Below are 57,671 nucleotides of genomic sequence, written 5' to 3'. Positions count from 1 at the left end.
AGATAAATATACGATGTTATCGAGGCAGCCTGTGAAGGATAAGGAAATTCAAATTACATTATCACAGACACGAGAAACACTTACTGATTTAAATGATACGATTCAGGTTGATTTAAAGGATGCGCTTTCCAACGATATCGACCATCTTCAAATGGAAATCGAATTTGCGAATCGCTCCAATAGTAGACGAAAAAAACGATTGGAATGGCGAGGCGATGATAAGTGACAGCAAATGAACACGCATTTCAATTAAATACACTACAAGGTGTTTCCCCCCTTGTGCAATCTTATTTAGAAACAACTACAAATAATGAGGCGATGGCGACGTATGAAACGCTATCGCCTCTTGCACAAAGTCGTGCACTTCTATTTGCCAGTCAGCTCGACCTGACAAACTTCGAGTCAATCCTGTCTTTAGGGCAAGATTCACAACGATCAGTATCTCAATTTGCCGATCGAATGCTTGCACAAGTAAAACAGAAAGACGTCTCAAAAATCGGTCAAATGCTAGACTCTTTAATGCAAACGTTAGATCGTGTAGATCCTAACGCATTAGAGCCAAAAAAACAGTCCTTTTTAAAAAAAATGTTTGGAAAAATTGAACCTACTGTGAAGCAAACATTAACGGAGTTTGAACGTATTAGTATCCAAGTAGAGCGAATTGGTGTTCAGCTTGAACGTGCCCAGCTGCAAATGATAAAAGATATAGAAATGCTAGAAGGACTTTATGGACATAATAGAGGATTTTTTGAAGAGTTAGCGACTGCCATTGCAGCAGGTCAAATGAAGAAGCAACAAGCTATTGAGGTGGAGCTTCCTGAAAAAGTGATGCATGTACAGGCAAACAAACAGCCACTAGCTATCCAACAGCTTAATGACTTTGCCGCTCAAATTGAACGTCTAGATCAACGTATTTATGACTTACAAGTATCGCAACAGGTTGCCTTACAAACCGCGCCACAAATACGCATGATTCAGCAGTCCAACCAAACACTAGCTGAAAAAATTGAATTTTCTATCGTCACCCTTATTCCACTTTGGAAAAATCAATTAGCTATGATGTTATCTATGCACATGGATCATCACTACGCGCAACTTGAAGAACGATTATCTCGTACAAACGATCGTTTCACAAGCCCTTCCTTTGAACAACAAGTATCAAAATTTAGAGAAACACAGCATGAGCTTAAAACAGCAATTAAAGACGTCTTTGCTCTTCATACAGCTACCGAACAAGAAAAACAGCATCTGCAAGAAGTAGCTGAATTAAAGAATACAAAGCGATCATGATTCTGTTTTTCCAACAATTAAGGGTGGCTCAGAAATCATCTGAACCACCCTTTATTTTTATTCATATCGACTAAAGGAATGAATTAATTGTGCCAGTACTATTCAACACCGGGACGTATTGTTTATCTTCATGACAGCTTTTTCATTCGAAATAATCTTTATAGTAACCACCAATATTACCAGTGTTATCGATAATAAAAATGAATTCTTCTGTTTCATTTTTTACATCATATTGTTTCCCTACTGTTAATACGTTTGAAACTAAATATTTTGATGCATTTGTATGCTTGCAAGTAACTGTGCGTACTGTCGGTGCATCTTTCCATTTTAAATGTAACATAATCTCTCTACCTCTCTTTACTAGCACTATGTAATGTCTACAACTTATTTTATAATATTTTTGTACGCTTGTGGAGAAAAAAACCATAGAAGACCATATTTTCTCCAGAACTATCCGTTTTATACCCATATCCTTCATAAAAAATTACTAGAGGTGTTAATATATGAGCTTTGGTGGTGTACCGCAATGGTTTTTTATACTGGCCGTTGCCTTTGCAATTTGCTTTATTTTATACGCAGAATGGAATTCTAGAAAATAAGTGAGCCCATTAATTTGGACTCACTTTTTTTGATTGCTAGTTGCAAGTTATTTTAATGTTCGTTTTAAAAATTCTTTTGTCCGTTCATGTTGAGGGTTGATTAAAACCTGTGCAGGTGACCCTTCCTCTACAATAACACCTTTATCCATAAAGACGACACGATCTGCTACTTCTTTAGCAAATTCCATTTCATGTGTAACAATTAACATTGTATTCCCGGCATCAGCTAGCTGACGCATTACTTTCAACACTTCACCTACCATTTCTGGATCAAGGGCTGACGTCGGTTCATCAAACAGCATGACTTCCGGGCTCATGGACAATGCTCGCGCAATCGCTACCCGCTGTTTTTGACCACCAGAAAGTTGTCGTGGCTTTGCACTAACGTATTGATCCATACCTACAATTTGCAAATATTTTAAAGCAACTTCCTCTGCTTCAACCTTCGAACGCTTTAAAACTTTCATTTGACCAACTGTGCAATTTTTAAGCACATTATGATTGTTGAATAAGTTAAATTGTTGAAATACCATACCTAAATGTGTACGATATTCCTGGATATTATGCTTTTCATCTAAAATGTTTTCACCTTTATATATAATTTGGCCGCCACTTGGGGTTTCCAGTAAATTAATGCAGCGTAATAATGTTGATTTACCAGATCCTGAAGAACCGATCAAGCACACAACCTCGCCTTTTTCTACTTGAAAATTTACATCCTTTAACACTTCGTTACGACCAAATGATTTACTTAAGTGCTCTATTTTAATAACTGTCATTTACTCGTCCCCCTATATTGCTTCTCTCTGTTCTTTTTGATAGGCATCTGGTCCATCCAGTCGTTTTTCAATATACAGTAAAATTCTTGATGCTGTGAATGTCATGATGAAATAAAGAACACAAGCTATAAAGAAGGATTCAAAATAACGAAAGTTATTCCCTGCAATTGACTTTGTTTGGAAAAATAATTCTGTAACTCCAATAACGTTTAAAACGGCTGTATCTTTAATGTTCATAATTAATTGGTTACCTGTTGCCGGCAATATATTTCGGGCAACTTGTGGTAAAACAACATGTAGCATGATTTGAACATGATTCATACCAATGGCCGATGCAGCCTCGTACTGCCCTTGATCAATGGAAACAATACCGCCACGCACGATTTCTGCCATATAAGCACCCGTATTGAGTGAAACCACTAAAATACCTGCTGTAATAAAATGCATATCAATACCAAATGCTATATCTAATCCGAAAAATACAACCATTGCTTGTACAATCATTGGTGTACCACGGAAGAATTCGACATAGCAAGTAAGTATAAAATTAATGAGTTTTAAGCAATAAAATTTTACACCCTTTTTACGAACTTTGATGGTATGCATAATTCCAATGAAAAATCCGATAAGTGCACCAATAATTGTACTACTAATTGAAATAAGTAATGTATAATAAGTACCTCGTAAAAACATTTGCCAGTTGTTCTCAACAATAGAAATAATCCATTCAAGACTCATGATGTTCCTCCTAACCACGTCGTGTTGCTTGTTTGTTACAGTATCTTATGAAACTTTTAGCTAAGACATTATTAAATATTTTGAGAGATTTTGTGATTGCACGGACTAGCAAATAGCCCGTGCATGTAAGTTTATGTTATTGAGCTGCTGGTTGTTGGTTAATGGCTTCTTCCATAATTTTTTGGCGCTCATCTTCTGAAATACCTTTTAAGATGTCATTGATTTTTTCAAGATCTGCATCACCTTTGCGTACACCAACTGCGATTGATGTATTTGAAATATCTGTCTTGAAGCCTTTTTCAAACTTTACATACGTAAATTTATCATTTGCAGCAGCAGCCGAAATACCTTCTGGACGTTCTGCTACATAGCCGTCAATTTTTCCAGCTTCTAAAGCTACACGCATAGCTGGGAAGTTATCCATTGCAGTTTGTTTTTTTACACCTTTGATTTGATCAATAACTGTGTAGTTAGAAGTATTTAATTGTGATGTGATTTTAGCTCCAGAGAAATCTTGGATGGATGTTGCTTTTTCATATTTGCTTCCTTTTTTAATAACCATGACAAAATCAGATGTATAGTAGTTTTCTGTGAAGTCGATTGTTTGCTTACGCTTATCGGTAGGTGACATACCAGCAATGATTGCATCGATTTTATTTGATTGTAGAGCTGGTACTAAACCATCCCATTCTAATTTTACGATCACTAATTCTTTTCCTAAGCCCTCCGCTATTTTTTTGGCCATTTGTACATCATAGCCACCTGCATATTCTGCATTATCGGCAATTTTTACTGCGCCATTTGCATCATCTTGCTGCGTCCAGTTAAACGGAGCATAACCTGCTTCCATCCCAATACGGAATTGAACGCCACCCTCTTTTGTATCAGTACTTGCAGTGCCTTTACTAGATGATGTCGTATCCTTCTTGTCACTCGTACCACAAGCTGCGAGCAAAATTGCGGTCATTACGGCCAACATAAATACTAACAATTTTCTTTTCATCAAATATTCCCCTTTTCTATAAAAAAATAAGACAACTGTACAAAAAAAGACCTAAGTACTGAACTTAGGTCTTACTTTTTTTAACAGTTGCCCAAATCCTCACTATAATTCCATCATTCCGAGATAGCACAACCTAGTAAACCTGGAAAATAATTCACTAGGACAGTCCTGCACTTATTCACTGCAGACCCAGCATAAAAGTACGAGCTCCTTTTATACTTCGGCGATAGTTCCTTCTTCATTGCGTCTTCGCTTGCTTGTACTCAACAATGAACTAATAAATACCGCGCCTCTACCTCACAATAGGATAAATGTGAGGTTTGTTTATTTAATTGATATTAAGATACTACTATAAAAGTAACTTATTCGTCAAGATAATTTTATTACTTTTCAGACTAATTACAATATTAGGGTTTTTTATCTATTTTATAGCCAAATATACACTCTTACAATGTTGAAAATGATGACTCCGCTTAGCCATGAGATTTCAATAAAAGCGTATGTCGTCGCTTCGTGCCTGTTCAAGTCGTTCCGGCCAATCTTTCCGTCACTTCGGCTGTTTTATCCGTCGCTTTGACTTTTCTTTCCGTCGTTCCGATCAATCTTTCCGTCGCTTCGTGCCTGTTCGTCGTTCCGGCCAATCTTTCCGTCGCTTCGGCTGTTCTATCCGTCGCTTTAACTCTTTTTTCCGTCGTTCTTGCTGCTGTTTCTGTCGCTTTGTGTCCGTTCCATCGTTCCGGTCAATCTTTCCGTCGCTTCGATTGTTTTATCCGTCACTTTGACTCTTCTTTCCGTCGTTCTAAGTGCTGTTTCCGTTGCTTCGTATCAGTTCCTCGTTCCGGCCAATCTTTCCGTCGCTTCGGCTGTTTTATCCATCGCTTTGGCTCTTCTTTCCGTCGTTCTTACTGCTGTTTCCGTCGCTTCGTATCAGTTCCGTCGTTCCGGCCAATCTTTCCGTCACTTCGGCTGTTTTATCCGTCGCTTTGACTTTTCTTTTCATCGCTTCGTGCCTGTTCGTCGTTCCGGCCAATCTTTCCGTCGCTTCGGCTGTTCTATCCGTCGCTTTAACTCTTTTTTCCGTCGTTCTTGCTGCTGTTTCCGTCGCTTTGTGTCCGTTCCGTCGTTCCGGTCAATCTTTCCGTCGCTTCGATTGTTTTATCCGTCACTTTGACTCTTCTTTCCTTCGTTCTAAGTGCTGTTTCCGTCGCTTCGGTTCTTTTATCCATCACTTCTTTATAAATTGATCCATAAAAAGATAAAAAACCCTGCGAAACAATGTTCGCAAGGTTTTTATAAGCCCAGGAATTAAGAATTTAATAATAAATCTTCTGGGTTTTCAAGTAATTCTTTAACAGTTTTAAGGAAGCCTACAGAATCTTTACCATCGATAATACGGTGGTCATAAGAAAGTGCTAAGTACATCATTGGGCGAATTTCTACTTCACCATTCACTTCAACTGGACGTTTTTTGATAGTGTGCATACCAAGGATAGCAGCTTGTGTACCATTCATGATAGGTGTAGACATTAATGAACCGAATACCCCACCATTTGTAATTGTGAATGAGCCACCTGAAAGATCTGCTAAACCTAATTTTTTATCGCGTGCTTTTTTCGCTAGGTCTGCAATTGAATCTTCAATTTCTGCAAAGTTTTTACGGTCAGCATCACGTACAACTGGTACTACTAAACCTTCTTCTGTTGATACAGCTACACCGATATCAAAGAAGTTGTTTAAGTGAATTTCATCACCCACGATTTGTGCGTTAACATATGGGTATTTTTTAAGTGCTGCAACTACAGCTTTTGTGAAGAATGACATGAAACCAAGTTTTGAGCCAGTTGACTCGAAGAATTGGTCTTTTTTACGAGAACGTAAAGCCATTACGTTTGTCATATCTACTTCGTTAAATGTTGTTAACATTGCTGTAGATTGTTTTACTTCAAGTAAGCGTTTTGCAATTGTTTGACGGCGACGGCTCATTTTTTCAACTGTCACACGTGATTCATCAACTGCTGCAACTGCTTTCGGTGCTGCTGGAGCTGCTTGTGGTGCTGCAACTGGAGCTGTACCATGAGCTGCTACGTCTTGTACACGAACGCGGCCTTGTGGATCTACTGGAGATACAGCAGCAAGGTCAATACCTTTTTCACGAGCAAGTTTACGAGCTGCTGGAGATGCGATTACACGCTCACCAGTAGTTTCTTCTACAACTGGTGCTGCTGCAACAGGTGCAGGTGCCGCTTGTGGTGCTGCTGGAACTGGTGCTGCCTCAACTGGAGCTGCCGGAGCAGGTGCTGCGCCTTCGCCAGCTTCTACAACTGCGATTACTTGACCTACTAGTACAGTATCGCCTTCTTCAGCTAAAATTTGAGTTAAAACTCCCGCTTCTTCAGAAATGATTTCAGCGTTTACTTTATCTGTTTCAAGTTCAACGATGAATTCACCTTTTTCAACGCGATCGCCCACTTTTTTTACCCACTGTGCGATACTACCTTCTGTAATCGATTCTGCTAATTCAGGGACTTTAATTTCAGCCACTTTCATTTCCTCCTTTAATAAACGTGCATTGTGCACATTAGAAGGGCTACCGCCTTAGCAAGTAGCCCGGCTCTCATTAATTAATATGTGATTATTTAACTTTTAAAGGCTCAGCAACTGCTTCTTCTACAAGTGCTGCTTGAGCTGCTTTATGAGAATCTGCATCACCTTCAGAAGTCGAACTCATTGCAGGTCGACCTACATAACGTAGTTTTTTACCTTCTGAAAGTTCGTGTAATGTTTCTAATGCATAATTCCAAGAACCTTGGTTTTTAGGTTCTTCTTGTACCCAAACGATTTCTTTTACATTAGGATACTTAGCAATGATATCAGCAACTTGCTCTTTTGGGAATGGGTAAAGTTGTTCTACACGAATAATGTGTAAGTGATCGAAGCCTTCACCGTCTTTAATGCGGTCTGCAATGTCGATCATTACTTTACCTGTACCTAATACAATACGTTCTACAGCTTCTGGTTTCGAACCTAGACCTGGTTGCTCAATTACTTCTTGGAATGAGCCATTTGCCAATTGTTCAGCGTTCGCTGCAGCTAATGGGTGACGAAGTAAGTACTTAGGTGAAACCACTACAAGTGGACGAACACCTTCAGTTCCTAATAATGCTGCTTGACGACGTAATAAGTGGTAGTAGTTACCTGCGTTTGAGCAGTTCGCTACGAACCAGTTATTTTCAGCTGACATTTGTAAGTAACGTTCCATACGGCTTGAAGAGTGTTCTGGTCCTTGACCTTCATAGCCATGTGGTAAAAGAATAACTAAACCAGATTTTTGACCCCATTTAGCACGTGCACCTGAAATAAAGTTATCGAACATAACTTGTGCCATGTTAGCAAAGTCACCAAATTGAGCTTCCCAAACTGATAGCACATGATCATTTTCTAAATTGTAACCATATTCAAAGCCTACTACCCCAGCTTCTGTAAGTGGAGAGTTGTGTACTGTAAATGATGCATTTGCACCTGAAATATGGTGAAGTGGTGTGAATAACTTACCATTGTTTTTGTCATGTAACACTAAGTGACGTTGAGAGAACGTACCACGTTGTGCATCTTGACCTGTAAAACGTACTGGAGTGCCATCTTGAATAATCGTTGCATATGCTAAAGTTTCTGCATGACCCCAGTCGATTTTTGCAGAAGCAAATGCATCACGGCGTTTTTCTAAAATTTTACCAAGTTTTTTCTGTGGTTCGAAGTTTTCTTCAAACACTAAAAGCTCTTCATTAATTTTTTCTAGACGTTCCGCACCAACTGCTGTATCAATTTGTGGGAATTCTACTTTTAATTCTTCAGGCATTTCTGGATGCTTATGCTCATCTTTGTCTGCCATTTCTTTCACATGATCATAAGCTGCTTGCATCTCTGCATAAATAGCTTTATCTAAAGCTGCTACTTCTTCAGCAGAAACTACGCCTTCAGCTGCTAATTGAGCACCGTATAAAGCGCGAACTGGTTCATGTTTAGAAACTAATTTATATGTTTCAGGGTTTGTTACAGTTGGATCATCCGTTTCATTATGACCATGACGACGGTAACCGATAAGGTCAACGATGATATCTTTACCGAATTTTTGACGGTAGTTAGCTGCAAAGCGTCCTACTAAAGCTACAGACTCAGGGCTATCTGCATTTACATGCACAACTGGTACTTCATAACCTTTTGCAGGGTCAGAAGAGTAAACAGAAGAGCGAGAGTCTTGTAATTCAGTTGTAAATCCAATCATGTTGTTAGCAATGATGTGGATTGTACCACCAGTAGTGAACCCCTCAGTTTTTGCAAAGTTTAATACTTCTGTTACGATCCCTTGACCTGGGAATGCAGCGTCACCATGCACAAGAATACCTAATCCTTTTGTGCGGTCATGAATAGCTTGCCCTGGTTTAGAAGTGTCATCTTGTGCTGCACGTGCAGTACCTAAAACAACAGGATTCCCTACTTCTAAGTGAGATGGGTTGTAAGCTAGCTTTACATTCATACCAGATTCACGCATATATGAAGCACCCATATGGTACTTAACATCACCAGTCCAGCCTTTTGTAATTTCAAGGCGGCCGTCTTCTGGGATAAATAAATCATTAGATACATGTGCAAAGTCAGAGAACATCATATCGTATGGTTTATTTAAAATGTGTGTTAACACGTTTAAACGACCACGGTGAGCCATACCAATACGTACTTTTTCCACGTTATTTGCTTCAACTGTTTTCAAAATTTCATCAAATAGAACGATTTGAGTATCTAAACCTTCACCAGAGAAACGTTTTTGACCTACAAAAGTTTTATGAATAAACTTCTCGAAGTTTTCAACACGAGTTAAACGGTCTAATAAAGCTTTTTTCTCATTAGAAGTTAATGATTGTTTAAATGAACCTGTTTCAATTTGTGCTTGAATCCAATCACGTTCTTCTGTAGTTCCTACGTGATTATATTCAAACGCTACTTTACCTGTATAAACAGATTTTAAGTAATCGATTGCATCTTTACCATTTTTCACGTTTGCTGGCACATCTTTGAAGAAGACAGCTGCAGGAATTTCAGCTAAATCTGCAGCGCTTAGGTTGAACGCGCTTTCTTCAATTTGAGCTGTTTGTAGTTCACGGTTTTTCAAAGGATAAATATCTGCCGCTAAATGACCGTTTGAACGGATTGCATCTGCTAATTTCACAGCTGCTAACACTTTCTTGTAATCGCCAGCAGGAGCTGCTGCATTACTAGCTACAGCTACTTCACCTTCTACTACTACTGGTGCACCAAATTGTTGGAATAATAATACTAACTCCGGTTCTACTTCTTCAGGAGACTGTAAGAATAAGTCGTATTGCTCCATCACATATCCTAGGTTAGGACCAGAGAAAGCTGACCATGGAGAACTTACAGTTGTAACGTTGTTCGACATGAAAAATGACCTCCAAATTTTGCCTTTCGGCAGTTCCATTAATTAAAATACAATTAATTATATAATATTTCTTCGTTCTTTTAAAGGATGTTTGACATCTTATCCAATATTTAAAGAACGTTTTTTCCATCTCAATCTTACTACTCTTCACAAAAAATACAACTCTTTTTAGCAAATTAAGCAATTTTATTCTCAAAGGATGAAATAATTAAATAAAGCATGTAATTTTCTCAATTTTTCAGCGGGAATTTCATCAAGAAAACGGTTCCAACATTTTTATCACTCTTGACTTCCACTGAACTATTGTATTTTTCAAGTAACATTTTTGTAATACTTAGCCCTAAGCCTGTACCGCCTATTTGACGATTTCTCGCCTCATCAACCCGATAAAAGCGATCAAAGATAAATGGAATGTTTTCTTCAGCTATACCAATTCCATTATCTTCTATTTTAATCAAAACTTCCTTCCCTAATTCAGATAGTGAAATTTGAATCTCAGGAATTTTTTCACAATAACGAATTGCATTCTCTATTATATTACGAACAATTTGGCTAAGTGCATTTTCTGTTATAAATAATCGCCCTATTTCTTCATCTTTCGACAGCGTCATTCGAGCTTCTGGATGAAGAATTCTTGTTTCCTCTATAACCGCTTCTATAACAGCTACTGCATCAGCCTCACATTTGATGTCCTTTTCTTCACGACGTGCTAATTCAAGTAATTCTTCAATCATTTTACGCATCCGTGCAATTTCCGTTAATGAGGTTTCAATAGATTCCTCTAGAATTTCCGGATCATCCTTCCCCCATCTTTTTAAAAGGGATAGATGTCCTTCAATTGCCTGAATAGGCGTCCGTAACTCATGAGAAGCATCCGCTACAAATTGTTGTTGCTGTGTAAATGAGATTTGCAGTTCATTCATCATCGCATTGTACATTTTCAATAAATCACCAATCTCATCTTGAGACGTGTAAGATAATTGAATGGGTTCATTAAATCCTTTATCCATAACGGTTTTCATAGATGAACGTAACTCATGCAACGGTTTCGTCAAATAATTAGCAAGATAATAGCCAATTGAGGCTGATAACACTAATCCCCCAATCCCCGCTATGAGCATGGCCGTCAATAAATAATGCATTAGCGACTGAAACTTAGATAATGGATGAATAACTTGAATATACCCTTTGAAGAAGCCAAGCATTATCGGTTCGTTAATAACAAAGGCATCCTTATTATCAATTTTCATTTCTATAATTTCACGCACTTCGGTTAGCGGCGCTGCTTTCGAAGTTTCATTAATGCTTAAAATTTCAATACCATCTGCATTAAACATTCGGACGGTTTGATCTCGATCTACAATGGACTTTAAAAGACCCGTGTTATGTTGAATTTGCTGTATAGAAAGACTAGGTCCTTCCGACTCTAAAAAGGACACCAAATCATTCCTCGTAAGTGTAATCTTACTCTGCTCATCATTTATTAGCCATGTATGCAGCGAAATATATACGACAATACAAATAATAGTATAGCTAAAAAATATAACAGCACTAGATGTTAGCATCCATTTTCTTTGTAAGGACTGATTGACTAAATAATCTCTTAGTTTTTTCATTCTCGCATCACGTACCCAACACCACGAACAGTTTCGATATAGGCATTCATATCACCCGGTAGTTTATTTCGTAAATGCCGAATATATACATCTACTACATTTGTCTCTATATCCGTATCATACCCCCAAACAGAGGTTAAAATTAGCTCTCGTGTACATACTTTATTTTTATGTTCGATCAATAGTTTCAGTAAATCATATTCTGTTTTCGTTAAATCAAGCTTGTTTCCTTGTACCATTACTTCATAGGCCGCTACATCGATTTCAATATCACGAAAATGGAATGATTCACCCTTTTTTTCATCAGGCGTGATCCGACGCAATATAGTTCGAATTCTAGCTAGCAGTTCCTCGATAGCGAATGGTTTTACTATGTAGTCATCTGCACCAGCATCTAAGCCAGCTACACGATCCATTACAGCATCTCGTGCCGTTAACAATATAATAGGTACCTTTGACTGCGTGCGTATTCGACGACAAATTTCAATTCCATTTATTCCTGGAAGCATAACATCTAATAACAGCACGTCAAAATTATCAGATGATGCTAGCTCAAGTCCTTCGCGTCCATCAAAAGCGACGAATACTTCGTAACCTTCATGTTTTAATTCTAGCTCCACAAAGCGAGCGATATGCTTCTCATCTTCCACCAAAAGTATTCTTTTAGGCATTTCTTCACCTTCTATTCTAAATTAACGATGAGAGGAAGTTTCCTCTTAAATACAGTTATAGCATAACATCAAACAAAAAGTCTGTACTACAAGCACATACTTGTTTGTACAGACTTTTTTAACTGCTAGAAGCAATGTTTTTGGTAGCGAAAGCGAAACGTCAGCTACAACTGTGCGATAACGGCTAACTGACCTATCGAATTACGGACGCAATGATGCCGAAACATAAATAATTAGTTGTCAGTAATATAGTAATTATTTTTACCGAATTCCTTCGCTTTATATAATGCTTGATCTGCTAATTCTAGCAATTCATTTAATGTTTGAGCGTGATCCGGATAATAAGCTATTCCAATGGAAGCTGTTGGTGCAAAGTGATGTCTTTCAATCGTCCAACCTTTTTTTAGTTCATTTCGAATGCGATTAATAATATCCATCATCTGTGTGTCTCTCTTTTTTTCATCACGGGTTAAACCTGTTAAGACGACAATAAATTCATCGCCACCCATTCGTATAACTAAATCGTGATTACGTACAGCAGTAATTAAAACTTGGCCAAACTTTCGGATAAAATCATCCCCCGTGTCATGGCCGTACTGATCATTAACATGCTTAAAGTCATCCCCATCGATATAGAGCATAGCTAAGCACTCATTCCGTTCTTGCGCTTCTGCCAATAGTTTTGGAAATTCCTTTTGTAAAAAACGACGATTTGGTAGTTGTGTTAACGTATCGTGATAAGCTAAATATAATAAATCGTTCTCACGTTCTTTACGATGTGTTATTTCACGAGATACCATCATGATTTGTGAAACTTTTTCACGCTTTGGATCATGAACAACCGTTACATTTCCTTCAGTCCAAACAGGCGTTCCATCTTTTGCCCTTAAAAGCAACTCAAACTGGGTTTCCGTTTGACCTGAATAATTATTTAGAAACGTTTGCCATGAATTCTTACTTTGTTCATCAACAATGGTGCTGTAAAACTGACCTTGTAATTCTACGTTTTCGTAGCCTAAGAAAATCTGATAGGACGGCGAGGCATAAATAATGATGCCATCTTCATTTGTAATGACAATCAAATCATTTGTATTTTCTGTAATAAGACGAAATGTACGCTCAATATTTTTCAATTCCGTTAACATTCTTTTCTTGTCCGTAATATCATAGTTAATGGATAAATATTGTTCTGTCTTTCCAAACTCATCTTTTAATGGAACGATCGCTGCTTCTACCCATAAATCAGCATGGAATTTTGTACGGTAGCACAGCTCTCCTCGCCAAACTTTCCCCGCTTGCAGTGTTTTACGAATTATTTGTATTAAAACCTCCGTATTGTAACGAGGCTCGATTAATTTATACGATTGACCTATTAGCTCTTCTGCCTTAAAACCAGTCGCATTTAAAAATAGATCATTTACTTCTAGAATATTAGCATTACTGTCCAACACAGCAATGGACGCTGCAGAATTAAGAGCAGCCTTAAAAACCTCTAAACCATGAGATTTTGAGCGTAACTCTGCTTTTTGTTCAGTGAATTGTGTGCAATCCTTCATAAGTAGAAAAATAGCTAAAGAGTTATCCCCTTGCATAACTGGAGATAGTGATATTAAATACACACGCTCTTTTTTATCCAGTGTATGAAGCTTGATAAGTTTTTCACCAATGTTTTCGCCCATAGCGGCTTTTTGTAAATACTTTTGTATGTTCTCTACTTCCTCTTTAGGAACAATCGGTAGATCAACGAATAATTGCTGTTTAACCGTTTCGGTATCTAATGCAAAGTCTTCCGTGAAGCTGGAATTTACTTCATAAATAGCCCCATCAGCTGATAAGATGACCGTAGAAAAAAAAGCATGATCAAACATGGAGCGTAGAAACAAAAACTTATCCTCGATACTTCGGTCATAGAGAATTTCTTTAGTGATGGCTAAGACATAGTTTTCTTCATTATATTCAAAGGGACGAACAGACGTTTCGTATTTTCGAACTTCTGATTGATAATAGGCATAATCCACATAATCAACTTGACTATGCTTAGTAATTGCTTGATTGTAATTTTCTTGAATTACAGAAATATTTTCACGACTTAAAGGAAGGGTCGAAAGCATCTTCCCAATCGCCTCATGTGATAACAAATCTCGAGCTGCTTTATTTAAGCGAATATATTGATAATCGTCTCCCACTTTTTTCATTAAAAAGACAAAATCTTTGCCAATAAACAATTCATTAAATAAATCTTCGCTTAAAAGATCTTTCATGCTGTCACCCCCTTAAGTCGTTAATATTAATATAGAATTTTTATATAGTTTTTGTTTATACAAAAAAATCAATACTACTATTATAACATAATTTTTAAAAACCGCCCTCCTTAAATTGGAAAAATTTTATCCTTTTAAGGCTATTTTTTGATAATTTACCTTTATGAAAGAAATAACATAATGCTAAAGAAACAAAATTCAAATGTTTTTACATTCAAAATTGATATTTTAGTCTTATTTCTCCTAAATATTACAAATAAACATAATTTAACAATCGATAAAATTATTGATTTTTCGGAATTTGCTGACTAATAAACTTATTTTTTGTTTGAGCGAGGAAAATGATTGCATAAAGCAGGATGATTGTTATATTATATTAAAAAAACTAGCCATTTTTCGGTATGGTCGAAAAATCAGTAAGACAGCGGGAGATTATGGATATCATAGTTTTAACGTCTAGTTCTTTGGGTTTTAATTCCAGTACGAATTTTAGTTTTCTTCTTTATGCTTTAAAGGAATTGTTTTAACTACCCTAGTAAAGGAGGCGTTTCGTATGCTTAAACATCGAGACCTACATGAATGTACAGAGCTTTATGAGCTATTATCACACCCTTCTGTTTTCCCTTTTGTCCGTCAAAAAGCCACATCAGCTGATGAATATTGGTTTATGACAAAACAACTGATTGAAGAAGAATCGAAGGGACTCGCTATTTCTAGAACAATTACTGATGACTGGGGTCAACCAATCGGCACCATTAGCATTCATGATGTGGAGGATGGTGCAGGCTTTTTAGGAACGTGGATTGGACTCCCTTACCAAGGTCAGGGCTATAACCAAAAAGCTAAAATGCTTTTTCTGAATGAACTATTCTTTGATTATAACTTCCATACGGTATTTCTCCGTATTCGTATTGAAAATATAAAATCACAACGTGCAGCCTTAAAACTACCCTATGTGATAAGTGCGAATGAAAGTCACCCAACATTATTAGCACAAGTTAATAAAGGCGAAGCACAATTTAATTTATATAAAATTCCAAAAGACTTGTTCTATCTTACAACAGCCAATCAAATGGCAGAAGGCGAAGAACAAGCGATGTAACTGTTATTTCATAAAAATAAGCTATGTGTTCTGTCGTCATGACAGGCACATAGCTTTTATTTTTGGACTTCCCTAGATTTTTTAGCTAAAAAGAGTCTATTTTTTATATTGTAAAATCAATTTCGCCATTTCATCTGGTGTTTTCGGTCTTTGTGTTTTTTCCATCGTTGCAACCATTTCTACTTTGCGCTCTGTTAGCACATGAACCGATTTTTTAAAGGATTCCTTCGTTAACTCTTCCTCTTGTAAGACTTCCGCGTACCCTTGGCGTTTAAATAAGTTGGCATTTAAAATTTGATCACCACGACTTTTTTGTGCAGATAATGGCACTAATAACATCGGTTTATGAAGTGCTAGGAATTCAAAAATGGAATTAGAGCCTGCACGTGACACGACAAAGTCTGCCGCATGCAATAAATCCGGTAATTCTGTTGTCACATATTCAAACTGCTTATAACCGTGCATCGATTCAAGTGATTCGTCATAATTCCCTTTACCACACAAATGAATGATCTGAAATTGTTTTACAAGCTCAGGTAAATTTTGACGAAGTGCATCATTCAAGACAACTGAACCTAGACTCCCTCCCATAACAAGAAGAACAGGCTTTAATGTTGTAAAGCCACATACCGATAACCCTTCGGCACGATTTCCCATAAATAGCTCTTGGCGAATAATGGAGCCTGTGCATGTGGCCTTTTCTTTCGGTAAGTGCTGCAATGTTTCTTCAAAAATCGTAAAGATGTGTGAGGCAAAAGGTAGCGCAATTTTATTGGCCAAGCCCGGTGTAACATCTGACTCATGAATGACTACTGGAACACCTGCAAGTTTTGCAGCCATAACTACTGGTACTGAAACAAAGCCACCCTTTGAAAAAATCACTTGTGGCTTCACTTTTTTGATAATACGAAAAGCCTGCATAATTCCAGCAAGCACTTTAAAAGGATCTGTAAAATTTTTCATTGAGAAATAACGACGCAATTTCCCACTTGAAATACCGTAAAACGGAATATCAGGAAACGCCTCGCCTATTAATTCTTTTTCAATGCCCTGTTCTGAGCCAATATAGTGGACATCATAACCTAGTTCTTGTAAAGACGGGATTATCGCTTGATTGAGCGATACATGACCAGCTGTCCCTCCACCGGTTAAAATGATTGTTTGTTGTTTCACATTAATTCTCCTATTCCTACCATACTACTTTTTGTTTACAGTCTTTTATTTTACTATATGCGAACGAAAAGATATAGATGAAGCTTTTAACTTTCTTCAGTAGGCCTCTAAACATCTGCTGAAATTAAGGAACTCATGCTAAGAACTTCACATCCTTCGTGACTAACAATGTGCAGTTGCTGTCGCTTCGCTTTCGCACAGTAAACATTTGTTGGTCTAATACCTTCGGACGCAATTATTTTTCAATTTCCCTCCATTTTGTATGATATACTAATTAATTATGTTAATGAAGGAAGATATACACTATGAAACAAACCACTAGTTTAAAAGAAAAATATGCATTGATATTGAAAATTATCGTTCCCATTTTAGTCACGCAAGTCGCAATTTATCTTATTTCTTTCTTTGATATTTTAATGTCGAGTCGCTACGGTACCGCAGACTTAGCCGGAGTGTCAATAGGCTCATCTATTTGGATGCCTATTTATATAGGGTTATCTGGCATTCTTCTTGCGATCACACCGATTGTCTCACAACTTGTTGGAGCTAAAAAAGAGATAGAAGCAAAGAAGGCTGTTCAGCAAGGAATCTATGTAGCCATTTTACTAGCGGTACTTATTTTTATAGTATTACTAGTCGGAATGGATTGGATTCTTGGAAAAATGAATTTAGAAGCATCTGTACATACTATTGCTAAATCATATATTCACGCAATGTGCGCTGGTCTTTTACCACTCTTTTTATTTTTTGTCATGCGCTGTTTTATCGATGCACTAGGACAAACTCGCGTAACGATGATTATTACTTTACTAACAACGCCCATAAATATTGTGCTGAATTATATTTTTATTTTTGGCAAGTTTGGTGCACCCGAGCTTGGCGGAATCGGTGCAGGCGTTGCAACAGCGATTACATACTGGCTAGTTTTCTTTATCACAGTTTGGATTATTGCTAAACGCGTGCCCTTTGAACGCTTCCGCCTATTCCATGACTGGCCAAAATTAGAGTGGCTTCGTTGGAAGGAAATTTTAATCATTGGTGTTCCGATTGGCATATCCTTATTTGCAGAAACAAGTATTTTTTCTGCTGTGACGATGATGATGAGTAACTTTAGTACAGCAATTATCGCAGCTCATCAAATTGCTTTAAATTTTACTTCCCTCCTATATATGGTACCTCTTAGTATTTCGATGGGCGTTACGATATTAGTAGGTTTTGAAATAGGCGCTGGCAGAATGCACGATGCAAAACTCTATAGCTATTTATGTGTTGGCACCGCGATTTTATTTAGCTTTATTTCAGCTTGTATCCTGTTTATCCTTCGTGAGCCTGTTGCAAATATGTATACGAACGATGGTAAAGTGCTAGAATACGCCGTTCATTTTTTAATTTACGCCGCCATTTTCCAGCTTTCTGATGCTATCCAAGCACCTGTACAAGGAGCTTTGCGAGGTTATAAGGATGTTACAATAACCTTTATTATGGCCATCATTTCGTATTGGGTGATCGGCTTGCCTGTCGGGTATGTAATTGCCACTCATACAAACTTGGGACCTTTTGGTTACTGGATTGGGCTTGTAGCAGGTCTGACAACCGGAGCGATTACTTTATTAATACGTTTATTACTTGTTCAAAAAAGATATTCTAGGACAACCAAAACAACAATAGCAAACTAGACTTCGTTCTAGTTTGCTTTTTTATTATAGAAGTAAACTTTTTTACATAAAAAAAGATGCCCACTAAGTTTTTTACAACTTAGTAGACATCCTATCTTCAATGAAGCTATTATTATTTTTGGATAAATTGTTGTGTCCAGTAGTTGCCTGATTTCACATAGCCGACACCAATATGCGTAAATTTCTCATTTAAAATATTCGCACGGTGACCAGGTGAATTCATCCAACCTTGTACTACTTCTTGAGGTGTACGTTGACCCTGTGCAATATTTTCACCTGCACTCTTATACGTAATACCTAAAGCTTTCATTCGATCAAATGGTGAACCGAAAGTTGGGCTTGTGTGTGAAAAATAGTTTTTAGATTGCATATCTTGTGATTTTTCACGAGCAGCTGCCATCAATTGAGCATCCGTTTTAAAAGGTGCTAAACCAGCTTTTGTACGTTCAGCATTCGTTAATTTTACTACCTCTTGCTCAAAAGCATTCACATCTGAAGTAGTTGTTGATGGTGTAGATTGAGTTGGTGCAGTTGTTGTATTATCTTTTTGAGTTGTTTGTGTATTGTTATTTGTTGCTTGATTATTTTCTGGTGCTTGTGTTTCTTTTGATGGTGCTTGTGTTTGTGGTTGATTTACAAACCACTTATGATTTGGCCATTGGTTTGACCATTGATTTGACCATTTATAATTATAAACTTTATTACAGTCTGTAGTTGTGTTCCCCTCTGTAGTATTTGCTGCAGCGGAAGCCATTTGAATTGGAGCTGCTAATAAAAATGTTGCACAAATTGCAGTTAGTGTTTTTTTCATTTTTGCAATTCCTCCTTCTCTGCAACCAATCGTAAAGTACAAATTTAATAAATTTCTTGCCAGCATTTGCTAACAACACCATCAGAGAAATAAATTCGCATCAAATAGAGGATTGTTAACAATAATTTTTAGCAAGTTTCACCAGCCTATGAAATACTTACGTTACAAATAGGGTTGACACCTCTAAAAAACTAGCAACTATTTTCAACATTCTCATAGAAAGTTTCATACAAAAACAAGTTCCCTCTATTTCACTTATCAAAAAAAATCTGCATTGATTACAACTTTTATAAGACGACAGAAACATTCGTGTCTTACAAGTAGAAATCTGCAGATTTATATGTCCATATAGAGAAGCCTATTTTTTAATGAAGACCTATTATGTTTAAGTTACTTACATTTTCACCAATGATAACGAGTTTTGCGGGCATTTTTACGTACTCTGGAAGCCATTGGACCATGCCATACGCATATTGAAACAGCATGGGATTTTTGATACCTTCAATGGGCACATAGCCTTTCATTCGATATACAGTTTCAGGCAATGTACGTACCCAATCCTCAAATTGCTCCTGTGTAAAATCAACGTCCTTAAATTCAACTAATCGTGAACCGAGATTCATTGATGCGATTGGAGCCTTTATAACATCTTGTTGATCCACCTGAGCTGTTGCCTTTAACCCTTCTAATAAATGTAACGGTACTCGCCCATTCGTCGTTTGCAAAATAAAGGCATGAGGATTAAAGCCTTGTAGCTCATAAACAACCCTTGCCTGCTCTGCCTCTGTTAATAAATCCGTTTTGTTAGCTAGCAATAAATGCGCGTGACGGATTTGTTCCATAAATAAAGAGCGTACTTGCGGTGTTAACGTCTCTCGATTTAACCACAGCTTTGAGTCGGCAACCGTGATAATTCCTTTGACATTTAGCTTTTCCGCAAATAACGGTGAATACACGGCATCTAATGCTTCAACAGGATGTGCAGCACCTGTTGTTTCAATAATTAGGACATCAAAGTCACTATCTAATAGAAGAGATTGAATTTGTGCCTCTGTTTTTTCGGCGCCAGAACAGCAAATGCAACCCTCTAGCATTTCCTTGAGTGGAATATCCTTTTCCACAGCCTGTGAGTCAAATGGTAGCTTGCCAAGCTCATTCATAATGACTGCAGGCTTTAAATTTTTTTCTTTTAATTGTCGAATAACATCTGTTAGCATGGATGTTTTCCCGCTACCTAAAAAGCCACTAAATAAGTATACGTCCTTCATATTTATTCCCTCCATATAAAAAGCTGTCGCAAAAGGCCATTAGAGACGCCTGATGCAACAGCTACTTTGTTAGTTTGAGTTTACTCTGTTTTTGCTGGTGTACTCGTAAGCAGTTCTTTTGCTTTTAACAATTGAGGATCCTCTGCTTTTATTTTAGCACGTAATGCTTCCATTAAAGCATACGTTGTATCGCCAGTTAAAACACCAGTTTCTTCTAGTTTATTTGCAGCTTGCAGTTTTTTCACTGCACGTTCTGTATTTTGATCAAAAATAGCGTCTACCTTCCCAGGCTCATATCCTAGAACTTCTAGCATCTCTTGTGCCGCTTTTACAGAGTTTGACTGCACGCCCGTTTTCATTTCAATTGATGGATCTAAATAAGGTAATGATGCATAAGATGGGTATGACACTTTAACATCTGGAGCTATACCTTTTTCATGAATCCAGTTACCATTTGGTGTTAGCCATTTAGCTGTTGTAAATTTAAGGTTAGAGCCATCTTTTAATGGCGTGATATTTTGCACTGTACCTTTACCAAACGAAGTTTCACCCACAATTTTAGCACCGGCAGATTCTTTTAGTGCACCTGCTAATATTTCAGAAGCAGAAGCACTACCACTATCGACTAGCACTGTCACTGGAACATTATATTTTTTACCAGCAGTAGCTTTTGTAATTTCCGGCTCTCCGTTTTTTTGTTGCACTTGTACAATCGGTTTACCTTCCGGAACAAATAAATTCGAAATTTCGATTGCGTCAGTTAAGAAGCCACCCGGATTTTGTCGTACATCTAATACGATACCTTTTAAGTCTTTACCTTCGTAGTCAGAAAGAATTTTTTCAAATTCTTTTGCTGTATTTTCACTAAATGACGTAATTTGGATATGGGCGATACCGTCTTTAAGCATTTCCCCGTAAACCGTTTCAACCGGAATTTCATCACGGACAATCGTCATATTAAGAGGTTCAGCATTTCCTTCTCGTTTCACGGTTAATTTTACAGGTGTTCCCTTTTCACCACGAATACGTGCAACCGCTTCAGATGCACTTAACCCATGGATACTTTTCCCATCAACAGTTAAGATAATATCTTTCGGTAATAGCCCAGCCTTTTCAGCGGGTGAATTTTTAATAGGTGACACAACTGTAATAGCACCGTTACGCTCTTGTATTTCCGCACCAATTCCTTGGAAACTAGAAGATAAAGTAGAATTTAATTGATCTGCTTCTTCCTTCACTAAGAAATCAGAATACGGATCACCTAAAGCGTCAAACATACCATTAATAGCACCATCGACCACTTTCGCATCGTCGATATCTTTGTAATAGTTTTTTTTAAGCAAATCATAGGCTTCGTACAATTTTGAAAATTCCGGACGTCCTTTCGGTACTTTCACTTCAACTGCTTTCTTATCTCCGAATGTTAACGCAAATATCGTTAAGCCTGCCGTAATAAGGATTGTAAAGAACATCAGCATGATAAATTTAAACGGTTTCATTTGTATAAAACGTCCTGCTGGTTTGACCCCAGCAGGTGGTGTTTGTTCTGGCTGCTGTTCGATACTATCTTTTTTCTGTTCATCCATCTTGATTGTCACCACTCTCATATACACTAACTTGTTGTCACACTATTACCATCTTAACAGGTTATAGGGAAGACGAAAAGAAAAAGACTGTCAAAATTTCACGACAAATCTTGTCCTACAACAATCTTCCTAAAATCCAGCATTTCTTAAACATTTTATTGTTAAGTACATTATTCTATGTAGATGTGATTGCCTTAGATTTTGTAAAAGTAAAGGTACCTTTGAAGCACTTTTCTAAAGGCACCTTTATGATCTGCTAAGTTGAAGGTATATAATGGTACTGCTTTTCTATTTTACCCGTTTCATCCATGCAGTCAACTAAAATCCTCAAGTATATTAGAAATTAACTTCTTATGCATCTTTAATATACGTAACTTGCGCCAATTTAGCATTTTTTATTTTAATCTCTGCATTTTTTGCTGCATTAATCCCTGTAAAAGTGCCTGTTTTTATTCGATAATATGGATCATCCTTCTCAATATAAACAAGCCAGCCAAATGATTTTTTCATCACCTGCGCTGCACTTTCCGCTGCTTTAAGCGTACTATACGTTCCGGTTAAAATACGATACTTGCGCGTTTCTACTGGAGGAATTTGAACATCTCCAGCTTTTTTAACCATGTCCATGAATTGAGTCCAAGATACTTTTCCAGCCCGTATATTACGGGGGCAATTTTTCCCACTAAAATGATTGTGTTGCACAATATTTTGAACTGTAATTTTTTCATCTTTTATAATTTTTGCGATAAGACTAGCCGCATTTTCGACAGCTTTTAAATAATTCCCATCACTATTTACGCAAATTTCCACTTGAATACCTTGGCTATTTCCGACATAAGTCCCTGTCGCCCAACACTCCCAAAAATGTTCAAATGATTGTACAGCTTCCTGATCATCTACTTGCCAATGCCAGCTAGCTTCCCTACTGTTGCCGTTTATCTGTAGACGAGCATGAGCGTCAGCATCAGCTCCAACGCTAGTATTATCCGTTTCATGAACGACAAGATATTTTTTTGCATTATTTTTACCATTTGTCATTTTTAATGCTTGCGAAGTTGGCACTAGTTTTTGGCGAATTGTTACCAAAGGTTTACCCTCCTTCCTTTTGTCATATAAAAAAACCTATCATTGACCTTGTAATCAAACGATTTTTTCATACAAGAATCAAAGATAAATATTTATTTCTCTCTATAATATGACCCTTTGGTAACTTCTTTCTATGTCTTTATAAGCATTAATCCCCACAGTTTTCTAACAAAATCCATATAAGTTTGTTTACTTTATACGGTGTATTTTTACATAATTGCTTTTATTTTTTTAAATACAGAGTGTATTGTTAGTCGATGAAAAGTAAGAAGTTGCCCCTTATAAATAACAGAAAAAATACCGTAAGGGGTTGGTGATAGTTCCATCAACTCTTCTCTATCTTTAAGTTCAATAAGTTCAACTGGTATAGTCAATTTATTTGCAGCAGCTATAATATTTTCAGTTGCAATTTCAACATATGGACATTGGAATGAACGTAAAACCGTTAAGCCGTTAAATTTTTTTAATCTTTCTTCCCAATCATTCGGAAAATATGGTTGTTCGGCTTCGCTGCTTAAAGAGTAAACAAGTAATTCAAAATCATATGGTGCTGTATCAATAAGTTGAAAACCATTATTCAAAAAAATCTCTTTACTTGGCGCCCAAGACGTTTTTGAATTTGTAATGACAACAATACCTTTTTTGCTTGTTTTTTTTGCATCCTCTATACATTTACTCAATAATCGTGTGCCGTACCCTTTCCCAACTTCACTTACCCATAAACAATGAATCACTAAATAACCATCCGCATGAACCACTCTAGATGAAAATTCAGCTTCTGTATATTCAATAAACCCTACTTGTTTTTTATTGTCGATTACTTGCACATATTTCAAGCCCTCTTCAAATCTATTGTTCAGCCATTTGTTCTTATTTAAATATCCGCTTGATTTCTTCTTACTCCTAAGACAAAAACTCCCCATTCCCTCTATAAGTTCATTATTATATTCTACTAATTCAACATTACACGACAATACTATCCCCCCCTATTCATTAGGGTGATTATACCCCTTTTTGAATTATAAATATAACGTATGGTTGATTTCCGTTCCGACTGAGCGCTTCGTAGCTGACGCTTCGCTTTCGCACAGATAGAACATTGCCCCCTGCAGCTTAGCTTTCGCTACAGAGCAAAGCTTCCTGGGGGCGTCAGTCTCCACTACAATCAACAAATCTTCATAGTATTTGTACTATTAAAAATCATTCCTAGAAAACAAAAAATCAGGCTATTTACATCTTTAGCCTGATTTCAATATGAAAAATAATTTATAAATTTTTAACAATTATTTTTTTGAAATTTTGAAATATAGCACAAAAAAACAATGTAAAAGTACAAATTTTTTTATTTTAAATAATATGGAAATTTATTTGTTTTTGACTTTTTTCCTCTGCGCTTCGAGTAATTCAGAAACTGTGACAAATCGATATCCTTGCCTTTCAAGTTCAGGAATTATTTTTTCCATCGCTTGCACAGTTTGATGACGGTTTCCGCCTCCATCATGAAAAAGAACGATATTTCCTTCTTTGACACCGTTTAGCACAGTGTTAACAATTCTAGTAGTTCCTGGACTTCTCCAATCTAAAGTATCTAAATGCCATGACCACATAACAACTTTATAGCCTTCTTTAGCAATCGCTTCAATCATTGCATCTGAATACTGCCCTTCTACTGGGCGAAATAAAGTAGGCTTAAATCCTGTGATGTTCTGAATGACGTCATTCGTTTGATTTATTTCCTTTAGTAAATTCGGAACATTCGTCCTTAAAGGATGCGAAAATGTATGGTTGGCTAGTTCATGACCTTCCTTATACATTCTTGATATTACCTCTGGATTCTTTTGCGCATTTTGACCAACAATAAAAAAAGTAGCTTTCGCATTATATTTGGCTAATAAATCTAAAATCTGAGATGTGTACTTCCGATGTGGTCCATCATCGAAAGTAAGGGCAACAATTTTTTCATCCGTATTGATCTCCCAGACAATTTGCCCCGCTTCTTCATAATACTTCCTTCCTTTATTTTCATATTTCTCTGCACCGACTTTCACATTAAAAAAGGAGACAGCTAAAAGGCAAATAGGTAATAAAAACAGGAGTTTTTTCAAATTTTCACTTCCTCAAATAAAATATTTAGTACCTTATTATTTGAGGAATGCTAAAAAAAATGCTCTTTTTTGATTTTTTTGTTACGGTGAGTTCTTTAAATCAAATTGTCATTAAAGGTTGTCCTTTTACCTACTTATAAAAACTTAAATAATAGTCAATTAATTTAATGACTTCGTATATTTTTTTATATTCTTTTTCTATTTTATAAGAAATAAACAATACAGCTAAATTAAAACTCAAAACTGCTATAGCAACGATTTGGACAAGTGAGATTCCAGTCATCAATTTAATATTGATTGCTGAGGCAATTATTGTGATCAATGATAAAATTACACCACACAATGTAATATAAATCGGCTTAGATCGAATAATTTCATTTGCTTGCAATTTCAAAACATCTAGTAAATATCGAATTTCTTTCAATTTATATTGTTGATCAAAAATCACGAAATATGACATATAAACATCGTTTGTTATATTTTCATTCAGTATATTTTTATGAATTTTTCTCACTAATCGATCACAAAAATCTTTATCTAATGCTTTTTCAGGTATGAATAGTTCCTCTTTATTTTCAAAAACATTTGTGCCGGGATGCTTCAAACCCCTCATCCTCTCATACTGGTTTACCTGATTTAATGACCTTATTAAGAATAGAAAACTCTTTTATAGTCAAAACATAGTCACCCAAATTTTTCAGATATTTAAATTATATGAAGGGATGGAAAGGTAGTATGTTATTTTGGGTGAAATTTTATTGTAAGTTTAATAACTGCAGGAAACATACATAAAGTTCCTTAGTAAAGTTGTTGATACACAGCTAATGCATCCGTAATATTAAACTGCTCTGTTCGTGAATCACCTTGAGCACCTACTGTTACTAGAATATACTCCTCGCCTTTAATTGTTGCTAAACTTGCTAAACATAATCCTGCTTGCTCTGTGTAGCCAGTTTTGCCGCCAATTATTTCACCTCTCGTATTTTCAATAGCATTCAAATTTTTAAACATTCGACTCGTCACCGTCATTCCCTCTGGATGAAGATTTGTTGACTTTATTGAGTATCTTTCCGCTGTATAGATATCTCGAAAGGTGTTATTGGTTAAAGCATATTGTAAAAGTATCGAAATATCTTTCACACTCGTATAATGATTAGGATGATGGAGTCCTGTTGCATTCGTAAAATGTGTGTTTTTCATCCCTAACTGTTTAGCTTTTTCGTTCATTAACTTTACAAATTTACTCTCCGACCCAGTTATGTAATCGGCTAAGCCAATAGAAGCATCCGCACCTGAAGGTAGCATTGAACCATAAAGTAAATCCTCTGCTGTTACCTCCTCATTAGGAAGAAAGCCTGCCATAGAAGCATTTTCTTCATATAAATTCTTAAATATACTTTTAGGAAGTAAAATCTTTTCCTGTAAATTCGGGATATTTTCAATGGCAACTAAAACCGTCATGATCTTCGTCAAAGAAGCAGGATAAATGATTTCGTCACTATCTTTGTCCAGTAAAATCTTATTTGTGTCTAAGTTCACTAATATAGCATTGGAGCTATGTAAATTTACATCAACATTTATTTCACTTTTCTTTGGCATTTCCAGCTGAGTATTATCTATTTCTAGCTTAGAATGTTGAAATGGATATTCTTTTACAAACATGTACACCAGAAAAATAATCATCAGTAAAATTAAGCTATAAAATCCTTTTATTTTAAACATAAAAACAACTCCTTCTTTCTATGCCTCTATTGAAACATAAAAGAAGGAGCTCTTTTTTAATAATCTATTATAGAATTCTTAAGGTTTCTTAAGAAATTGTTGGAAGCATAACAGTGAAAACTGTTTTTTCATCATTACTTGAAGCTGATATTGTTCCTCCATGAGCATGGACTATTTCATTGGCAATTGCAAGACCAAGCCCAGCACCACCTGAATGAGTCGACCTAGCGGAATCTAAACGATAAAATTTTTCAAAAATCATCTTTAATTTTTCTGGTGGAATTATTTTCCCCTTATTGGTAAATGAAATAATTGTCTGGTCATTTTGAAGGTGTGCGCTAATATGAATTATACTGTTATCATCGCTATATGCTATGGCATTTTTTAAAATATTATTAAATACCCTCGCTATTTTATTAGCATCCGCGAAAACCTTTATTTCTCCCTCGATTTTCACAATTGCTTGCTGTCCTTTAGGGGCCAATAAGGGATAAAATTCATCTGCCAATTGCATTAACATGTAATTTAAATGAATGGATTCTTTATCTAGAATAATGGTCTGTAAGTTAAATCTAGTGATTTCAAAAAATTCATTAATCAATTGTTCTAGCTTATATGATTTTTCTAATGAAATCTTCACATACTTTTCTTTTTGCTCTATAGGCATGTCCTTTGCCTCATCCAACAAACTTAAGTAACCAATCATAGATGTTAGTGGTGTTTTAATATCATGTGCTAAGTAAACTACAAGATCATTTTTACGTTGCTCAGCCTCCTGTGCATCCTTTGCCCTTTTTTCTAATTTATTTTTAGCATCATTTAATTTTTTCTCCATAAAATCTAACTCAGAAGGAAGACTTATTTCCTGATTCGATTCCTCTGAAAGCATATTAACACCTATGGCAATTTGGTTAAAATACTTCGTAAATCGAGAAAGTGCAAAATAAAAAATTACTAACAGCAAAATAATTAAGCCTATTGCTAACCAAAAAGACTTATTTTGTTGAAATAAAATCCCATAGGCTCTCTGTGCCGAATAATAGTCAAGCTGTAGCACGTTTTCACAAAATCTAATAAACCAATCTGCGAAAGGGGCTTGTAAGACACCATCAATAAACACATAGCTTATAAAATAGCCAACCAACAATGCTATTACTAAAATCAGCAAAATCTGAAGCATTATAGTTCTTTTTAGCTTTCCAAAGTCATTTTTCAATGGTATATCCAACTCCCCAGACAGTTTTAATGAATTTAGGGTTCTCTGCGGAATCATTCATCTTTTCTCGTAAATGCCTAATATGAACCATTACCGTATTGTTACTGCTATAATACTTCTCGCCCCATATTTCCTGAAATAGTTCTTCTGATGAAACGACACGCCCTCGATTTACACATAAAAACCACAATATGGAGAACTCAGTAGGAGTAAGAGACAGTTGTTTTTCATTTAACATACATTTTCGAGTTTTTTGCTCTAAAATTAAGCCTGAAAAATCAATAATCGCTTCATTTTGTAATATCCCCTGATGATTGTACTTGGTAAATCTGCGAATTTGAGCCTTAACCCTTGCAATAACCTCCAATGGACGAAATGGTTTTGTTATGTAGTCATCAGCTCCTAAAGTAAGCCCCGTTATTTTATCTATTTCCTCTTCTTTCGCTGTTAACATAATCACCGGATAATGATATTGTTCCCGAATTCTTCGGCAAATTTCAAAACCATCGATTTCAGGCATCATTACATCAAGAATAGCAAGATCCAATTTGATCGAGTGTATACACGCTAACGCTTCCTGAGCATCATAGAATTTATAAACATTAAAATTTTCATTTTTTAAATAAAGCTCAATTAAATCTGCAATTTCCTTTTCGTCATCAACTACAAGAATATTTATATCCATACTCATAACCACCACCCTTATTCAAATATTCATTTTTCTTCAAAACCTAGATTTAACAATATTCCCAGAGGGTTCTACTAATCATCCAACATCATATCATTCCGTTAAACTTACTGTCATGCAAAGTCTTATTATTTAAGAAAATCTAAAGAATTACAAAAAACCACTCGTTTGATAACGAAGTGGTTTAAAGAATTAGTATGCTGACATATACGTCATTAAGGTGGTTTCATTACCTTGCTTGATCATCATAATAGGCTTCATTAGCAGCCTTCTCATTAGTGCCTTTTAAATAAGCTAAAATCATATCAGGACGTTTCAGTAACAACCAATCACCGTAATGGTCAAATCGTCTGCATGAAGTAATCATTCCATTTTTAATTGTTCCGTATTTTTTCATGTTCTTCTTGCCCCATTGTTTTAAACGCTTTGCAAAATCAGCATCTTCAGCCATTAGCATATTCTCGTTAAACCCTTTGATTGCTTGAAAGTCTTTTTTATAGCACCAAAAGATCCCTACAGAGATAAAACCATACTTTAATAGTAAGGGGAAAATTAATAACATGGAAGACACTACTATACCCAAGGACATTCTTTCAAAATGTCCGTTCACACCTCCTCCTATATATTGATTGGATGCTAAGTGCTTTTCAACCTCAGTTAGCATGTGTTCTGTCATTCGAGTATCAGCATCAATTGTAATTAGAATTTCACCTTTTGCTAGCGCAGCTCCAGCATTTCTAATTTTGGATAAATTTTTATCATTATTTTCCAATGTCACGCAATTATAGGACAGTGCTATCTCTTTCGTTTTATCCGTACAACGATTTAGCACGACAATAACTTCTACTTGATTTTTATAAGGTTGTGCAGACTTTGCTATTGACTCTAAACACCCACCAATATAATTTTCTTCATTATGAGCAGGTATTATAATAGAAAATTTCACATCTCTATCAGGAACATCTTTTATAAATAGTGTATTTTCCGACATATAAAATCTCCCCTTCATAATTAGTCTCGTTATTTTAAATTAAGTATACATTGTAGAGATTTACTTTAATTTTTTATTTTTGGTTTTTTATGTCTATTTTGCATCCATTATCACATTGATGCCACCATCATTAGGAGTGGGGCTCGCTGTTTCTGTTGCTATGTTTTCGAAAACATCTGCTGTTTGAAGATAAATGGTCAAAAAAAGAGTTGGTTTATGATGACCAACTCTTGATTCTAATTTCGGATCCCCTTCATGAGTCATTAGAAATCTTCTTATCTAATCTACTTAAGGCGAAAATCACGGATGAAAAAATAAATATACCTGTACATAGCCATAATGCTATGCCATCCCATTGACCGTTTAATAATGTGATGTTCGTGAGGATTATAAGCTGCATGAGACAAGTTGCTATATAAAGAACTAAGGAATGGTTCATGTCAACACCTCCACTCAAAAAGCAATCCATTTATCATGTATATTCATCAAATATATGAAATATCCACAAAACAAAAACACTGCAATATATGATTGCAGTGCTCTTAAATGGTATCGGTTTAGCTTCCAAATGCAAAGATTAGCTCTGTCTCACAAACTATTTCTCCGTCAACCGTTGCAATACCACGTCCCTTACCAACGGCACCTTTTAAGCGGGTAATTTCTACTTCAAGACGCAGTTGATCACCAGGTTTAACCTGTTTTTTAAAGCGGCAATTATCAATACCAGCTAGTAATCCAAGTCTCCCTTGATTTCCTTCTTTTGTAAGCATAATGATTGCACTTACTTGAGCTAAAGCTTCAACAATTAACACACCTGGCATCACTGGATAATTAGGAAAATGTCCATTAAAAAATTCTTCGTTGATTGTTACATTTTTAATGGCAACTGCTCTCTTTCCTTCTTCTAATTCTAATACTCTATCTACTAACAGAAAAGGATACCTATGTCTTAAAACTTCTTGTATTTGTTGAATTTCGAGCATCTAAAAACCTCCAAAAATATTATCACCTAATTCTATCATTAATTCTTAGTAGTTGGTACTATATTTTTGTTCAGATTTCAAAAAAAGCCACATTCACATGGATGTGACTAATATATTTTGTATTAGTAGTCTTGCTTATTAAGTGGCCAAATCGAAGTAGGTACATTTTTATATGGGAAGTTTCTCAAATAATTTGAGGCTGCTCCAGGTGCATCAACATAAATAATTTCTCCCACTATTGGTTCGAATGCTGCTCTAAAATGGTTTTTCGCTTTCAGGACAAGTAGTTTTTTATCTGAGGGCTCTATTCCTATATGGCGGAACATCTCTGGGTCATTAGCAGACATTGGTGTGCCTATTAATAAGACCTCAACATCTCCACATTTAATATGCACTGCATTCTTTAAGTCCATACGATAGTTTTTCTGAAAAGGACCCGAATTATAAAATACACCATCTGAAATAGCAATAACATCTGCTATTACGTTAACAGGAAGTCCGTATCGAGGATTAACCTTTCCCCCTAATTGTAACTGGACTTTAGATCCAATTCCCGCTTCCTTACATTTTTCAATACTTTCAACATCGTAAATTCCACCTATTAAACAATCCTTAATGTTAAACGTTAAAACTTCTTTCATAAGTTCAGTTGTATCAGCGCTTCCACAGCTTAGTGGGTTATCTGAAATATCAACTAGCGCCACTGGCTTATCTGCAAAAAGTTGAATGGCCTGTGAAACCGCTTCTTTGGTTGTTGGTAGAGTTACTAGGAACTCTTCTTTAATGTCCAAATATAAGCTTGTCAGATTATCTAGTGCTTGATTGATGATCTCTTCTTCTGTTCCTGTCACAATAATACCTGCTCCCACATGTGCAACATCAGAATAGGGAAATCCCCCCAATATTGTTATGTTAAAAATCCCTTCTTTCGATTCCAATATTTTCGAACGTTCAATCAATTTATGCATCGGTCCTTCGGATGTTCTCATATTAATAGAGGGAGGCATTAAGAAGAGTTTTTTCATTGTACCTTTGAATTGCTGCCCTGAAAGTAATTTAATTAGAGCGTTCGCTGCAACTTCACCAGTTTCATACATATCAATGTGAGGGTAAGTTTTATAACCAATGACTACATTAGCTAAATCTAAGTAGCTTTCCTTGATGTTAGCATGCATATCAAGGGTAATAACCATAGGAATATTTCCAATAATACTTCTGATTTTTTTCATGTATTGCTCTTCGGGATCTTGTAATCCTTCTACTACCATAGCACCATGTAGAGCCAATAATAGTCCGTCCAATGGCTTTTCTTGCTGAAGTAGTGTGAGCATTTGATTTTCAATTTGAGCGTAAGCGTTTGCCGTAACAATACCTGATGGGATAGCTGCTGCGCAAAGCAATGGTACAATTTCAATATCATTATTTCGTTCTAAAACATCAATGAATCCACCTAACTCTGTTTTTGTGTTGCGAAATTCTCGAACTAGTTCTCTACCTTCAAAATATCCATAGTTTTCAAATTGAGGAATATCAGTTTTATATGGAACAAAACTATGTGATTCGTGATAAAACATACCAATACCTATTCTTCTCACCATAGCCTAAATCTCCTCCAATATATAAAACAAAATTTACGGAAGTATGTTTATAGCATTCAATTTCTAACAAACGAGATTTTCACATTTGTTTTTTACTCAATATATCTTTCTACAACTATTGCCAATCCTTGTCCACCTGCTATACATATAGCAGCTACGCCATAACGTAATTTGCGCTTTTCTAGAGCGTGAACTAAAGTTGTTATGATTCTAGCACCAGACATACCTAAAGGATGTCCTAATGCAATAGCTCCACCGTTTACATTAAGTTTAGATAAAGGAAGAGATAATTGTTTTGCGCAAGCTAATGTTTGAGCAGCAAAAGCTTCATTAATTTCAAATAAATCTATATCACGGATTTTTAATCCAGCCTTTTCTAAAGCCTGTTCAATAGCTGGAACAGGGCCAAGGCCCATTTCTTTTGGGGAAATGCCTACTGCAGCAAATGAAACAATTTTAGCAAGTGGCTTACATCCAAGTAAATTTGCTTTTTCATCATCCATAAGTAACAACATTGAAGCCCCATCGTTACGTCCAGAGGCATTACCCGCTGTTACGCTACCGTCTTTTTTAAATACAGGTTGCAATTTAGCTAAAACATCGATATCAGATAGACGCGGATGTTCATCTACAGCAAAATGAATAGTTTTCTTTTTTCCTATTTTGACTTCTATTGAGACAATTTCACTCTCAAAATCACCTTTATCAATTGCTGCTTTTGCCTTTTTCTGACTCTCGTAAGCAAAATAATCTTGTTCCTCTCTTGAAATGTCGAAACTTTCTGCCAACCATTCTGCTGTTTCTCCCATTGAAAATGTACCGTAAATCGATTCTGGCTGAGATTTTGCTTGACTTTCAATATTAGAGTCATAAATAGTAAGGTTTCCGTTTAATGTTTTTGTTCGATCTGAGATGAAATAGAAAGGTGCTTGAGACATGCTTTCTACACCACCAGCGAGTATTACATCAGCTTGTTTCGCCATAATTGCCATAGCAGCATTCATTACAGCTTGCATTCCCGAACCACATTGACGATGTACTGTATATGCAGATAATGTGTCGGGGAATTTTGCTTTTAATGCTGCTACCCTTGCGATATTCGGAGCGTGAGTGCTTTGTTTCGTTTGTCCAACAATAATTTCATCTAAAATCTCTTCCCCATAACCAACAGAAGATAAATTATTTTGCATAACATGGGCAACTAAATCTTCAGGCAAAGTTTGTGCTAAAGATCCTCCAAGTTTACCTATCGGTGTTCGAAATGCATTCACTATAACTACCATAGATATCCTCCTTGCTACAAATATAGTTAAAATAAAAACCGAACTAACGTATTGTACATATAGTTACATAAAAACACCTATATTTTCCAACTCTTGATCAGTAAAAAGAACTTCTTTACTTTTTTAACTATCCAACATTATTCTTTAACATTGTCCCAATAACGTTGTACAGCTGCTTGTAAAGCAACAATTATTGCTTGCTGGCTAGGGGCAAAATAGTTTCTCCTTATTTTCTCAATTAAGTCGTCTAACCCTCCCGCTAAGCAATATCCTATTAAAAGTCTTCTAAAGAAAGCTTGTGTAAGATCTGTAACTACTGTAAATTCCGCTTCTACTATTATATGTTTCTCTCTATCTATTTCTAGGACAATCCCTGCATACTTGTAGATTTCATACATTGAAGTCCCTTGAGGTGCTTTGGCATATCCAGTTACGAGCACTGTATTAGCTTCATTCACATACTCTCCCCCTAACAACGATAAATAGTACAAAGTACGACCTAATTGTATTTGATTTATGTGTTTATACTTGGTTTTGCGAAAGTGCAACTTTATACATTGCTTCGGTGTGTTGTTGTACAATTTCTAATGTCACGCCCGGCATTAAATCGACTAAAAATAATTCATGATCTTTCACATGGAATACCGCTAAATTTGTAACAATAATATCAACGGACCTTGTTGAAGTGATTGGATATGAACATTCTTTTACAAGCTTACTTTTGCCTTCCTTAGAACAATGGGTCATAGCGACAATAATTTGTTTTGCTCCTGATAACAAATCCATTGCGCCACCAACACCTAAAATAGTCTTGCCGGGTACAGCCCAGTTAGCGATTAATCCTGTTTGATCAACTTGCAAGGCACCTAATATGGCAACGTCGATATGCCCACCACGAATCATTGCAAAAGAATCGGCGCTATTAAAAAATGAAGAGCCCTTTTTTTCGCCAATAGGTAATTTACCTGCGTTGACTAGGTTTGGGTCAATATTGTCAGGGTCTATGTCAGTAACACCTAATAGTCCGTTTTCTGTATGAAAAATAATCGTATCATCTTTAACATATTCTGATACTAATGTAGGAATGCCGATTCCCAAATTCACAATTGCAGGCCCAACTATTTCTTGAGCTACACGACTAGCAATGAGTTGTTGTTCATTCACAGACTCTTCACACCTTCTTTCGTCAAAATTTTATTAGCAATTATAATTACATCAACGAACAGATGCGGAGTAATGATTTCTTCAGGGCTTAGAGAACCTACAGGGACAATTTCATCCACTTCCGCAATTACGAATTTAGCAGCCGTTGCCATTAGAGGATTAAAATTTCGAGCCGTTTTATAGTATGTGAGATTCCCTAATTCATCTGCCTTGTGAGCACGAATTAATGCAACATCGCCCTTAATAGATTGTTCAAAGATATACGTTTCATTATCTAAGACTCGTTGCTCTTTACCTTCTGCTAATTTTGTTCCAACAGCTGTTTTAGTATAGAAACCACCAATACCTGCACCACCAGCTCTTAATGCCTCAGCCATTGTACCTTGAGGTAAAAGTTGAATTGCTAACTCACCTTTCTGATACTTCACACCAACATCCCTATTACTTGTGAAGTAAGAACCAATAACTTTCTTAATCTTATTTTGATTAAGAATTAGACCTAACCCTTTACCAGACTCACCTAAATTATTACTGACAACAGTCAAGTTTCTTACTTCTTTCTCTTTTAAAGCATCTATTATCGTTAAAGGGGCTCCAATTAAACCAAAGCCACCAACTAATAATGTGTCCCCATCTTTTAAAGTATCAAGTGCTTCTATGGCCGAACTTTTTATCTTGTTCATTCAATTCACCCCACCCAATAGCTCAAAGCTTCTTTTTCATACAATAACGATGCTCATCTTTACCAAATTCATTTTCGCGTGTTTCAATAATTTCAAAACCAAACGCTTCATAAAGTTTTATCGCTGCTACATTCTCTGTATTTACAGTCAATGTTACATGTTTAAAACCTTGTTTTTTTATATAATCAAGAAGCTCTACTAAGAATTTCTTTCCGATACCTTTACCTTGTTGATCCGAACGAACATAATAACCAAATACGTATGCTTCATCCGGATTATCAAAATTACGCATTAATTCTCCAACTGCGATAGGGCGATCATCACCTTCTTCTTTAAACCAAACCATTTTTCCATATCGAGTTATTGGTACAAGACATTGTTCATCAACGGCACCTACTCCTGGAAAAGCATCTTTTTCAAGTTCCATCATCATATCAATTTCATTAATTTTTAATTTTTTTGGAACTTCAATATAATATGTTGCTGTCATAACCTTCACTCACTCTCTCTTTTTGATAATATTTATCCCATTGCAACTGCATTTTTTCTCTTCCATTAAAAATATTAGCGTGAAATTGGATGGGAGAAGTTTCTCTTACTTTCTTTAATTGTTCTATAGATGTTTGAAGCTCATTCGAATGGAGCAATTTATTCATCTTGTTTAAAATACTTAATCCTGCAACATGACCTTGTGCCATGCAAACTTTAGCACCTTCAATACCTGTAATATTTCCTGCTACAAATACGTTCTTAACTGTTGTTTCCAGTATCTCATTATGAATAGGTACTTTGCCACTTAATCCATCAATATCCGCAAATTCACAATTCAAGATTACTGATAGTTCCGTTTGAGGTGTTAAACCCGCTGAAATACATACTGCGTCTACATTTAGCGTTTTTGTTTTACTTAAAAGTTCACCTTCAAATGTTACATTTTGCACTTTCACGGACTCTACTTCTTGAGCGCCATGAATTTCACTGATGCATTTATTAAGAAATATCGGGATGCCCCACATTTTTATACCGATAGGTGGATAAAATTTATGCGCTAACTTTCGCCCTACATCACTTTTTATTAAATTTGTGCCCATTTTTACAAATGCATTTGGAGCATGATTCCCCACTTTGCTAAAACTTTGCATGACTATGTTTGGATTTGAGATTGATTTAGAAAACATGTTTTTAGGAGGTAAATAAATACCTACAACATCTACCCCAGCTAATTTCATAGCTCTAGCGATTGATATTGAAAGAATATCTGCACCTATAATTGCTACTCTATTTCCTGGTTTAACGAAATATTGATTAGTAAGTACTTGCGCTCCACCCGCAGTAATCACTTTAGGCAATGTCCAACCTTTGATAGGAAGCCCTTTTTCAATAGCTCCAGTTGCTAACAGTAAATAATTAGCTTCCACGATTGGTAGGATGTCTAAACCATCCACTTTAGAAAGATAAAGCTTATAATTTGCATCAATATTCCATACTTGTGTACCAAGAATGAAAGTAATATTGTTATAACTTTTTGCTTCGTTGATTAGCTTTTCTGCAACGTCTCTGCCAATCCACCATTTACAGTTATTCTCCTCATGTAACTGTCCTAAAAGTTTGCCTCCTAGCATATTATTTTCTTCTATAACAACTACAGAAACCCCTCTTTTTGCTAGTGTTATAGCTGCCTGTAAACCAGCAGGCCCTCCTCCAACGATAGCTACATCATATTTCATACTATTCAATCCCCCTATCAGTCGAGAATACTTCTAACTCTTCAACTATAGGTACATTACATGCTCGAACCATTCCTTGATTTTTAATATACACACGACAGTCAAAACAGTTTCCAATACCACAAAATAGACTGCGCCCCATATTATTTTTCTCCGTACGTCTCAAGGTTGTGATATTATTCGCCCATAGTGCAGTTGCTATTGTATCGCCATCAAGTCCAATGTACTTTTGTCCGTTAAAATAAAATGTGATTTGTTTTTTCTGTGAAATAGTGACAATAGGATGATTTTGAATTCGCATTATTCATTGTCCTCCTTCACCGCAAGCTGACAAAGTGAAACAGGGCGCACAGGGACATGTACTGTTAAGCTAGAAGGCTGTAACATACCTTTTGGAATTTGATCAGACATATAATCATCAATTAATGTGCGACAAATTCTTCCTTGGCACATTCCCATACCTAGACGTGTCGCCATTTTTATTTCTTGAGATGTTATTAAGCCGTTTTCTTTCGCTACTTCAATATCTTCTAAACTAACTTCCTCACATCGACATATAATAACGTCCTTCATATTAAATCACCTGTTTCTTTTACTTTTTCAAAGCGAGCTACACTTAATTTTTTTAACATTTCTTTTATCACATCGTTCAACTCAATATGATGTATATGGTCATATAAATACGCGCTCATTAGCTTGCCCATTACCGTCGATATGCCAAAACCATGGCCATTGTAACCAGCTGATACGAAACCATTTTCAAGTGTCATTAATTTTCCCATTATAGGTGTGAAATCTGGTGTTAACTCTACTGTTCCTGCAAATGTGCGAAGTAGTTTTTTATTTTTTAATTTTGGAAATAGCTCTAAAAAACGTCCTGATTGTAGTTGGATGGCTTCCATTGTATTGTTTAATTCATACCCGTCTAATTCCCATGGGCCACCTCCCCCAAAGAGTATATTCCCAGCATGTGTTTGTCTTAAGTAAATTCCGTTTCCTGTAAAGAAAGGTATAATAATGTTTTGACGAACAATTTCTGTTGCAAATAATTGAGAGCGTCGTGGTCTGATTGGAATATGCTCACTCAGTTCTTTACAGATTTTTTGAGTCCAAGGACCAGTTGAGATGATGAAATAATCTGCTGCTAAACTGTCTTTTGGAGTTTGTACAGCTACGATTCTATTTTTTTCTGTTATGATTTTTTCAACATGACAATGATTATGAAGTTTAGCTCCACCTTGCTTTAAAGTTTTTATTAAACTTTGTGAAGTTGTGAATGGATAAGCTGATCCATCGTCATGGCTAAAGATACCTAATGAAATATCATCACTTAAAAATGGAACATACTTTTTCATCGATCTATTGTCTAACAATTCGACATGTATTCCCGCTTGAACATATAGCTCATAAGATTTTCTTAATAAATTTGCTTCGGTCTCATTTCGAGCCACCATCAAATGTCCATTTTTTTTGAAGTGTGTTTCAATACCTTTTTCACTTAAATCGCTCCATATTTTCAATGCATTTAAAGAATATGGAATTTCTGATAACTCTCGTCCTAATGTCATAATTGCTCCGCCATTCCTACCGGAGGCAGCTGCAGCAAATGATTTAGATTCGACTATACTTACTTCAAAACCAATTTCTTGTAAAAAGTAACCTGTTAGCAGACCAATTATTCCACCACCAATAATGAGAACACTTTTTTTCTCAGATAATGAACGCTCTTCATTTAAGTATTGTTCTAATGCATTTATTTCTAGTTTTGCTCGATGGACATCTTCGATCGTTTCATTTTCAATGTCGAGAGCTAACATCGTTAATAAATTATCGGACATAGCATTATCCTCCATAGCTAATATAAACTGATTTCCATTCTGTCATGAAATCTAACGTGTGATGTGAAACTTCACGTTGCCCATTTCCAGACATTTTTAATCCACCGAATGGGACACCTAGCTCTGCATTTGCTGTACCAGCATTGATGTACACTAGTCCGCTAGATATATCGTTTTGCGCTCGCATAGCTATCGATAAATCACTAGTAAAGATAGCTGTTGAAAGTCCATATTTTGTATCATTGTTCCAAGTGATAACTTGCTCATAATTATTAAAGGTGATAATTGAAAGTACTGGGCCAAAGACTTCCTCTTGTGCGATTTGAAAAGTAGTTTCAATGTCATCTAAGATTGTTGGAGCGTAGTAATATCCTTCATCTTCCATAAGAGTGTGTCCACCAAATACAAGTTTCGCGCCCTCTTCAATGGCTTTTTGTACTGCTCCATCGATTTGTCTTAAACTTGTTTCATTAATAATCGGACCGACCTGTGTACTATTTTTTAATCCATTTCCGATTGTCAACTTGCTAGTCGCTTGGATTAATTTTTCTAGAAAAAAATCTTTAATACTTTCATTTATGAAAACTCTTCTTGTCGCTGTACAGCGTTGCCCACTTGTACCATAACCCGAGGCTACAATCTGCGAAACTGCTAAATCTATATCAGCATCTTTCATTACAATAGCTGCATTAATACCACCTAATTCAAGTGTGACACGCTTTAATTGTTTTGCAGCTTCTTGCGCAATTTTAATCCCTACATTTGTAGAACCTGTGAAAGTCAGTAAGGGTACATCTTTATGACTAACAATATACTCACCAACCTCTAGAGAACTTGAAGTGACCAAATTTAATATACCTGGTGGTAAACCACTTTCAACCATATAAGCAGTAAATTGTGTTGCTGTACAGTTTACTTCAGGGGAAGGTTTCCATACTACAGTGTTCCCTGCAATAAATGCTGAGAATATTTTATATGCAGCAAGTGAGATTGGATAATTCCATGGTGTAATACAACCAACAACTCCTGTAGAGGTACGTACAGTATGGATATGACGACCTTGAATCATCGATGGAATGACTTCCCCCATAGCTCTTTTACCTTCACCACTAAAGTATATTGCCGTTTGAATTGCCACCTCTACTTCTCCTAATGCTTCTTGTAAAGGCTTGCCCATTTCTATAGTGATTAATTCGGCTAATGAATTTTTGCGTTCTGATAATATAGTTGCAATATTTTTTAATATTTGAGCCCGTTGTACAGCGGTAAATTTACTCCATTGTAAATAACTCTGATTTGCACTATTAATTGCAGCTTCAGTATGATGAATTGTTGCCTCAGAAAAGTAACCAATAATTTCTTTCGTCGCAGGATTGAAAGAAGGGGTTACATTATCAGTCTTGTGCCATTCACCATTAATTAAAATAGTTGCAGATTGTTCATTTTTCATAGTTCGCATTGTCAATTCACAACCTCTTCTAAATGATTTTTAATACCTAAAAAGGCTGCTAGTTTTGAACTTTCTGGGTTAGTTAGAACTTGATTAGGACAACCTTGTTCCTCAATTTTTCCATTAACCATAAATACAACTCTATCTGCCACGTCACGCGCAAAGTTCATTTCATGTGTGACTACAACCATTGTCATACCTTCGCTGGCAACTTGTTTCATCACGTTTAAAACTTCTCCGACTAATTCAGGATCAAGGGCTGATGTTGGTTCATCGAATAGCATGAGCTTTGGTTTCATCGCTAGTGCACGTGCAATAGCTACACGTTGCTGTTGACCCCCAGAGAGTTTTTTAGGATAATAATCTTTCTTATCCAATAGGCCGACTTTCTCTAGTAGCTCTATTGCCTCTTTTTCAACTTCAGGTTTGTTCCTCTTTAAAACATGTAAAGGTGCTACCATAATATTCTCCAGAACAGTCATATGGGGGAATAAGTTGAATTGTTGAAACACCATTCCAACTTCCCGTTTAATATGTGCTATATTTGTTTTGTTTTCGTTTAAATGAATATTATCCACTGTTATTTTGCCACTCGTAATTTTTTCCAAATGATTAATACATCTTAAAAGTGTACTTTTCCCTGAACCACTTGAGCCAATTAGAGAAACAACTTCACCTTTTTTAATGGTTAAATCAATCCCTTTTAATACTTCTAAATCTCCAAAATATTTATGCACATCTACCATCTCAATCATGACCTCTTCTTGTAATCCTGTATTCGAATGATTATCTATATTATTCATTTGCTAACCTCCCCTATATTTCACTTACAGACATTCTTCTTTCCACTCGATTTAAAATAAATGTAAAGAATGTTGTCATTATCAGATAGAATCCCGCTGCGACTAGATAAAATTCAATAAATGCATAATTAGAAGCTGCATAGCGTTGCGAAACCATTAATAGCTCCGAAACTGTGACTAGTGAGGCTAAGGAAGAATCTTTAAGCATCATAATGGCTTGATTTCCTAAGGACGGTAATGAAATGCGTAACGCTTGAGGCAAAATAACTTTTCTCATTTGTAAAAAATAACTCATACCTAATGATTCAGCAGCTTCAATTTGGCCTTTAGAAATTGACATAATGCCACCACGGTAAATTTCGGCAATATATGCTGCAGAATTAATTCCGAGTGCAATTACAGCTGCAACCATAGGTGATAGCTCAATACCAACTTGAGGTAAACCATAATATATAAGAAATAGTTGTACGAGCATTGGGGTACCTCGAATAATCCATAAATAAAAGTCAGCAAATAATCTAATAATCTTTACTTTTGAAATTTTCATTAAAGCAACGAAAAGTCCTAAAATTAATCCGAAAATTGTAGAATAAAGTGTTAACTTTAACGTGATCCATGAAGCTTTCACCATGAAGGGTAAAAAATCTGTTACTAAGCTGAAATCCAACATATAGTACCTCCCCCTCTATTTATAAATACTTCTACCAAACCATTTTTTACTAATTTCATCATAAGTACCGTCTTTCACCATGTCTTTGATATGCTTATTAATTTCATTGACTAAACCTTCTTGGTTTTTGTTCACTGTAATGCCTGCTGTTTCATCGTATAATACGTTGCCTACTTGAATAACATCGTAACCGTTTTCAAGAATGATATTGCCACCTACCGCTTTATCTGTAATTGCTCCATCAACACGACCGTTAACCAAATCTTGAAAAGACAGTAAATCAGACTTGTACAATACGGGTTCTCCACCAAGTCTAATTACTTCATCTGTAAAAGTAGTTCCTGTAACAACACCAATTTTTTTCCCTTTTACATCAGTTTCAACATTTTTAATATTTGAATTTGACTTCGTGAAAAGTTGTGCTCCTGTATAATAATAAGGTTCCGTGAAGTCGACTTTCTTTTTTCGATCCTCTGTAATCGCCATACTTGAGATAATAATTTCATATTTTTTAGAAAGCAGGCCTCCAATGATTGAATCCCAAGGTGTAGCAACGAATTCGACATTTACCCCCATACGTTTACCAATTTCATTTGTAATGTCTACATCAAATCCTTCTAATTCATTTTTTGTATTATAGAAATTGAATGGTGGATATGCTCCTTCAATCCCAACTTTTATTACACCGTCTTTTTTAATTTTTTCTAAAGCGTCCTTTACATTAGCATTTTCATTTGAGCCACATGCTGATAAAACAGCAACTAAAATTAACATAAAAATACATAAATATTTTTTCAAAATAAAGCCTCCCCTCAATTTAAATATTTTTTTCCATTTCATATAATGTTTCTTCAAATATATTGATAAGCGTTTTGACATCAGCTGTTGTAATATTTAGAGGAGGCGCAATTAAAATGTGCTCTCCTTTAGTTCCATCTACGCCACCACTACCTGGATAAAATACAGCACCTTTCTTCATAGCAAGTGAATTAAATTTTGCTGCAAACAACACTCCCCTTTCGAAATATCTCATATTATTTTTATTTTCAAAAAATTCGACACCTATTAATAATCCTTTTCCTCTTATACTTCCAATTGTTTTACTATTTTTTTTGATTTCATTTAACCTCTTATAAATAAGCGAACTTTGATTCTTTATATTCTCTTTAATGTTTTGATTTTCATACTCTGTAATAGCACTATATCCAGCAGCTAAGCAAACAGGATGGCCACTGTATGTAAAGCCATGCAAAAACTTACCATCGCTAAATTTTTTTAATTGTTTTATTAAATTTTCATGAACAATCATTCCAGCTAATGGCGCATAACCCGCTGTAACTCCTTTTCCGAAAGTAATAATATCGGGGACTACATCTTTTTCATGCAAAATGGCAAAACTCTCACCTGTTCGGTAAAAGCCAGTCATCACTTCATCTACAATCATATAAATATCAAATTCACTACAAATTTTACGTATTCCTTTTAAGTAGATACTTGTAGGCACCATAGCACCTTGTTGACTTCCTACAATTGGTTCTACTATAATTGCTGAAATACTTTCTGCTCCTACCTCGTTGACAACTCGTCGTAACTGATTTAAGCATCTTTCATCTTCTTTTATCTTATCTTCTTCAGAAAAATGAGGTGGATAATATGGTGCATCGATATGTTCGGTCTTATTAAGTAGAGGCGAATATGGGTAACGTCGTTGAACATCTCCACCAACAGAGAGTGAGCCTATAGTATTACCATGATAGGATTGCCATCTACCAATGCTAATAAATTTAGTTGCTTTACCTCTATCACGATTAATTTGTCTACAAAGCTTTAGGGCAGATTCATTCGCCTCAGACCCACCTGAACAAAAAAATACTGATTCCATCTTTTCTGGAGCTAGATCTATTATTTTTTGCGAAGTTAAGTGAAGAAGGTTTGTCTCAAACCTCATTGTATGTACAAAACCAACTTTCATAGCTTGGTCATACATAGCTTTGGCAATATTTTCGTTGCTGTGCCCCAAATTAGCAGCTACCGCACCTGAGCTTCCATCAATATACGATTCACCATCTTCGGTAAACAAAAAAGAGCCCTCACCATGTGTAATGATAGGATAATTAGTATTAAAATCTCGATGAAAAACAAAATCACTATCTTTTAGCATATCTAACACCATCCCTTTTACTGAATATTGAAATAATTTAAAAGAAAAAAAATCAAGCAGAAGAGAAAAAAGTAAATAAGACATTACTTTTTTTAACTTTGCTTGATTTTATTGAGACCATGATTAGGGGATACCTGATCACTTCAATATAACCGCAATAATTAAGTTTTCATTCTTTTTCAAGTAAATTTAAAAATCATTAAGAGAAGTATTCCTTTAAATTTAAGTCAATTATTAAAGTCTGTCAATATACTTTATTTTATGTTTTTAACCATAAATATATGTATCTAATAGATCATAGAAACCCACCATATTTTTCTGCGTAAATTCCTCGTTTGCACTGCTACTCACGCTATGAAACGATTCAAAATAGCGCAACAAATAGTTTTTTGATTATATCTTAAATCTTGCTCCTTTCGCTATAATTCAATTACATATAAAATTATACAAATATAACCATATCATTTTCTGATTTTTACAAATAGATATTTTCATTTCTTTTCGGTATTTCATTATCGACAGGTATATAAAAGATAGCATATAATATTTTTTGCATTCATTAAGTTAATTTTATTATTCTCTTAACTGAATGTTTAGTTTATTAGAATAGGATGGATAAACATGTTATCTTTTATTGCAATAGTTCTTCTCTTATTTTTAATTCCTGGTCCTGCTGTGATTATTACGATTACACAAACGCTAAAAGGTGGAAAAAAGAACGGTATTTTCACTGCACTAGGCATTGGGCTTGGTGACTTAGTTCATACGTTAGCAGCAGTTTTAGGTTTATCAGCAATTTTGATGAAATCTGCCACTGCATTTGAGGTAGTGAAATATATCGGTGTTGCATACCTTGTTTATTTAGGTATTCAAATGCTACTAACAAAACCACAAAAAATAGAAAAGCCAACTGTTGAACAGAGTCCAGCAAATACTTCGTTCCGACAAGGTTTTTTAGCAGAAATATTAAATCCAAAAACTGCATTATTTTTCTTAGCATTTTTACCACAGTTTGTTCAGCATAATGGCCAATCCATCACTATACAATTATTAATTTTAGGCATTACTTTTGTTGTGATGAGTGCTTTGTATACTATATTGTTAGCTATTATTACAAGCTTTATTGGCGAAAAAATCTTTACGAAGACATCAAACAATGGTTCGCGTTGGATTGAAAAAGCTGTTGGTTTCGTTTATATAGGTCTGGGCGTTAAATTAGCACTTCAAACTCAAAGTAGATAATTTATTTTTTTAAGGGAGAACACGATAAACGTGCTCTCCCTTTTAAATTAGCACTATGGACAAGCATATTGTAAGGGTGCAACTAAAACATGCTTTTTATCGTCAGATACATATTTCTGATTACTTTTGTAAAAAATTAAATAAGTCTTTCAAGTAAAGTATTTGCATAAAATCCTAACAGTGCAGTTATTATGTACAAGCTTATAGACCTTTAGCTAGTCTAAGGTCTATAAGCTGCATTGTTGATTATTGCTTTTTACTGTTTTGGTGTATTCGCGGTAAGTGGATTACTGTTTGCTACCAATTGTACTGGTGTCGTACCTTGTTGAGAAGACTGTGCCATTTGTTGTGCATTATCCATTAGCCCAAAGCGTTTCAGTACACCAAAAATAGCCGCGCCTCCTATAATGCCCCATGCTAAAAATCTCACCGATGAAAGCCTCCTTTCTCAAATCGAATTTTTTAAAACAGCTTTAGTATTGGAAATTCTATGCGGTTTATACTGTGTTAACTATACGAGTTTTTATAAAATTTACAGATTATTTGCAATAATAACAGAATATAGTAGAATAAAATGGTATAAAATTTGAATCGGAGGTAGAACATGAATATTAAATTTGCAACATTAGAAGAAATGCCACAAATAGAAATATTATATGAAGAACTGTTTTTAGAAATGTCAAAACTTCAACCTCAATACATAGCACCTGCAAAACAAGATGTAGAGTTTCTTAAAAACATAATTTTGGGAGAAAAATCAGACATTTTTGTTGCTGAATTAGATAACAACATTGCCGGATTTTTATTAATTCAAGAATTAGCTACCCCTCCATATTCTTGTATCGTACAGCATAATTATGCATATATTATGGATATAATAGTTGGTAACCAATACCAAAGTAAAGGCATCGGTTCCCTATTGCTACAAGAGGCAAAAAAATGGGCAGAAGAGCGTAAATTAGATTACTTGGAGTTAAGCGTTTTAGCAGAAAATATTGGCGCTATTAACTTGTATGACAAACATGGATTTAATGAAACGAGCCGTACTATGCGATTAGAACTTTAAAATTATGTATGAAATTAGAGCCTGCATTGAAAAAAGCAGGCTCTTTTATATTAGAATGTTAATATTTCGCCTGATTATGTTTAATGATTACTTATAACCTCAAAACTCCGTTAATTAAAATCTTTCCACGTAAAATCAATACTTAAAATACCAATTGGAATTTCGCTAGCTATATAGTTTTTTCCAAAGGCTACTTTTGGGTTACGGAAACATACAAGATTATTATAATAACCAAAAGCTCTGCAAATAGACGGACGAGCCGAATGGATTCCACATCGATCCTTTATTTCGTCATAAAAAATACAGGTTCCATAAAAACGTTGTTGATTTTTTAAATCTAGGCTCAACTTTTTAGGCATCTCTTTGATTTTCTTTTGAATTTTCTTTAACTCTTGTTCTGTAATTGGAACAGGCCCACAACACAACCCTCTACAGCCTTTACAAGGTAATTCTTCCATAAGACAATCATCTCCTAGAAAAAGCAAGTGTTATAATTCGTTCTTTGATTTTGATTCTCTAGTTCAGTAACTCAACTTAGTCAAAAAAATAGGACTCTCCCGGCCAGGAGAATCCTATTTTACACTTATAATTAATAATTGTAAATTATAGAATATACGAATTATTTTGTCAATAGGGAAATCTACACAATTACAAGTATCTAGCAAGACTTGTTCAGCTCTTTTTTGATTATCTTTTCTGGAAAGAAAATATCCTTTTCTCCAGCGATAATTAATATAGGAGAAATATAATTTGCTATTTCTTTTCTGTCATTTAGAAATTAACTAAATAAAAATATAGATTCTCAAAAATTACAAATTACACCAACTGCAGGAACTTCTTAAAGTATAAAACGGATGAAGCCAAATTGTATCATTCGTACGCCAAAAGAATAAATAATTCCCTTTACTAGTGACAAACGAATTGTCATATGTAGCACTTAATAAATCTTCTATCGTAATTTTTTTTACATCATGCTTTCCCAATATACTATGTTCTGAAATCAAAATCTGCAATCCAAGGTTCTATCAACTCTTTCCCATACATCAATCTCTTCAGCAAACGAGATAGTCGCCCCTAAACAAAATAGGTAAGCGACCTTTTGGCAACCGACTATGTTTCGCCTTATGAAAAATAACCGGTCCTTTCTGTTTATCCAAATCGAGTTAGACAACTCGTACGACTGTTGTATTAACGGTTAGCACATTTGAGCCGACGAGAACTTCACTCGTAATGTCACGATCAAAAAAATATCGCGCTCCCCAATCCCAAGTTCCGCTGCATCTTTGCAAAACTTTCACAGTGTACTATTCACACAAGAATATAAAAGAAAAATTTTTACATTTATTTTTCTAAATCGATATTATTTTGAGGTTCGCTGTTATCTTTAGCTTTAATTACAAATGGTTTTTTTTTTTTTCATCCATTAAAAGATCTATGATATTTTGCAATTTTGATTGTAAAACCAGTTCCTTTTTAGTAACAGAGTCTAGTGTTCTACGTACACTATCATTAACATTTAATAAATCCGTAATAGAAGATGGATGTTTTAAACCTGGAATCAAGCCTAATGCATATTGAATCTTTTCACCTTCTGCATTAATAATATGGCTTAATCCTAGCTCTTCAAAAGCAATAGACGCTAATAATAAATTTAAAACATTATCCCTGGTAATTGTAATTGAAGCTGTGATATTCGGTATATTCGGAAAGCTCATAAAAAACCCCTTTCACTTATCAATTTTATAATTACTGTTCATTGTATGACGTGTATTTCGATTTATGTTATATAAATTGTCAAATCAGGTCGAAAACTTGATAATTACCTCGGCATATTGGAATTAGATACCGATTAAATTGCAAGAAAAACATCATCATTTCGTTTCGATACTTTCTAAAATCGATCGAAACATTCTAATTAGCATACCCCCTATTTATCTAAATCAAATTCTCCTATGGAACTTCTAAAACGATTTTCTTTTAATTCAAACCCATTAATTCATCAGTTGCTTCCTTATAATTAGGATATATTTCAAGTGCTTTTAGAAGTAGTTTTTCATACATTTCATGATTCCCTTTTCTTTTAAAACATAACGCTTGATAAAATAAAGCTTGGTATGACCCTGTACCAGACATCGTTAAATATGCTAGGTTATTCTCTCCTAATGAAAGACAATGTTCTAGGGTTAAAATACACTCATTAACCATACCTTCATGATAAAGAGCGACGGCTTTATAAAAGTATAAATCCACATAGTCTGGATATAGAAGAATTGCTTTATCAATACCTTTTAATACTTCTTTAAAGGATTCGGTAGTTATTAATATAGAATATTTAAGATTATATATAAGCGACGGCGGCATTAAACCAGCAATCAAAAATCTTTTAATAGACTCATTACAATATATAAAAGCCCTATCGAAGTTTTTTTGTCGGTAATATTCACTAGCAAGATGATATTCCATCCATGGGCTATGTTTCTCGTTTTTAATTTCTGCATGAAGCAAGTTCATATTCCGTTCATTTTTTTTCTTTTTCTCTGTTACAGATGTTAGGTATCCTAAATGGTGAATCTTTATAGGGAAATGTTTCGTTTTATAAACATCCGTATTCACATCATTTAAATTTATTGTTTCATGAATACTATTTTCAAATTTTAAACCTAGGTGATTTTTAAAAAGCCTGGACTGAGCCATGGTATAAGTTCTACTTTCATCTCTTTTATCACCGTAATAATTAACTAGTTCTAAAGATAAGATATCTGCATTTGATTCTTTGATATATTTATGAAAATCATCTCTATCAATACTATCAAGAAATTCATCTGCATCGAGTATTAATATCCAATCACCTGTTGCATTTTCAAGACTGATATTTCTTGCCTTTGCAAAATTATTATCCCATTTATGTGAGATTACTTTTCCTCCAAAATTCTTCCCAATTTCAATGGAAGCATCAGTAGAGCCCGTATCCACAATAATTATTTCATCTACAATTCCCTGCACACACCTAAGGCACTCCGGTAAAAATTCTTCCTCGTTTTTTACAATCATACACAAAGATATAAAACAATTATCCAATTTATTCTCCTCCCCTAAAAGTATACTTTTAAAGCATTATGAATATGAATACACAAAAGATAAAAAAGGGGCATTTCTATTGAGTATTACTTTATCAATGGTAGTGAAAAATGAAGGAGAACGCTATCTAAGAAGAGCATTGTTGCACCATAAACCTTTTATAGACGCTGCTGTCATTATAGATGATGCCAGTACTGATAATACGATTACTGTTTGTAAAGAAGTACTCTCTGACATTCCATTGAAGATTGTTGAAAACAAAGAATCACGCTTTGTTAACGAAATAACACTTAGAAAGCAACAATGGAATGAGACAATAAAAACAAATCCTAGTTGGATCTTAAATCTAGATAGTGATGAACTACTCGAATCTTCATTTCTTACACAATTAGAAATCATTACAAATCAACAAATGTATGATGCCGTATATTTCCGTCTATATGATATGTGGAGTAACACGCACTATCGTGACGATCAATATTGGTATGCTCATAAAACATATAGACCTTTTCTGGTTCGTTTCAAACCAACGGATAACTACGTCTGGAAAGAAACCGCACAGCATTGCGGAAGGTTCCCTTTAACTATTGCTCAATATCATCACTTTTATAGCACCGTGAAAATTCAGCATTTCGGTTGGTCAACAGAGAAAGATAGAAAAGAAAAGTATGAGAGATATATGAAACTAGATAGTAAAGGAATTTTCGGATGTCTTGAGCAATATCAGTCAATTTTAGATAGTAACCCTAATTTAATTAAATGGAGTGGGAATAGTGATTACAATTAGTTTGTGTATGATAGTAAAAAATGAAGAAGATGTTTTAGGACGATGTCTCCAATCCGTAAAAGACATTGTAGATGAAATAATTATTGTAGATACTGGATCAACAGATAATACGAAGGAGATCGCCAAAAAATTCGATGCTCACATAGATGACTTTGAATGGTGTAATGACTTTTCTAAAGCTCGTAACTATTCATTTAATTTAGCTAAGAAAGATTATATTCTGTGGCTAGATGCAGATGATGTAATTGAAGGAACGGAACAATTGAAATTACTTAAACTAAAAGAAATCCTATCTGAAGAGGTAGATGCGGTCAGTATGCCCTATATATTATCTGTTAATGAATCTTGCGATGCCACCTATCAGATTAGTAGACACAGATTAGTTAAACGAAAGCAAAAATTTACATGGATAGGTAAGGTACATGAATACTTAGACGTTTATGGAAACATCGTACACAGCGATGTAGCAATCCAACATAAAAAAGAAAAAGTATACACGGATCGTAATTTACAAATTTATATGGATTGCTATGAACGGGGAGAATATTTTTCACCTAGAGATATCTTTTATTTTGGGAATGAGTTATTAGACCATAAAAAATATGAAAAAGCTATTAAACAATATCAAGCATTCTTAGATTCCAATCAAGGATGGGTAGAAGATAATATTAATGCCTGCATCAATTTATCCAAATGTTATGGCCAACTTAATGATAAAAATTCACAGCTAAAAGCCTTATTACGTACTTTAGAATTTACCAAACCTATTCCAAAACTCTGTTGCTTTTTGGGAGATATTTTAGAAGAAAAAGGAGATATCGATGCTTCCTTATACTGGTATTTAACATCCATTCAAATGGGTAAACCAAATGGGGAATATTCCGTTTTAGAACCACAGTATTGGACATGGTACCCTCATCTACAACTATGTGTTTTATATTATAGGCTCGGAAATATTGAAAGAGCGAAACTGCATAATGAAATTGCAAAATATTATGCACCAGAACATCCGAGTGTTATTTTTAATGATCGACTTTTTAACCCACAACAAGAAAAAAATGAATTACCAGTGGAAAACATATTGGCGAATCAACTATTTAATGTTGACAATGTATCTGCAGAAAATGAACTGGAGAATGTAATGGAAAAAGAAACTACTAAAATCCATCAAAAAAGGAAACTTAAAATACTGATTGGAAGCCCCATTAAACAAGATAGTGATATTTTGACTCACTTCCTCCAATCATTGAATGATCTAGAAAAGAACAGTGACATTCAGCTGCATTACTTTTTCTTTGACGACAATGATGATAAGGCATCCAAGAAGTTACTTAAAGATTTCTCTAATAACCGAGACGTTACGATTATTGAAACAACGAATCAATATGAATATATTAAGGACGATATAACACATCATTGGACGTCTAATAATGTACAGCATGTGTCATATATGAAAAATCATATCCTTAATTATTCTAAAGAAAACAACTTTGACTATGTATTTTTAATCGATTCAGATTTAATTTTGCATCCTAAAACTCTAACTACTTTGATTAATGCAAACAAGGATATTATTTCAAATATATTCTGGACCAAATGGACCCCCGACTCGATTGAAATGCCACAAGTTTGGTTGCAAGACGAATATCAGCTATTCACTAAGGAAGTAGATCGTCCTCTTTCTGAAAATGAGATGCAACTTAAAACCTTAGAGTTTATTTTAAAAATGAGAGCTCCAGGGATATATAAAGTCGGGGGACTAGGTGCATGCACACTTATAGGTAAGAAAGCCATTCATGCCGATGTGAACTTCAACAAAATCGATAATATTTCTTATGCTGGTGAGGATCGTCATTTTTGCATAAGAGCAGCTGTACTCGGCTTTTCTTTGTATGTTGAGACTACTTACCCTGCTTTTCATATTTACAGAAGAGAAAATTTAAAAGAATTAGAGCAATGGAAATCCAAAAATTCACTCCAACATGAAAAAGGGGAATGCCAATGAGCCAATTAAATGACGCCATTTCAAAAAAAATAGATATTTCATTTTGTATCGAAAAGGAAATTTCAAGGCATTATCTTTATAGGATAGCAAAAAAAATACTCGAAACTACCATTGAAGATGAAGTAAAACATGATTTTATTGTAAAAAATTTAACTTTATGGTTTCAAAAAATTCATGCTCAACAAATAACGGATATACAAAAATATTATATTTACAAAGAAATAATGGACAAATTTAATGATGAAATAGACATTTCTCTTACGAAAAGTCTAATTAAACAGCTGGTGATTGGCTATAAATTACTACATCTTCTAAAGCAAAAAATAGAACACTATCAAGTTCACAAGGATTTAAAATGTCCATATCTCATTTTTCTTTTATTAGGAATGCAACATACCTATAGTTCTTTTTTAATTGAATTGGATCCTAAATCAATTAATTTAATTAATATGATCAATGCAAATGAGAGCATTGCTCGCTCAAAAGATAAAAATTCACCATCTAATAGGAAGAATAGGAGGAAGAGGAAAAAGAAATATAAGAATGATACCAATAAAATTTGGCTAAATCACAATAAATTAAGGAAAAATATAGATGACTAACTTTTTGGTGACAATTAATAGAGGTCTTTGGATTGATTTTTAATCGAAGCTCTTTTTTGCTGTGATTCAAAATCGGACCAGAGGCTTTTTTTGCGTTAGATTCGTGCCGATTTATCACGCCGCTTGGTGTTGCTTTTTGTTTAAAAACACCTAATTAACCTATATTTTTCGATAAATATGAAGAATCCATTTTAAAGCTGGATTAAAAAAATAAAAATACTCCATTTTGAAAAAAAGATCAATCAAAATGAAGTATTTCGTTTGCTTAATTCATTAATTTTTTTAAAAGTTTTGATCGTTTCGGTTTTGCTTAATGTATTAAAGCACCTTTTTATTTAAATGGAATATTTTAAAAAACGCATAAAAAAAGTAAGCCCCCTAGAATACAGTGGAGCTTAAGTCGCTTACAACACTTTTATTATTTTCCCTGTCTATTTGACAGGGTGCTTTTCATCATACCGGAGGTGCCTTGTTGTTCACTTATCATCTTCGCATCCACATTCACACTCACATCCACACTCACAATGATATTCTACTTTATGTTTCTCCGTGAAATCAACAACACTTTCTAATTTCATTAATAAAATCAATTCTTTTTTTACTATTGTTCTTAATAATTGATTTACATTATTATTTGCATCCAACAAAGTATTGACATCACAGGTTTCTTTAGTTATTTTATCTAGCTGTCTCCCCTGTGCTTTAATAATCTCAGCCAATCCTATTTCTTCCATAGCGATGGATGAAAGTAATAAATTCGTAACGTCCTTTTTACATAGATTAATATTTGGAGTGATATCAGGAATATTGGGCATTGACAAGAATAATCACCTCAATTCTCTCCATTTTCTCTAATGCAATTATTGAAAAAATAATTTTATAAAGCAGTATACTCTTATTGTCCAAGCATTATTCTTTAATAGACTATATTTATTACGTTTTATTGTAACAATGTTGTACGAACTTGGTGTTAATTACCAAAATAAATTAACAAAGAATGTGGTAACGGCTCTGAGTTGTTTTTCAAAGGAAGGAAACCTCCTTTCAGCATTAAAAGTGCTATTGGACAAAATAATTGGGCGAGTTAAAGCCAAGTCCTTATGTAGTTTGGTACACACTTTTAATAGTGACGCATATGCATTTAAAAATGAAATGAAAATCAAAGCAATCACTCTTTTTCTACATATATTATAAAAGTTAGAAACATAGAGGGTTTCAAATTTGTATCATCCCCCCTATATGCACTAAACCACGGAAAGAGAGGAAAAGATAAATGAGTGATTATAAACAATTATCCCTTTGTATGATTGTCTGCAACGAAGAAAGATTTATCGGCAACTGTCTTAACAGTGTGAAGGATGTTGTTGATGAAATCATTATTGTCGATACTGGATCTACTGACGCCACCAAAGAAATCTGTAAATCCATAGGCGCGACAGTTTTAGACTTTGAATGGAATGATGATTTTGCAGCTGCAAGAAATTTTGGTCTTAAATATGCGAAAGGAGATTGGATTTTTTGGCTAGATGCAGACGAAGAAGTCGAGAAAAAGGATGCAGCAAAATTGCGCGATGTACTTACCGAAACCGAAGATTCCATTGTCGGTATTCAATTAGTTAATTACTATGGTTCGTATCCAATACATCCTGACAACGCTTATTTGATTAATCATCATCGCTTATTTCGTAATGGAATGGGGTTTCAATTTAAAAATCGCGTTCATGAACAGTTAAATGTTGATGAGGTTGTAGGCGAGGTTGATCATCTTAAAACTTTATCAGTAAAAGTCTATCATTATGGTTACTTGGATGAGATCAACGCCGAGAAAAACAAGCATAATCGAAATATCCGGTTATTAGAAAAAATGCAAGAGGATATGAGTTCCAATCCGTGGCTCGATTATCATTTAGCTACTGAATATTTTCGTGTATCAATGTATAACAAAGCATTTCATCATCTTAACGAAGCTATTCATAATTTTCTTCTCCAGCAACAAATCCCCCCTTCCCCAATATATAGATTAAAATATGAAATTCTAGTATTAGCAAATAGTTTTGAGGGTGCATGGCCCGCTATTGATAATGCCATTGCTTTATATCCTGATTATGTTGATCTTCATTTTTATAAGGGGTTAATCTTTGTGGGAATGGAAAAATACGAAGAAGCCATTGAAGTATTTCAACATTGTCTTATGTTAGGCGAAAAAAATCTTCAGCATATTACTTTAAAAGGATTAGGAAGCTTTCAAGCATGGTACTATATTGGACACTGTTATATGAAATTAGGTCAAATGGAAAAAGCAGTTTATGCTCTAAAAGCATGTATTCAGCAATCACATTCTCATACCCTTGCCAAAGAAGCACTCGAAAAACTCCAAAAGTCTTCTTGATTCATCAGAAAGCCAATTCATTCTTCGGAGAAAAAGAAACATTTTTTTAGGGAGTTTAATTGGGGCAACCATTATCCGATCTGACGATAAAGCTGTACTTTTGGTATTTATGTTTCTACACTCTAATTTTAATAGCAGAGCCAAAAACGCCATAATCCCGATGCTCTGATTTGCTGACAAAATACGATCATCAATTGACAACCTTAAGAAAATTCCCCTTTCACTGGTACTTACAAGCCCAAGCAACTTTCATTAATTTTGCATATTATATCAAGAGTCTATTTCATGATTAGCCTCACTAGGATTAACGCTGGACTGTAGCAAATCAAGACTGCCAGTATGCATAGGTAAACGAAATAAAAAAATTATTTAGGAGGTAATCTTTTGAGTGTTCCAAATATACCCAACATAACTCCATCAATTACCATTTCGAGAGATACTGCCATTAATCTATTGCTTAGCTCAATCGCACTTGAGGAACTTGGCTTAGCACATATTATTAATGCAGAAGGTGAAAAATTACAATTTGCTTTGGGAACATTGCCCGGAGTAACGCCACCTTTTACTCCTACGATTTCTGATTTATTGCTAATAAATTCAAGTATCAATAGTACATTGCAAAATGTCGTTAAGAATGAAATGCTCCTTCAATTTAAACTAGAGAATATTCTCAGAGAATTAAATATTATTCCCTAATGTATTCATAAAATATATATTAGCTCATCGAAGGCGGCATAAAAAGCCGCCTTTTAAGCTATTACGGACACAGCTATATTAGAGCTAACCTTCTATCTAATATTTCACATTTAATAGTAAGTCTAACTGATTTCTCCATAACCATCGGGGATTAAACGTGCCTGGCCGCCTACGATTTCCTGTACATTTAGGCTTCACGAATGGCTCCTTTATAGACAAATCCTATGTGAAAGCGTAACAAGCGATGCTGTACAACAAAATAGTCATCCTCTAAGTTAGACAATCCATCACCGACATAATTCATTTATGGTAAAAGCCCAATATCGCTTCTTCCGTCAATATGTCACGAACGAGCACCGAATGCTCCTTGATCCAACTCCTCATCTACATCCATCCATAATATCCAATCCCCTGTTACTTGACGTAAACTATAGTTCCCTTCATTAGCAAAATTCTCTTTCCAAGGAATCTCAAATACCTTTGGCCTTAGGACTTGCATATAAATATTCAAATTATCGACCCTGTTATCGACAATCATAATTTTATCCAAGATGTGTTTCACACTGTCAAAGCATTTCCCGATAAACGGCTCTTCACTGTTCACAATCATGTAGGGAAAGCATCTTCTCCATATCATAATGTTCCCCCCTCGTAAGAACTACACTACGATATATATGCTAATGTATACATGATTGTGCCAATATATGTATATAAGTATCTGATGCTTAAATGAATCAATGATTACGAACCAAACTTAACAAAGGTTTGAGACGAAAAAATATGTTTGTACAAGCAACTAATATAAAGAAAAATAAGGAATATGTACCACAGGGCATGAAAATTAGTTATGGAATCATAAGACATACCCTATCTCTTTGTAAACGGTGTGATAAGGGTAATGGTGAATAATCGTTTTTTGCCGAAATGGAGGATTTGCGACTTTCAAGGTTATAACATAGATACCAAAATATAAAGAGAAGTCTCTCCATCTATGAGAATGGAGAGACTCAAGGAACTGATTATCCGATCTTTACTAACGTTAATACTACTGCATTTCCACCTATACCAGCATTATTAGGTGCAGTGGATAGTGTCACAGATGTAGGATTACCGTCGATTAGTCCAATTGAAACATTATCTCCCACATTGAGATTAAGAATAGTGGTAATACTGGATTCGGATGTTCCGTTTACGGGTGAGATATGTGCTCCTGCGAATGAATTAATAAATGGTACGGCAGAACCGCCAAAGTTCACTTGAATAGCGAATGTTCCCGTATTATTAATAGCTGTTATAACAAATGCCGATGCCAGATAGATACCGGCTACATTTATGGTAATGGTGCCGTTAGCATTGAGGGTAAACGCACCAGGTGTATTGATTGGAGTCGGACTTTCAATAAATACAGGTATAATTGTGCCGAAAGTAGTAACACCGGATGCGGTGAACGGTCCAAAATCAGTGTTATTACTAAATACGCCATGAACGGTCGTTAATGTACCTGTGGCTCCTGTTGGACCTGTTGGACCCGTTGCTCCTGTTGGACCCGTTGGACCTGTGGCACCTGTTGCTCCCGTTGGACCTGTGGCCCCTGTTGGACCCGTTGGACC

Annotated in this window: 56 protein-coding genes and 1 riboswitch (1 of these 57 running past the window's edge); of the genes, 11 read left to right on the top strand and 45 right to left on the bottom strand. The window is 35.2% G+C overall.

The genetic code is table 11. The features are described from left to right. Positions 1 to 226 carry the 3' portion of a 5-bromo-4-chloroindolyl phosphate hydrolysis family protein gene (locus MWJ95_RS18960; RefSeq protein ID WP_249106953.1) on the top strand. The gene continues 425 nt to the left of window position 1, outside the view, so the window shows 226 of its 651 coding nt (coding positions 426-651); the start codon falls outside the window, past its left edge; its stop codon occupies positions 224 to 226. After that, a complete protein-coding gene (locus MWJ95_RS18955) occupies positions 223 to 1,290 on the top strand; it encodes a toxic anion resistance protein (RefSeq protein WP_249106952.1) in 1,068 nt (355 codons plus the stop codon). The genes MWJ95_RS18960 and MWJ95_RS18955 overlap by 4 nt, the downstream gene beginning before the upstream one ends. A gap of 142 nt (positions 1,291 to 1,432) precedes the next feature. Here the strand turns inward: MWJ95_RS18955 and MWJ95_RS18950 are convergent, their stop codons facing one another. The 9 genes from MWJ95_RS18950 to MWJ95_RS18910 all read right to left on the bottom strand — a co-directional run bounded on the left by MWJ95_RS18950 (position 1,433) and on the right by MWJ95_RS18910 (position 14,412). Next, on the bottom strand, positions 1,433 to 1,630 hold the full coding sequence (locus MWJ95_RS18950; protein ID WP_053485867.1) for a DUF6501 family protein: 198 nt from the start codon (positions 1,628 to 1,630) through the stop codon (positions 1,433 to 1,435). Positions 1,631 to 1,936: 306 nt separating this feature from the next. Further along, positions 1,937 to 2,668: an amino acid ABC transporter ATP-binding protein gene (locus MWJ95_RS18945; protein ID WP_249106951.1), complete on the bottom strand. Its 732-nt coding sequence runs from the start codon at positions 2,666 to 2,668 to the stop codon at positions 1,937 to 1,939. 12 nt (positions 2,669 to 2,680) lie between these two features. Further along, a complete protein-coding gene (locus MWJ95_RS18940; protein WP_249075815.1) occupies positions 2,681 to 3,406 on the bottom strand; it encodes an amino acid ABC transporter permease in 726 nt (241 codons plus the stop codon). Between the two features lie 136 nt (positions 3,407 to 3,542). Beyond that, the gene (locus MWJ95_RS18935) at positions 3,543 to 4,409 is read right to left on the bottom strand and encodes a transporter substrate-binding domain-containing protein (protein ID WP_249106950.1); all 867 of its coding nucleotides are present in this window, start codon (positions 4,407 to 4,409) and stop codon (positions 3,543 to 3,545) included. A 116-nt stretch (positions 4,410 to 4,525) separates the two neighbouring features. Then, positions 4,526 to 4,712: riboswitch (Lysine riboswitch) on the bottom strand. 1,002 nt (positions 4,713 to 5,714) lie between these two features. Beyond that, the gene (gene odhB, locus MWJ95_RS18930; RefSeq protein WP_249106949.1) at positions 5,715 to 6,950 is read right to left on the bottom strand and encodes a 2-oxoglutarate dehydrogenase complex dihydrolipoyllysine-residue succinyltransferase; all 1,236 of its coding nucleotides are present in this window, start codon (positions 6,948 to 6,950) and stop codon (positions 5,715 to 5,717) included. 91 nt (positions 6,951 to 7,041) lie between these two features. Next, positions 7,042 to 9,864, bottom strand: coding sequence for a 2-oxoglutarate dehydrogenase E1 component (locus tag MWJ95_RS18925; RefSeq protein ID WP_249106948.1), 2,823 nt, complete (start codon positions 9,862 to 9,864; stop codon positions 7,042 to 7,044). A gap of 230 nt (positions 9,865 to 10,094) precedes the next feature. Then, positions 10,095 to 11,480 carry a sensor histidine kinase gene (locus MWJ95_RS18920; RefSeq protein WP_249075819.1) on the bottom strand — a complete coding sequence of 462 codons (1,386 nt, stop codon included), beginning with the start codon at positions 11,478 to 11,480 and terminating at the stop codon, positions 10,095 to 10,097. Continuing rightward, positions 11,477 to 12,151, bottom strand: a complete 675-nt coding sequence (locus tag MWJ95_RS18915) for a response regulator transcription factor (RefSeq protein ID WP_249075820.1) — start codon at positions 12,149 to 12,151, stop codon at positions 11,477 to 11,479. The genes MWJ95_RS18920 and MWJ95_RS18915 overlap by 4 nt, the downstream gene beginning before the upstream one ends. A 233-nt stretch (positions 12,152 to 12,384) precedes the next feature. After that, a complete protein-coding gene (locus MWJ95_RS18910) occupies positions 12,385 to 14,412 on the bottom strand; it encodes a diguanylate cyclase domain-containing protein (RefSeq protein WP_249075821.1) in 2,028 nt (675 codons plus the stop codon). 553 nt (positions 14,413 to 14,965) lie between these two features. Here MWJ95_RS18910 and MWJ95_RS18905 point away from each other — a divergent pair. Next, complete coding sequence (locus MWJ95_RS18905) at positions 14,966 to 15,514, top strand: GNAT family N-acetyltransferase (protein ID WP_249075822.1); 549 nt, start codon at positions 14,966 to 14,968, stop codon at positions 15,512 to 15,514. Between the two features lie 96 nt (positions 15,515 to 15,610). Here the strand turns inward: MWJ95_RS18905 and MWJ95_RS18900 are convergent, their stop codons facing one another. Beyond that, complete coding sequence (locus MWJ95_RS18900) at positions 15,611 to 16,687, bottom strand: undecaprenyldiphospho-muramoylpentapeptide beta-N-acetylglucosaminyltransferase (RefSeq protein WP_249075823.1); 1,077 nt, start codon at positions 16,685 to 16,687, stop codon at positions 15,611 to 15,613. Positions 16,688 to 16,992: 305 nt separating this feature from the next. Between MWJ95_RS18900 and MWJ95_RS18895 the strand changes: the two genes are divergently transcribed. Further along, complete coding sequence (locus MWJ95_RS18895) at positions 16,993 to 18,363, top strand: MATE family efflux transporter (RefSeq protein ID WP_249106947.1); 1,371 nt, start codon at positions 16,993 to 16,995, stop codon at positions 18,361 to 18,363. Positions 18,364 to 18,475: 112 nt separating this feature from the next. On the opposite strand, the gene MWJ95_RS18890 is transcribed toward MWJ95_RS18895, so the two are convergent. From MWJ95_RS18890 to MWJ95_RS18755, 28 genes are all read right to left on the bottom strand, one after another. Continuing rightward, entirely contained in the window at positions 18,476 to 19,174 is a 699-nt protein-coding gene (locus MWJ95_RS18890; protein WP_249075825.1) for a CAP domain-containing protein, read from the bottom strand. A gap of 365 nt (positions 19,175 to 19,539) precedes the next feature. Next, complete coding sequence (locus tag MWJ95_RS18885) at positions 19,540 to 20,442, bottom strand: CobW family GTP-binding protein (RefSeq protein WP_249106946.1); 903 nt, start codon at positions 20,440 to 20,442, stop codon at positions 19,540 to 19,542. An 80-nt stretch (positions 20,443 to 20,522) separates the two neighbouring features. Further along, complete coding sequence (locus MWJ95_RS18880; RefSeq protein WP_249106945.1) at positions 20,523 to 22,028, bottom strand: lmo1851 family serine protease; 1,506 nt, start codon at positions 22,026 to 22,028, stop codon at positions 20,523 to 20,525. A 351-nt stretch (positions 22,029 to 22,379) separates the two neighbouring features. Further along, positions 22,380 to 23,114, bottom strand: a complete 735-nt coding sequence (locus tag MWJ95_RS18875; RefSeq protein WP_249075828.1) for an N-acetylmuramoyl-L-alanine amidase — start codon at positions 23,112 to 23,114, stop codon at positions 22,380 to 22,382. A 209-nt stretch (positions 23,115 to 23,323) separates the two neighbouring features. Continuing rightward, positions 23,324 to 24,088, bottom strand: a complete 765-nt coding sequence (locus MWJ95_RS18870) for a GNAT family N-acetyltransferase (protein WP_249075829.1) — start codon at positions 24,086 to 24,088, stop codon at positions 23,324 to 23,326. A gap of 390 nt (positions 24,089 to 24,478) precedes the next feature. Next, a complete protein-coding gene (locus MWJ95_RS18865; RefSeq protein WP_249075830.1) occupies positions 24,479 to 25,219 on the bottom strand; it encodes a polysaccharide deacetylase family protein in 741 nt (246 codons plus the stop codon). Positions 25,220 to 25,349: 130 nt separating this feature from the next. After that, complete coding sequence (locus tag MWJ95_RS18860; protein WP_249075831.1) at positions 25,350 to 25,823, bottom strand: hydroxymyristoyl-ACP dehydratase; 474 nt, start codon at positions 25,821 to 25,823, stop codon at positions 25,350 to 25,352. 194 nt (positions 25,824 to 26,017) lie between these two features. Then, entirely contained in the window at positions 26,018 to 26,941 is a 924-nt protein-coding gene (locus MWJ95_RS18855) for a D-alanyl-D-alanine carboxypeptidase family protein (protein WP_249075832.1), read from the bottom strand. Between the two features lie 88 nt (positions 26,942 to 27,029). Next, complete coding sequence (locus tag MWJ95_RS18850) at positions 27,030 to 28,214, bottom strand: sensor histidine kinase (protein WP_249106944.1); 1,185 nt, start codon at positions 28,212 to 28,214, stop codon at positions 27,030 to 27,032. Continuing rightward, positions 28,147 to 28,842, bottom strand: coding sequence for a VanR-ABDEGLN family response regulator transcription factor (gene vanR, locus MWJ95_RS18845; protein WP_249075833.1), 696 nt, complete (start codon positions 28,840 to 28,842; stop codon positions 28,147 to 28,149). The genes MWJ95_RS18850 and vanR overlap by 68 nt, the downstream gene beginning before the upstream one ends. 232 nt (positions 28,843 to 29,074) lie before the next feature. Then, the gene (locus MWJ95_RS18840) at positions 29,075 to 29,836 is read right to left on the bottom strand and encodes a glycosyltransferase (RefSeq protein ID WP_249075834.1); all 762 of its coding nucleotides are present in this window, start codon (positions 29,834 to 29,836) and stop codon (positions 29,075 to 29,077) included. Between the two features lie 93 nt (positions 29,837 to 29,929). Beyond that, complete coding sequence (locus MWJ95_RS18835) at positions 29,930 to 30,100, bottom strand: hypothetical protein (RefSeq protein WP_249106943.1); 171 nt, start codon at positions 30,098 to 30,100, stop codon at positions 29,930 to 29,932. Positions 30,101 to 30,393: 293 nt separating this feature from the next. After that, positions 30,394 to 30,819: a 3-hydroxyacyl-ACP dehydratase FabZ gene (fabZ, locus tag MWJ95_RS18830; protein ID WP_249075836.1), complete on the bottom strand. Its 426-nt coding sequence runs from the start codon at positions 30,817 to 30,819 to the stop codon at positions 30,394 to 30,396. Positions 30,820 to 30,941: 122 nt separating this feature from the next. Further along, complete coding sequence (locus tag MWJ95_RS18825) at positions 30,942 to 32,417, bottom strand: M81 family metallopeptidase (protein ID WP_249106942.1); 1,476 nt, start codon at positions 32,415 to 32,417, stop codon at positions 30,942 to 30,944. Between the two features lie 92 nt (positions 32,418 to 32,509). After that, the gene (locus tag MWJ95_RS18820; RefSeq protein WP_249106941.1) at positions 32,510 to 33,700 is read right to left on the bottom strand and encodes a thiolase family protein; all 1,191 of its coding nucleotides are present in this window, start codon (positions 33,698 to 33,700) and stop codon (positions 32,510 to 32,512) included. A gap of 137 nt (positions 33,701 to 33,837) precedes the next feature. Further along, positions 33,838 to 34,158: a DUF3870 domain-containing protein gene (locus MWJ95_RS18815; RefSeq protein ID WP_249106940.1), complete on the bottom strand. Its 321-nt coding sequence runs from the start codon at positions 34,156 to 34,158 to the stop codon at positions 33,838 to 33,840. Between the two features lie 64 nt (positions 34,159 to 34,222). After that, positions 34,223 to 34,864: a 3-oxoacid CoA-transferase subunit B gene (locus MWJ95_RS18810; RefSeq protein ID WP_249106939.1), complete on the bottom strand. Its 642-nt coding sequence runs from the start codon at positions 34,862 to 34,864 to the stop codon at positions 34,223 to 34,225. After that, the gene (locus MWJ95_RS18805) at positions 34,861 to 35,547 is read right to left on the bottom strand and encodes a CoA transferase subunit A (protein ID WP_249106938.1); all 687 of its coding nucleotides are present in this window, start codon (positions 35,545 to 35,547) and stop codon (positions 34,861 to 34,863) included. The genes MWJ95_RS18810 and MWJ95_RS18805 overlap by 4 nt, the downstream gene beginning before the upstream one ends. Positions 35,548 to 35,569: 22 nt before the next feature. Further along, complete coding sequence (locus tag MWJ95_RS18800) at positions 35,570 to 36,037, bottom strand: GNAT family N-acetyltransferase (RefSeq protein ID WP_249106937.1); 468 nt, start codon at positions 36,035 to 36,037, stop codon at positions 35,570 to 35,572. Then, complete coding sequence (locus tag MWJ95_RS18795) at positions 36,015 to 37,274, bottom strand: NAD(P)/FAD-dependent oxidoreductase (protein WP_249106936.1); 1,260 nt, start codon at positions 37,272 to 37,274, stop codon at positions 36,015 to 36,017. The genes MWJ95_RS18800 and MWJ95_RS18795 overlap by 23 nt, the downstream gene beginning before the upstream one ends. 1 nt (position 37,275) lies before the next feature. Next, on the bottom strand, positions 37,276 to 37,575 hold the full coding sequence (locus tag MWJ95_RS18790; RefSeq protein ID WP_249106935.1) for a (2Fe-2S)-binding protein: 300 nt from the start codon (positions 37,573 to 37,575) through the stop codon (positions 37,276 to 37,278). Further along, positions 37,575 to 37,847: a (2Fe-2S)-binding protein gene (locus MWJ95_RS18785; protein WP_249106934.1), complete on the bottom strand. Its 273-nt coding sequence runs from the start codon at positions 37,845 to 37,847 to the stop codon at positions 37,575 to 37,577. The genes MWJ95_RS18790 and MWJ95_RS18785 overlap by 1 nt, the downstream gene beginning before the upstream one ends. Continuing rightward, positions 37,844 to 39,112, bottom strand: coding sequence for an NAD(P)/FAD-dependent oxidoreductase (locus MWJ95_RS18780; RefSeq protein ID WP_249106933.1), 1,269 nt, complete (start codon positions 39,110 to 39,112; stop codon positions 37,844 to 37,846). Before MWJ95_RS18780 ends, MWJ95_RS18785 begins: the two co-directional genes overlap by 4 nt. Positions 39,113 to 39,116: 4 nt before the next feature. Next, positions 39,117 to 40,571 (bottom strand): aldehyde dehydrogenase family protein, encoded by a 1,455-nt coding sequence (locus MWJ95_RS18775; RefSeq protein WP_249107031.1) that lies wholly within the window; start codon positions 40,569 to 40,571, stop codon positions 39,117 to 39,119. A 2-nt stretch (positions 40,572 to 40,573) separates the two neighbouring features. Next, the gene (locus tag MWJ95_RS18770) at positions 40,574 to 41,317 is read right to left on the bottom strand and encodes an amino acid ABC transporter ATP-binding protein (RefSeq protein ID WP_249107030.1); all 744 of its coding nucleotides are present in this window, start codon (positions 41,315 to 41,317) and stop codon (positions 40,574 to 40,576) included. A 61-nt stretch (positions 41,318 to 41,378) separates the two neighbouring features. Then, positions 41,379 to 42,035 carry an amino acid ABC transporter permease gene (locus MWJ95_RS18765; protein WP_249106932.1) on the bottom strand — a complete coding sequence of 219 codons (657 nt, stop codon included), beginning with the start codon at positions 42,033 to 42,035 and terminating at the stop codon, positions 41,379 to 41,381. A 15-nt stretch (positions 42,036 to 42,050) separates the two neighbouring features. Further along, entirely contained in the window at positions 42,051 to 42,833 is a 783-nt protein-coding gene (locus tag MWJ95_RS18760) for a transporter substrate-binding domain-containing protein (protein ID WP_249106931.1), read from the bottom strand. 19 nt (positions 42,834 to 42,852) lie between these two features. Continuing rightward, positions 42,853 to 44,196, bottom strand: a complete 1,344-nt coding sequence (locus MWJ95_RS18755; protein ID WP_249106930.1) for an aminotransferase family protein — start codon at positions 44,194 to 44,196, stop codon at positions 42,853 to 42,855. A 621-nt stretch (positions 44,197 to 44,817) separates the two neighbouring features. Here MWJ95_RS18755 and MWJ95_RS18750 point away from each other — a divergent pair. Beyond that, a complete protein-coding gene (locus MWJ95_RS18750) occupies positions 44,818 to 45,438 on the top strand; it encodes a LysE family translocator (RefSeq protein ID WP_249075837.1) in 621 nt (206 codons plus the stop codon). Between the two features lie 256 nt (positions 45,439 to 45,694). Here MWJ95_RS18750 and MWJ95_RS18745 read toward each other — a convergent pair whose 3' ends face one another. Beyond that, positions 45,695 to 45,868: a hypothetical protein gene (locus MWJ95_RS18745; RefSeq protein ID WP_249106929.1), complete on the bottom strand. Its 174-nt coding sequence runs from the start codon at positions 45,866 to 45,868 to the stop codon at positions 45,695 to 45,697. Positions 45,869 to 46,042: 174 nt separating this feature from the next. On the opposite strand from MWJ95_RS18745, the gene MWJ95_RS18740 reads away from it, so the two are divergent. Beyond that, a complete protein-coding gene (locus tag MWJ95_RS18740; RefSeq protein ID WP_249075839.1) occupies positions 46,043 to 46,504 on the top strand; it encodes a GNAT family N-acetyltransferase in 462 nt (153 codons plus the stop codon). Positions 46,505 to 46,614: 110 nt separating this feature from the next. On the opposite strand, the gene MWJ95_RS18735 is transcribed toward MWJ95_RS18740, so the two are convergent. The 3 genes from MWJ95_RS18735 to MWJ95_RS18725 all read right to left on the bottom strand — a co-directional run bounded on the left by MWJ95_RS18735 (position 46,615) and on the right by MWJ95_RS18725 (position 49,582). Continuing rightward, positions 46,615 to 46,962 carry a YkgJ family cysteine cluster protein gene (locus MWJ95_RS18735; RefSeq protein ID WP_249106928.1) on the bottom strand — a complete coding sequence of 116 codons (348 nt, stop codon included), beginning with the start codon at positions 46,960 to 46,962 and terminating at the stop codon, positions 46,615 to 46,617. A gap of 936 nt (positions 46,963 to 47,898) precedes the next feature. Further along, positions 47,899 to 48,219 (bottom strand): alpha-helical endospore appendage domain-containing protein, encoded by a 321-nt coding sequence (locus tag MWJ95_RS18730; protein WP_349294158.1) that lies wholly within the window; start codon positions 48,217 to 48,219, stop codon positions 47,899 to 47,901. Between the two features lie 262 nt (positions 48,220 to 48,481). Then, positions 48,482 to 49,582, bottom strand: a complete 1,101-nt coding sequence (locus tag MWJ95_RS18725; protein ID WP_249106927.1) for a glycosyltransferase family 2 protein — start codon at positions 49,580 to 49,582, stop codon at positions 48,482 to 48,484. Positions 49,583 to 49,661: 79 nt separating this feature from the next. Here MWJ95_RS18725 and MWJ95_RS18720 point away from each other — a divergent pair, with 79 nt between their 5' ends. The 3 genes from MWJ95_RS18720 to MWJ95_RS18710 are packed head-to-tail and all read left to right on the top strand — an operon-like array spanning position 49,662 to position 52,976. Further along, complete coding sequence (locus MWJ95_RS18720; RefSeq protein WP_249106926.1) at positions 49,662 to 50,369, top strand: glycosyltransferase family 2 protein; 708 nt, start codon at positions 49,662 to 49,664, stop codon at positions 50,367 to 50,369. Further along, positions 50,356 to 52,374, top strand: coding sequence for a tetratricopeptide repeat-containing glycosyltransferase family 2 protein (locus MWJ95_RS18715; RefSeq protein ID WP_249106925.1), 2,019 nt, complete (start codon positions 50,356 to 50,358; stop codon positions 52,372 to 52,374). Before MWJ95_RS18720 ends, MWJ95_RS18715 begins: the two co-directional genes overlap by 14 nt. Further along, positions 52,371 to 52,976: a hypothetical protein gene (locus MWJ95_RS18710; protein ID WP_249106924.1), complete on the top strand. Its 606-nt coding sequence runs from the start codon at positions 52,371 to 52,373 to the stop codon at positions 52,974 to 52,976. Before MWJ95_RS18715 ends, MWJ95_RS18710 begins: the two co-directional genes overlap by 4 nt. A gap of 476 nt (positions 52,977 to 53,452) precedes the next feature. Here MWJ95_RS18710 and MWJ95_RS18705 read toward each other — a convergent pair whose 3' ends face one another. Next, positions 53,453 to 53,791, bottom strand: coding sequence for an alpha-helical endospore appendage domain-containing protein (locus MWJ95_RS18705; protein WP_249075852.1), 339 nt, complete (start codon positions 53,789 to 53,791; stop codon positions 53,453 to 53,455). 458 nt (positions 53,792 to 54,249) lie between these two features. Between MWJ95_RS18705 and MWJ95_RS18700 the strand changes: the two genes are divergently transcribed. Together MWJ95_RS18700 and MWJ95_RS18695 are read left to right on the top strand one after the other, a co-directional pair. After that, complete coding sequence (locus MWJ95_RS18700; protein WP_249106923.1) at positions 54,250 to 55,365, top strand: glycosyltransferase family 2 protein; 1,116 nt, start codon at positions 54,250 to 54,252, stop codon at positions 55,363 to 55,365. Between the two features lie 384 nt (positions 55,366 to 55,749). Continuing rightward, on the top strand, positions 55,750 to 56,061 hold the full coding sequence (locus MWJ95_RS18695; RefSeq protein WP_249075847.1) for an alpha-helical endospore appendage domain-containing protein: 312 nt from the start codon (positions 55,750 to 55,752) through the stop codon (positions 56,059 to 56,061). 343 nt (positions 56,062 to 56,404) lie between these two features. On the opposite strand, the gene MWJ95_RS18690 is transcribed toward MWJ95_RS18695, so the two are convergent. Together MWJ95_RS18690 and MWJ95_RS18685 are read right to left on the bottom strand one after the other, a co-directional pair. Then, the gene (locus MWJ95_RS18690; protein WP_249106922.1) at positions 56,405 to 56,698 is read right to left on the bottom strand and encodes a glycosyltransferase; all 294 of its coding nucleotides are present in this window, start codon (positions 56,696 to 56,698) and stop codon (positions 56,405 to 56,407) included. 382 nt (positions 56,699 to 57,080) lie between these two features. Next, positions 57,081 to 57,671 (bottom strand): collagen-like triple helix repeat-containing protein (locus MWJ95_RS18685; RefSeq protein ID WP_249106921.1); only part of this gene is annotated, 591 nt, incomplete at its 5' end.

This window comes from Lysinibacillus sp. Bpr_S20 (assembly GCF_023337835.1).
Classification (GTDB): Bacteria; Bacillota; Bacilli; order Bacillales_A; family Planococcaceae; genus Lysinibacillus.
This window is presented reverse-complemented; position numbering and strand designations above follow the sequence as displayed.

What these genes read in the sequence shown, in the direction of transcription:
- MWJ95_RS18910 (WP_249075821.1), bottom strand. Translation starts at nt 14,412, where the DNA reads ATGAAAGATCTTTTAAGCGAAGATTTATTTAATGAATTGTTTATTGGC.
- MWJ95_RS18945 (WP_249106951.1), bottom strand. Translation starts at nt 2,668, where the DNA reads ATGACAGTTATTAAAATAGAGCACTTAAGTAAATCATTTGGTCGTAAC.
- MWJ95_RS18770 (WP_249107030.1), bottom strand. Translation starts at nt 41,317, where the DNA reads ATGATTGAGATGGTAGATGTGCATAAATATTTTGGAGATTTAGAAGTA.
- MWJ95_RS18785 (WP_249106934.1), bottom strand. Translation starts at nt 37,847, where the DNA reads ATGAAGGACGTTATTATATGTCGATGTGAGGAAGTTAGTTTAGAAGAT.
- MWJ95_RS18915 (WP_249075820.1), bottom strand. Translation starts at nt 12,151, where the DNA reads ATGCCTAAAAGAATACTTTTGGTGGAAGATGAGAAGCATATCGCTCGC.
- MWJ95_RS18880 (WP_249106945.1), bottom strand. Translation starts at nt 22,028, where the DNA reads ATGGATGAACAGAAAAAAGATAGTATCGAACAGCAGCCAGAACAAACA.
- MWJ95_RS18690 (WP_249106922.1), bottom strand. Translation starts at nt 56,698, where the DNA reads ATGATATGGAGAAGATGCTTTCCCTACATGATTGTGAACAGTGAAGAG.
- MWJ95_RS18710 (WP_249106924.1), top strand. Translation starts at nt 52,371, where the DNA reads ATGAGCCAATTAAATGACGCCATTTCAAAAAAAATAGATATTTCATTT.
- MWJ95_RS18825 (WP_249106942.1), bottom strand. Translation starts at nt 32,417, where the DNA reads ATGGTGAGAAGAATAGGTATTGGTATGTTTTATCACGAATCACATAGT.
- MWJ95_RS18890 (WP_249075825.1), bottom strand. Translation starts at nt 19,174, where the DNA reads ATGAAAAAAACACTAACTGCAATTTGTGCAACATTTTTATTAGCAGCT.
- MWJ95_RS18790 (WP_249106935.1), bottom strand. Translation starts at nt 37,575, where the DNA reads ATGCGAATTCAAAATCATCCTATTGTCACTATTTCACAGAAAAAACAA.
- MWJ95_RS18920 (WP_249075819.1), bottom strand. Translation starts at nt 11,480, where the DNA reads ATGAAAAAACTAAGAGATTATTTAGTCAATCAGTCCTTACAAAGAAAA.
- MWJ95_RS18885 (WP_249106946.1), bottom strand. Translation starts at nt 20,442, where the DNA reads ATGAAGGACGTATACTTATTTAGTGGCTTTTTAGGTAGCGGGAAAACA.
- fabZ (WP_249075836.1), bottom strand. Translation starts at nt 30,819, where the DNA reads ATGCTCGAAATTCAACAAATACAAGAAGTTTTAAGACATAGGTATCCT.
- MWJ95_RS18925 (WP_249106948.1), bottom strand. Translation starts at nt 9,864, where the DNA reads ATGTCGAACAACGTTACAACTGTAAGTTCTCCATGGTCAGCTTTCTCT.
- MWJ95_RS18800 (WP_249106937.1), bottom strand. Translation starts at nt 36,037, where the DNA reads ATGACAGCAACATATTATATTGAAGTTCCAAAAAAATTAAAAATTAAT.
- MWJ95_RS18940 (WP_249075815.1), bottom strand. Translation starts at nt 3,406, where the DNA reads ATGAGTCTTGAATGGATTATTTCTATTGTTGAGAACAACTGGCAAATG.
- MWJ95_RS18780 (WP_249106933.1), bottom strand. Translation starts at nt 39,112, where the DNA reads ATGTCCGATAATTTATTAACGATGTTAGCTCTCGACATTGAAAATGAA.
- MWJ95_RS18850 (WP_249106944.1), bottom strand. Translation starts at nt 28,214, where the DNA reads ATGATTCCGCAGAGAACCCTAAATTCATTAAAACTGTCTGGGGAGTTG.
- MWJ95_RS18820 (WP_249106941.1), bottom strand. Translation starts at nt 33,700, where the DNA reads ATGGTAGTTATAGTGAATGCATTTCGAACACCGATAGGTAAACTTGGA.
- vanR (WP_249075833.1), bottom strand. Translation starts at nt 28,842, where the DNA reads ATGGATATAAATATTCTTGTAGTTGATGACGAAAAGGAAATTGCAGAT.
- MWJ95_RS18730 (WP_349294158.1), bottom strand. Translation starts at nt 48,219, where the DNA reads ATGAGCTTTCCGAATATACCGAATATCACAGCTTCAATTACAATTACC.
- MWJ95_RS18840 (WP_249075834.1), bottom strand. Translation starts at nt 29,836, where the DNA reads ATGTCGGAAAATACACTATTTATAAAAGATGTTCCTGATAGAGATGTG.
- MWJ95_RS18750 (WP_249075837.1), top strand. Translation starts at nt 44,818, where the DNA reads ATGTTATCTTTTATTGCAATAGTTCTTCTCTTATTTTTAATTCCTGGT.
- MWJ95_RS18775 (WP_249107031.1), bottom strand. Translation starts at nt 40,571, where the DNA reads ATGCGAACTATGAAAAATGAACAATCTGCAACTATTTTAATTAATGGT.
- MWJ95_RS18705 (WP_249075852.1), bottom strand. Translation starts at nt 53,791, where the DNA reads ATGCCCAATATTCCTGATATCACTCCAAATATTAATCTATGTAAAAAG.
- MWJ95_RS18835 (WP_249106943.1), bottom strand. Translation starts at nt 30,100, where the DNA reads ATGACTCATGAAGGGGATCCGAAATTAGAATCAAGAGTTGGTCATCAT.
- MWJ95_RS18700 (WP_249106923.1), top strand. Translation starts at nt 54,250, where the DNA reads ATGAGTGATTATAAACAATTATCCCTTTGTATGATTGTCTGCAACGAA.
- MWJ95_RS18735 (WP_249106928.1), bottom strand. Translation starts at nt 46,962, where the DNA reads ATGGAAGAATTACCTTGTAAAGGCTGTAGAGGGTTGTGTTGTGGGCCT.
- MWJ95_RS18905 (WP_249075822.1), top strand. Translation starts at nt 14,966, where the DNA reads ATGCTTAAACATCGAGACCTACATGAATGTACAGAGCTTTATGAGCTA.
- MWJ95_RS18895 (WP_249106947.1), top strand. Translation starts at nt 16,993, where the DNA reads ATGAAACAAACCACTAGTTTAAAAGAAAAATATGCATTGATATTGAAA.
- MWJ95_RS18950 (WP_053485867.1), bottom strand. Translation starts at nt 1,630, where the DNA reads ATGTTACATTTAAAATGGAAAGATGCACCGACAGTACGCACAGTTACT.
- MWJ95_RS18935 (WP_249106950.1), bottom strand. Translation starts at nt 4,409, where the DNA reads ATGAAAAGAAAATTGTTAGTATTTATGTTGGCCGTAATGACCGCAATT.
- MWJ95_RS18855 (WP_249075832.1), bottom strand. Translation starts at nt 26,941, where the DNA reads ATGTTTAAAATAAAAGGATTTTATAGCTTAATTTTACTGATGATTATT.
- MWJ95_RS18795 (WP_249106936.1), bottom strand. Translation starts at nt 37,274, where the DNA reads ATGAAATATGATGTAGCTATCGTTGGAGGAGGGCCTGCTGGTTTACAG.
- MWJ95_RS18805 (WP_249106938.1), bottom strand. Translation starts at nt 35,547, where the DNA reads ATGAACAAGATAAAAAGTTCGGCCATAGAAGCACTTGATACTTTAAAA.
- MWJ95_RS18765 (WP_249106932.1), bottom strand. Translation starts at nt 42,035, where the DNA reads ATGTTGGATTTCAGCTTAGTAACAGATTTTTTACCCTTCATGGTGAAA.
- MWJ95_RS18740 (WP_249075839.1), top strand. Translation starts at nt 46,043, where the DNA reads ATGAATATTAAATTTGCAACATTAGAAGAAATGCCACAAATAGAAATA.
- MWJ95_RS18755 (WP_249106930.1), bottom strand. Translation starts at nt 44,196, where the DNA reads ATGCTAAAAGATAGTGATTTTGTTTTTCATCGAGATTTTAATACTAAT.